This is a genomic window from Cellvibrio sp., assembly GCF_039207905.1.
Lineage (GTDB): Bacteria > Pseudomonadota > Gammaproteobacteria > Pseudomonadales > Cellvibrionaceae > Cellvibrio.
On record NZ_JBCECX010000010.1, the window covers coordinates 1 to 57,671 of the forward strand.

General features: G+C 48.6%; 54 protein-coding genes (1 of these 54 running past the window's edge). 27 read left to right on the forward strand and 27 right to left on the reverse strand.

The genetic code is table 11. The annotated features are described in order from the left end of the window. Positions 1-25: 25 nt before the first annotated feature. The 11 genes from pstB to AAGC78_RS07645 all read right to left on the reverse strand — a co-directional run bounded on the left by pstB (position 26) and on the right by AAGC78_RS07645 (position 12,953). Entirely contained in the window at positions 26-802 is a 777-nt protein-coding gene (gene pstB / locus AAGC78_RS07595) for a phosphate ABC transporter ATP-binding protein PstB (protein ID WP_133684672.1), read from the reverse strand. A gap of 75 nt (positions 803-877) precedes the next feature. Beyond that, positions 878-2,566 (reverse strand): phosphate ABC transporter permease PstA, encoded by a 1,689-nt coding sequence (gene pstA / locus AAGC78_RS07600; RefSeq protein ID WP_435783461.1) that lies wholly within the window; start codon positions 2,564-2,566, stop codon positions 878-880. A 15-nt stretch (positions 2,567-2,581) separates the two neighbouring features. Beyond that, positions 2,582-4,873 (reverse strand): ABC transporter permease subunit, encoded by a 2,292-nt coding sequence (locus AAGC78_RS07605; RefSeq protein ID WP_435783462.1) that lies wholly within the window; start codon positions 4,871-4,873, stop codon positions 2,582-2,584. Positions 4,874-5,038: 165 nt separating this feature from the next. Beyond that, entirely contained in the window at positions 5,039-6,010 is a 972-nt protein-coding gene (locus AAGC78_RS07610) for a PstS family phosphate ABC transporter substrate-binding protein (RefSeq protein WP_435783463.1), read from the reverse strand. A 210-nt stretch (positions 6,011-6,220) separates the two neighbouring features. Next, entirely contained in the window at positions 6,221-6,646 is a 426-nt protein-coding gene (locus AAGC78_RS07615) for a ClpXP protease specificity-enhancing factor (RefSeq protein WP_435783464.1), read from the reverse strand. Positions 6,647-6,760: 114 nt separating this feature from the next. Next, the gene (locus AAGC78_RS07620) at positions 6,761-8,995 is read right to left on the reverse strand and encodes a ubiquinol-cytochrome c reductase (RefSeq protein WP_435783465.1); all 2,235 of its coding nucleotides are present in this window, start codon (positions 8,993-8,995) and stop codon (positions 6,761-6,763) included. Between the two features lies 1 nt (position 8,996). Next, on the reverse strand, positions 8,997-9,596 hold the full coding sequence (gene petA, locus AAGC78_RS07625; protein WP_435783466.1) for a ubiquinol-cytochrome c reductase iron-sulfur subunit: 600 nt from the start codon (positions 9,594-9,596) through the stop codon (positions 8,997-8,999). Between the two features lie 521 nt (positions 9,597-10,117). Then, positions 10,118-10,510, reverse strand: coding sequence for a 30S ribosomal protein S9 (rpsI, locus tag AAGC78_RS07630; protein ID WP_435783467.1), 393 nt, complete (start codon positions 10,508-10,510; stop codon positions 10,118-10,120). Between the two features lie 11 nt (positions 10,511-10,521). Beyond that, positions 10,522-10,950: a 50S ribosomal protein L13 gene (rplM, locus tag AAGC78_RS07635; protein WP_435783468.1), complete on the reverse strand. Its 429-nt coding sequence runs from the start codon at positions 10,948-10,950 to the stop codon at positions 10,522-10,524. A gap of 103 nt (positions 10,951-11,053) precedes the next feature. Next, positions 11,054-12,202: a cell division protein ZapE gene (gene zapE, locus AAGC78_RS07640; protein ID WP_435783469.1), complete on the reverse strand. Its 1,149-nt coding sequence runs from the start codon at positions 12,200-12,202 to the stop codon at positions 11,054-11,056. Positions 12,203-12,290: 88 nt separating this feature from the next. Next, entirely contained in the window at positions 12,291-12,953 is a 663-nt protein-coding gene (locus AAGC78_RS07645; RefSeq protein ID WP_435783470.1) for an alpha/beta hydrolase, read from the reverse strand. A 141-nt stretch (positions 12,954-13,094) separates the two neighbouring features. Between AAGC78_RS07645 and AAGC78_RS07650 the strand changes: the two genes are divergently transcribed. Both AAGC78_RS07650 and AAGC78_RS07655 read left to right on the forward strand, forming a co-directional pair. Continuing rightward, a complete protein-coding gene (locus AAGC78_RS07650) occupies positions 13,095-13,601 on the forward strand; it encodes a YhcB family protein (protein ID WP_435783471.1) in 507 nt (168 codons plus the stop codon). Between the two features lie 120 nt (positions 13,602-13,721). Next, on the forward strand, positions 13,722-14,849 hold the full coding sequence (locus AAGC78_RS07655) for a trypsin-like peptidase domain-containing protein (protein WP_435783472.1): 1,128 nt from the start codon (positions 13,722-13,724) through the stop codon (positions 14,847-14,849). Between the two features lie 67 nt (positions 14,850-14,916). Here AAGC78_RS07655 and hisD read toward each other — a convergent pair whose 3' ends face one another. From hisD to AAGC78_RS07680, 5 genes are all read right to left on the reverse strand, one after another. Then, positions 14,917-16,224 (reverse strand): histidinol dehydrogenase, encoded by a 1,308-nt coding sequence (gene hisD / locus AAGC78_RS07660; protein ID WP_435783473.1) that lies wholly within the window; start codon positions 16,222-16,224, stop codon positions 14,917-14,919. Between the two features lie 101 nt (positions 16,225-16,325). Continuing rightward, complete coding sequence (gene hisG, locus AAGC78_RS07665; protein ID WP_435783474.1) at positions 16,326-16,961, reverse strand: ATP phosphoribosyltransferase; 636 nt, start codon at positions 16,959-16,961, stop codon at positions 16,326-16,328. Between the two features lie 13 nt (positions 16,962-16,974). After that, positions 16,975-18,240: a UDP-N-acetylglucosamine 1-carboxyvinyltransferase gene (gene murA, locus AAGC78_RS07670; RefSeq protein ID WP_435783475.1), complete on the reverse strand. Its 1,266-nt coding sequence runs from the start codon at positions 18,238-18,240 to the stop codon at positions 16,975-16,977. A gap of 74 nt (positions 18,241-18,314) precedes the next feature. After that, positions 18,315-18,569: a BolA family protein gene (locus AAGC78_RS07675; protein ID WP_435783476.1), complete on the reverse strand. Its 255-nt coding sequence runs from the start codon at positions 18,567-18,569 to the stop codon at positions 18,315-18,317. Positions 18,570-18,760: 191 nt separating this feature from the next. After that, the gene (locus AAGC78_RS07680; RefSeq protein WP_435783477.1) at positions 18,761-19,390 is read right to left on the reverse strand and encodes an MlaC/ttg2D family ABC transporter substrate-binding protein; all 630 of its coding nucleotides are present in this window, start codon (positions 19,388-19,390) and stop codon (positions 18,761-18,763) included. 304 nt (positions 19,391-19,694) lie between these two features. Here AAGC78_RS07680 and AAGC78_RS07685 point away from each other — a divergent pair, with 304 nt between their 5' ends. From AAGC78_RS07685 to AAGC78_RS07740, 12 genes are all read left to right on the forward strand, one after another. Continuing rightward, on the forward strand, positions 19,695-20,666 hold the full coding sequence (locus AAGC78_RS07685; protein WP_435783478.1) for a KpsF/GutQ family sugar-phosphate isomerase: 972 nt from the start codon (positions 19,695-19,697) through the stop codon (positions 20,664-20,666). A gap of 19 nt (positions 20,667-20,685) precedes the next feature. Beyond that, complete coding sequence (locus AAGC78_RS07690) at positions 20,686-21,228, forward strand: KdsC family phosphatase (protein WP_435783479.1); 543 nt, start codon at positions 20,686-20,688, stop codon at positions 21,226-21,228. Between the two features lie 3 nt (positions 21,229-21,231). Continuing rightward, positions 21,232-21,843: an LPS export ABC transporter periplasmic protein LptC gene (gene lptC, locus AAGC78_RS07695; protein ID WP_435783480.1), complete on the forward strand. Its 612-nt coding sequence runs from the start codon at positions 21,232-21,234 to the stop codon at positions 21,841-21,843. Continuing rightward, positions 21,830-22,450 (forward strand): lipopolysaccharide transport periplasmic protein LptA, encoded by a 621-nt coding sequence (lptA, locus tag AAGC78_RS07700; RefSeq protein WP_435783481.1) that lies wholly within the window; start codon positions 21,830-21,832, stop codon positions 22,448-22,450. The genes lptC and lptA overlap by 14 nt, the downstream gene beginning before the upstream one ends. 6 nt (positions 22,451-22,456) lie before the next feature. After that, positions 22,457-23,182: an LPS export ABC transporter ATP-binding protein gene (gene lptB / locus AAGC78_RS07705; RefSeq protein ID WP_435783482.1), complete on the forward strand. Its 726-nt coding sequence runs from the start codon at positions 22,457-22,459 to the stop codon at positions 23,180-23,182. Between the two features lie 202 nt (positions 23,183-23,384). After that, on the forward strand, positions 23,385-25,043 hold the full coding sequence (locus AAGC78_RS07710; RefSeq protein ID WP_435783483.1) for an RNA polymerase factor sigma-54: 1,659 nt from the start codon (positions 23,385-23,387) through the stop codon (positions 25,041-25,043). A 135-nt stretch (positions 25,044-25,178) separates the two neighbouring features. Beyond that, positions 25,179-25,469: a ribosome hibernation-promoting factor, HPF/YfiA family gene (hpf, locus tag AAGC78_RS07715; RefSeq protein ID WP_435783484.1), complete on the forward strand. Its 291-nt coding sequence runs from the start codon at positions 25,179-25,181 to the stop codon at positions 25,467-25,469. 96 nt (positions 25,470-25,565) lie between these two features. Continuing rightward, positions 25,566-26,018 carry a PTS IIA-like nitrogen regulatory protein PtsN gene (gene ptsN, locus AAGC78_RS07720; RefSeq protein ID WP_435783485.1) on the forward strand — a complete coding sequence of 151 codons (453 nt, stop codon included), beginning with the start codon at positions 25,566-25,568 and terminating at the stop codon, positions 26,016-26,018. Positions 26,019-26,030: 12 nt separating this feature from the next. Beyond that, positions 26,031-26,900 carry an RNase adapter RapZ gene (gene rapZ / locus AAGC78_RS07725; RefSeq protein WP_435783486.1) on the forward strand — a complete coding sequence of 290 codons (870 nt, stop codon included), beginning with the start codon at positions 26,031-26,033 and terminating at the stop codon, positions 26,898-26,900. A gap of 3 nt (positions 26,901-26,903) precedes the next feature. Further along, positions 26,904-27,176, forward strand: coding sequence for an HPr family phosphocarrier protein (locus AAGC78_RS07730; RefSeq protein ID WP_435783487.1), 273 nt, complete (start codon positions 26,904-26,906; stop codon positions 27,174-27,176). A 186-nt stretch (positions 27,177-27,362) separates the two neighbouring features. Next, positions 27,363-27,881 carry a ribosome biogenesis factor YjgA gene (yjgA, locus tag AAGC78_RS07735; protein ID WP_435783488.1) on the forward strand — a complete coding sequence of 173 codons (519 nt, stop codon included), beginning with the start codon at positions 27,363-27,365 and terminating at the stop codon, positions 27,879-27,881. 199 nt (positions 27,882-28,080) lie between these two features. Beyond that, on the forward strand, positions 28,081-29,133 hold the full coding sequence (locus tag AAGC78_RS07740) for an acyltransferase family protein (RefSeq protein ID WP_435783489.1): 1,053 nt from the start codon (positions 28,081-28,083) through the stop codon (positions 29,131-29,133). A gap of 112 nt (positions 29,134-29,245) precedes the next feature. Here AAGC78_RS07740 and nagB read toward each other — a convergent pair whose 3' ends face one another. The 5 genes from nagB to nagK form a co-directional block, all read right to left on the reverse strand. After that, positions 29,246-30,040, reverse strand: a complete 795-nt coding sequence (gene nagB / locus AAGC78_RS07745) for a glucosamine-6-phosphate deaminase (RefSeq protein WP_435783490.1) — start codon at positions 30,038-30,040, stop codon at positions 29,246-29,248. Positions 30,041-30,123: 83 nt separating this feature from the next. Further along, a complete protein-coding gene (nagA, locus tag AAGC78_RS07750) occupies positions 30,124-31,293 on the reverse strand; it encodes an N-acetylglucosamine-6-phosphate deacetylase (protein WP_435783491.1) in 1,170 nt (389 codons plus the stop codon). Between the two features lie 63 nt (positions 31,294-31,356). Then, positions 31,357-32,445: an acyltransferase family protein gene (locus AAGC78_RS07755; RefSeq protein WP_435783492.1), complete on the reverse strand. Its 1,089-nt coding sequence runs from the start codon at positions 32,443-32,445 to the stop codon at positions 31,357-31,359. A 59-nt stretch (positions 32,446-32,504) separates the two neighbouring features. Continuing rightward, complete coding sequence (gene nagP, locus AAGC78_RS07760) at positions 32,505-33,809, reverse strand: N-acetylglucosamine MFS transporter NagP (protein ID WP_435783493.1); 1,305 nt, start codon at positions 33,807-33,809, stop codon at positions 32,505-32,507. A gap of 15 nt (positions 33,810-33,824) precedes the next feature. Continuing rightward, a complete protein-coding gene (gene nagK, locus AAGC78_RS07765; protein ID WP_435783494.1) occupies positions 33,825-34,751 on the reverse strand; it encodes an N-acetylglucosamine kinase in 927 nt (308 codons plus the stop codon). Positions 34,752-35,167: 416 nt separating this feature from the next. Between nagK and AAGC78_RS07770 the strand changes: the two genes are divergently transcribed. Then, positions 35,168-35,878, forward strand: a complete 711-nt coding sequence (locus tag AAGC78_RS07770) for a DUF6445 family protein (RefSeq protein ID WP_435783495.1) — start codon at positions 35,168-35,170, stop codon at positions 35,876-35,878. A gap of 63 nt (positions 35,879-35,941) precedes the next feature. On the opposite strand, the gene AAGC78_RS07775 is transcribed toward AAGC78_RS07770, so the two are convergent. Beyond that, a complete protein-coding gene (locus AAGC78_RS07775; RefSeq protein WP_435783496.1) occupies positions 35,942-38,575 on the reverse strand; it encodes a TonB-dependent receptor in 2,634 nt (877 codons plus the stop codon). Between the two features lie 361 nt (positions 38,576-38,936). Continuing rightward, on the reverse strand, positions 38,937-39,782 hold the full coding sequence (locus tag AAGC78_RS07780) for a DUF3014 domain-containing protein (protein WP_435783497.1): 846 nt from the start codon (positions 39,780-39,782) through the stop codon (positions 38,937-38,939). A gap of 165 nt (positions 39,783-39,947) precedes the next feature. Here AAGC78_RS07780 and AAGC78_RS07785 point away from each other — a divergent pair, with 165 nt between their 5' ends. After that, on the forward strand, positions 39,948-42,344 hold the full coding sequence (locus tag AAGC78_RS07785; protein WP_435783498.1) for a fatty acid cis/trans isomerase: 2,397 nt from the start codon (positions 39,948-39,950) through the stop codon (positions 42,342-42,344). A 7-nt stretch (positions 42,345-42,351) separates the two neighbouring features. Here the strand turns inward: AAGC78_RS07785 and AAGC78_RS07790 are convergent, their stop codons facing one another. Then, positions 42,352-43,401 carry a YbaY family lipoprotein gene (locus tag AAGC78_RS07790; RefSeq protein ID WP_435783499.1) on the reverse strand — a complete coding sequence of 350 codons (1,050 nt, stop codon included), beginning with the start codon at positions 43,399-43,401 and terminating at the stop codon, positions 42,352-42,354. Between the two features lie 217 nt (positions 43,402-43,618). Here AAGC78_RS07790 and AAGC78_RS07795 point away from each other — a divergent pair, with 217 nt between their 5' ends. From AAGC78_RS07795 to AAGC78_RS07805, 3 genes are read left to right on the forward strand one after another with little or no spacing between them, the layout of a single operon-like run. Continuing rightward, positions 43,619-43,921: a FeoA family protein gene (locus tag AAGC78_RS07795; protein WP_435783500.1), complete on the forward strand. Its 303-nt coding sequence runs from the start codon at positions 43,619-43,621 to the stop codon at positions 43,919-43,921. A gap of 45 nt (positions 43,922-43,966) precedes the next feature. Continuing rightward, positions 43,967-45,826: a ferrous iron transporter B gene (gene feoB / locus AAGC78_RS07800; RefSeq protein ID WP_435783501.1), complete on the forward strand. Its 1,860-nt coding sequence runs from the start codon at positions 43,967-43,969 to the stop codon at positions 45,824-45,826. Positions 45,827-45,857: 31 nt separating this feature from the next. Next, complete coding sequence (locus tag AAGC78_RS07805) at positions 45,858-46,040, forward strand: FeoB-associated Cys-rich membrane protein (RefSeq protein ID WP_435783502.1); 183 nt, start codon at positions 45,858-45,860, stop codon at positions 46,038-46,040. 77 nt (positions 46,041-46,117) lie between these two features. Here the strand turns inward: AAGC78_RS07805 and AAGC78_RS07810 are convergent, their stop codons facing one another. After that, positions 46,118-47,011, reverse strand: a complete 894-nt coding sequence (locus tag AAGC78_RS07810; protein ID WP_435783503.1) for a substrate-binding periplasmic protein — start codon at positions 47,009-47,011, stop codon at positions 46,118-46,120. 153 nt (positions 47,012-47,164) lie between these two features. Here AAGC78_RS07810 and AAGC78_RS07815 point away from each other — a divergent pair, with 153 nt between their 5' ends. The 7 genes from AAGC78_RS07815 to AAGC78_RS07845 all read left to right on the forward strand — a co-directional run bounded on the left by AAGC78_RS07815 (position 47,165) and on the right by AAGC78_RS07845 (position 54,367). Continuing rightward, positions 47,165-48,262: an AI-2E family transporter gene (locus AAGC78_RS07815; RefSeq protein ID WP_435783504.1), complete on the forward strand. Its 1,098-nt coding sequence runs from the start codon at positions 47,165-47,167 to the stop codon at positions 48,260-48,262. Between the two features lie 74 nt (positions 48,263-48,336). Next, positions 48,337-48,957, forward strand: coding sequence for an FKBP-type peptidyl-prolyl cis-trans isomerase (locus AAGC78_RS07820; RefSeq protein ID WP_435783505.1), 621 nt, complete (start codon positions 48,337-48,339; stop codon positions 48,955-48,957). Positions 48,958-49,205: 248 nt separating this feature from the next. Beyond that, positions 49,206-50,123 (forward strand): recombination-associated protein RdgC, encoded by a 918-nt coding sequence (rdgC, locus tag AAGC78_RS07825; RefSeq protein ID WP_435783506.1) that lies wholly within the window; start codon positions 49,206-49,208, stop codon positions 50,121-50,123. Between the two features lie 120 nt (positions 50,124-50,243). Beyond that, on the forward strand, positions 50,244-51,956 hold the full coding sequence (gene eptB / locus AAGC78_RS07830; RefSeq protein ID WP_435783507.1) for a kdo(2)-lipid A phosphoethanolamine 7''-transferase: 1,713 nt from the start codon (positions 50,244-50,246) through the stop codon (positions 51,954-51,956). Positions 51,957-52,055: 99 nt separating this feature from the next. Further along, positions 52,056-53,090 (forward strand): FAD:protein FMN transferase, encoded by a 1,035-nt coding sequence (locus AAGC78_RS07835; protein ID WP_435783508.1) that lies wholly within the window; start codon positions 52,056-52,058, stop codon positions 53,088-53,090. Between the two features lie 93 nt (positions 53,091-53,183). After that, complete coding sequence (locus tag AAGC78_RS07840; RefSeq protein WP_435783509.1) at positions 53,184-53,504, forward strand: DUF2007 domain-containing protein; 321 nt, start codon at positions 53,184-53,186, stop codon at positions 53,502-53,504. Further along, complete coding sequence (locus AAGC78_RS07845) at positions 53,504-54,367, forward strand: endonuclease/exonuclease/phosphatase family protein (protein WP_435783510.1); 864 nt, start codon at positions 53,504-53,506, stop codon at positions 54,365-54,367. The genes AAGC78_RS07840 and AAGC78_RS07845 overlap by 1 nt, the downstream gene beginning before the upstream one ends. Here AAGC78_RS07845 and AAGC78_RS07850 read toward each other — a convergent pair. Continuing rightward, the gene (locus tag AAGC78_RS07850) at positions 54,350-55,300 is read right to left on the reverse strand and encodes a LysR family transcriptional regulator (protein WP_435783511.1); all 951 of its coding nucleotides are present in this window, start codon (positions 55,298-55,300) and stop codon (positions 54,350-54,352) included. The two genes, AAGC78_RS07845 and AAGC78_RS07850, sit on opposite strands and share 18 nt — an antisense overlap. A gap of 124 nt (positions 55,301-55,424) precedes the next feature. Here AAGC78_RS07850 and AAGC78_RS07855 point away from each other — a divergent pair, with 124 nt between their 5' ends. Further along, on the forward strand, positions 55,425-56,354 hold the full coding sequence (locus tag AAGC78_RS07855) for a sodium-dependent bicarbonate transport family permease (RefSeq protein ID WP_435783512.1): 930 nt from the start codon (positions 55,425-55,427) through the stop codon (positions 56,352-56,354). Here AAGC78_RS07855 and rtcR read toward each other — a convergent pair. Further along, positions 56,351-57,671, reverse strand: partial view of an RNA repair transcriptional activator RtcR gene (rtcR, locus tag AAGC78_RS07860; RefSeq protein ID WP_435783513.1) — the 3' portion only. The gene runs 269 nt beyond the window's last position; the window shows 1,321 of its 1,590 coding nt (coding positions 270-1,590); its start codon lies off the right edge, out of view; it ends in the stop codon at positions 56,351-56,353. The genes AAGC78_RS07855 and rtcR overlap by 4 nt on opposite strands.

The window sequence follows — 57,671 nt, forward strand, 5'->3', positions numbered from 1 at the left end:
TCCATAACCATGATGCGCCTCCGCATTAACCGTAACGGCCGGTGATGTAATCTTCAGTTTGTTTTTTACTGGGGTTGGTAAAGAGCGTATCCGTTAAATCATGCTCAATCAAATCGCCCATGTACATAAATGCTGTGTAATCAGAAACGCGCGCTGCTTGTTGCATGTTGTGCGTCACAATAACGATTGTATATTGGTGCTTGAGTTCGTTAATCAACTCCTCAATCTTCAGGGTAGAGATTGGGTCGAGTGCAGATGCTGGTTCATCGAGCAAAATAACTTCCGGCTCAATTGCAATTGCACGCGCAATTACCAAACGCTGCTGCTGACCACCCGACAAACCAAATGCGTTATCGTGCAAACGATCTTTCACTTCATCCCAGAGCGCTGCACCGCGCAATGATTTCTCTACCACTTCATCCAATACACGCTTGGATTTCACACCTTGTAAGCGTAGACCATAAGCTACGTTTTCATAAATTGATTTTGGAAATGGATTTGGTTTTTGGAATACCATTCCCACTTGGCGACGCAATTCTGCCACATCAACACTTTTGTCATAAATGTTACTGCTGTCGAGCAGGATCTCACCTTCAACGCGACAGCCGTCAACTAAATCGTTCATACGATTGAAACAGCGCAGCAGCGTTGATTTACCGCAACCGGACGGGCCGATAAACGCGGTCACTTTTTTCTCCGGTATTTTCATGCTCACGCCATTAAGGGCGCGCTTTTGATCGTAGTACAAGTTGAGGTTTTTTACTTCAAGCTTGATCGGTTCCACCAATGCAGTCGGGGTCATAAGCTGTGCCTGTTAAAAATTTCGCTAATTTTATTTCAGTTTGGTGACAAATTTATTACAAAAAAATTGCAGCGATTAATCCGATGCACTGCGGTATTTTTCACGCAGGTTATTACGGATTTTGATCGCAGTGATATTGAGTGCAATGATCAGCAATACCAATGTCAATGAGGTTGCATATACCAGCGGACGCGCCGCTTCAACGTTCGGGCTTTGGAAACCCACATCGTAAATGTGGAAGCCCAAGTGCATAATTTTTTGGTCGAGATGCAAGTAAGGATAATTACCATCAACCGGTAACGCTGGAGCCAATTTCACTACACCCACCAACATCAGCGGCGCAACTTCACCGGCGGCACGCGCAATTGCGAGAATCAAACCAGTCATCATCGCTGGTGTTGCAAGCGGAACAACCACTTTCCACAGAGTTTCTGCTTTGGTTGCACCCAGAGCCAAACTACCCTGGCGAATAGTACTTGGGATACGCGACAGACCTTCTTCAGTCGACACGATTACAATCGGTAAAGTTAACAACGCCAATGTGAGCGATGCCCAGAACAATCCCGGCGTACCAAAAGTCGGCGACGGCAGCGATTCCGCATAAAACAATTCATCGAGATTGCCACCGAGGGTATAGACGAAAAAGCCCAAACCAAATACGCCGTACACAATCGAAGGAACACCAGCCAGGTTGTATACCGAAATACGGATAATTTTCAGGAAGGTTCCCTGACGGGCATATTCGCGCAAATAAATTGCCGCGAGTACACCGAAGGGCGTAACCATAATCGACATCACGATTACCATGGTCAGCGTACCGAAAATCGCGGGGAAGATACCGCCTTCGGTATTCGCCTCACGCGGCTCAGCGCTCATAAATTCCCAGAAGCGCTCAAGGTATTGGCCGGTCTTGCCAAACACACTTAAATCGTTTGGACGAGTAACGCGCACGATGTGATCAAAGGCGATGACGACTTCTTTACCATCGGCAGTGCGTGCAATTAATTTATCGCGCGTTGCCTGCGCCAAAATATCATCGCGGCTTTGTTTGATAACGGTGTATTCCGCTTCCAATGCAGCGCGGCGCTCGGCAAACTCCACATCGGCTGCCGCCAGTTGCGCACTGGAAGCGCCATCTAATTCCATGCGGCGACGATCAAGACGCAACTCATCCATCTGTCTGTTGATGCGACCGATATCAGATTTTTCAATGCGTTGAATTTGGCTGTGCAAATCCAGAGCGCGCTCAATACGGGTATCCAATTGCTGCCAGAAATCGGGGCTATTTAATTCGCTGACAACTGCATCCTGTTCTTTAATCGCTACTGGATAGCCGTAAAAATTACCCCACTCGCGACGCTCAATAGAAATCGCATCAATTGGGTATTCCCATTTTTCCATACCGGTTTCAAGGAACCAGACGAAATCGCGACCGCTAACATCGCGGTTACCCAACTTGAATAAATGACGAGTGAGTAACTCAACATCGTCAGCAACGGTGTAACCACCATCGCGCGCAACAGCAGCGGGAATAATTTCTGAGCGGACATCTTCACCCATCACAATGTGACGCGCACCTTCGCGGTCAACAATCGAGGTTTGCAAAATATCGGCTGGCCAGAAGTGTCCAAAACCGCGTACAGCAATCAAGCCCAGCAGGCCGACCACCATCACCATACAAATTGCTACTGCACCACCGTTCAACCAAATCCACGGCGATCCACTTTTAAACCAGTCGGCTTGTGCTTTCACTAAATTTTTCATTGCAGTCACCAGGAATTAAAGATTGCTGTAGCGTTTACGCAAACGCTGACGAATGATTTCAGCGAGCGTGTTCACTACAAACGTCAGCGCGAGCAACACCAGCGCAGCAAGGAAAAGCACACGGAAGTGCGTACTGGCTACTGCCGTCTCCGGCAATTCCACCGCGATATTCGCGGAGAGCGTGCGCATACCTTCGAAGATATTGAAATTCACTACCGGGCTATTACCCGTCGCCATCAACACGATCATGGTTTCACCCACCGCACGACCAAAGCCCATCATCACCGCAGAGAAAATACCCGGGCTCGCAGTTGGCAACACAACGCCAACCATGGTTTGCCAGCGAGTTGCACCCAGCGCAAGAGAGCCTTGGGTAAGATGGCGCGGCACACTGAACACCGCATCTTCAGCGATAGAGAAAATACTCGGGATTACCGCAAAGCCCATCACGATACCTACTACCAAAGCGTTACGCTGATCGTAGCTAATACCGTTGTCGGTAAACCATTGACGCATGCTGCCTTCAAAGAACCAGATTTCGGCGAACGGACTCATCGCCACACAAATCCACACGGTGATAATAATTGGCACCACCAAAATAACGGCTTCCCAACCTTCAGGCATACGGCTGCGAATGGATTCCGGGAAACGACTCCAGATAAATCCCGTCACCAACATCACTATGGGCAACAAAATCAAAATACTGAACAGCGCCGGTAAATGATTTTCGATAAACGGCGCGAGCCATAAACCGGCGAGGAAACCGAGAATTACGGTGGGCAGTGCCGCCATAATTTCGATGGTAGGTTTCACCATACCGCGCAATTTCGGCGTCATGAAGTAAGCGGTATAAATTGCGCCCATCACGCCCAGCGGTACTGCAAACAGAATCGCAAAAAACGCTGCTTTTAATGTACCGAGTGAGAGCGGGACGAAACTCATTTTTGCTTCGAAGTTATCGCTACCGGAAGACGCTTGCCAAATATATTCCGGTGCTTCGCGGCCTTCGTACCATACTTTTTCCCACAGCGAGCTGAAAGAAACTTCAGGGTGTTTATTCCACACATCAGCAACCGCTACTTTTTTATCCGCATCGATTAACAATGCACGGTTGTTAATAGGAGAAACGGCAAGATTGCGGATGGGTTGCTCACCCATGGATTTGATCAACAAGGTGCGATCAGACGTACCGAAATAAATACCGATATTGCCTTTGTCATCGCCAGCCCAAAAACCGCGACGGGCAAATTCCGGGGTGACAGTAGTGATTGCACCCGGAAGTAAATCAAAGTCGCGCACAAATTCAACGTGGTATTCATTGCTTGCATCGCGCACTAAAAACCATTGGCTCACGGTGCCTTTATCTGTGCCGACTACCAGTGAGCCGGTGCCAACTAAAAATTGCATTACGGTAATTTTTCCGCTGTTAACCGTGACTGCTTCTTTGCGCTCTGCAGCAGCAGGATTAATAATTTTGTACAGCAGCATTTGCGAGTTATCAGTCGCAACCACTAAGTGTTGTGCAGTCTCATCAATTTGCATTGCGATTGCATTCGCGCCCGCTGGCAACGGTGGAAGAGTAAAAATTTCCTGCGACAGAGTTGATTCGCCGGTAATCATATTGGTGTTATTGCTGAATACGCCGAGCAATAAACGATTATCGGCAGTGACGGTACCAATCAGGGTTCCGGCAGAAGTTTCTTGAATCGCCAACACTTTCAGTGCTGCGCCCTGCTCGTCCAAACGAATCGGCGTTTCACCCAATGGATTCAACAAACTCGGGGTAATTAAACGTTTGTCATTCGGGTAGCTGAGTGAGTAATTGGTTTTGATCACCGCCACTTCGCCATTGCTATAACCGTAAGCAATCAAACCGTGGTCGGCGGTGCTGGTCGCCAAACTGGCAAACTCAGCACCTTCACTTTTGGGCAGCTGTGCTTCAAGGATGGTTTTGCCATCGTTGACGTTGAAGAAGTTCACTGCACCACTACGCTTGAAGCTGCCACCGATTTCCTCGTAGCGCTCCAGCGTTAAAAATTCAGTATTGTCATTTTCGATCTGATGCAGCTCGGCCTGGTCGTAAGTCTTGACCACTTCGACCGATGCCCCGCGAAACAGCGGCGCCACCTCAGAGAATAAGTAAAAGAAAATCAAACCCAGAGAAAATACAACTGCCATGCCTGCAGTCATAACACCGTAGCGGGAGGTGGCATCTTTGAGTTTGCGGATACGACGCAGACGCGTGCGTTGTTCGGCGGTCGGCATCAAACTGGTCGTTTGTCTTACCGATACAGTGGGTTCTGACATGGTCTACTCACTCGATTAAACTGCTGGCACGGAAATGCTAACAAGGCTTGATGACACTTTTGTTACAAAACCGGTTTTTCTGTCATCTTACTGTCACATTGCGATGGCTGTTTATAAAAAAACCGCCGAGCGAGTCGGCGGTTTTTTTATCACCTCAAGGGTGAATTATTTTTGCAAGTCAGCCAAAGCCTTGGTTGCCATAGTGGCTGGCAATGGAATGTAACCATCGCGCACTACAGTCTCTTGACCACGCTTGGACAATACCAACTTAACGAATTCCAACTGCAAGGTATCCAATGGGCGGTTCGGGTGCTTGTTGATGTAAACATAAAGCACACGTGCCAATGGGTAGCTACCATCCAATGCATGAGAAGCATCTGCAGCTACAAACGGCTGGCCGTCTTTCTTGGACAAAGGAATCGCTTTAACACCAGAGGTGATGTAACCAATACCTGAGTAACCAATACCGTTGATCGACTCAGACACACCTTGTACTACTGATGCAGAACCTGGTTGCTCGTTGATACCGGCTTTGAAGTCACCTTTACACAGGGCTTCGTCTTTGAAGTAGCCGTAGGTACCTGATACAGCGTTACGGCTGTACAAAGTGAAATCGCGGTTAGCCCATGCGCCAGTCAGACCCAACTCACCCCAACGGGTGATGTCTTTTGCGCCGCCACATTTGCGGGTCGCAGAGAAGATGGCATCTACTTGTTGCAGGCTCAAACCTTTGATCGGGTTATCTTTGTTCACATATACCGCAAGAACGTCGATCGCCACTGGCACTGCAGTTGGCTTATATCCGTGTTTAGCTTCGAAAGCCTGGATTTCTTCAGCTTTCATTGCACGGCTCATTGGGCCAAAGTTCGCAGTACCTTCAGTCAATGCTGGCGGTGCAGTTGACGAACCAGCGCCCTGGATTTGGATGTTAACGTTAGGGTAGGATTTTTTGAAATCTTCAGCCCACAGGGTCATCAGGTTGTTCAGGGTGTCTGAACCGATTGAGTTTACGTTTCCTGAAACGCCGGTAACTACTTTGTACTCAGGCAATTTAGGATCAACAGCGGCGTGCAGCGCGGCGGCACAAACCATAGAACCGGCGATTGCCAGCCCTTTGATAATTTTCATAGCGTTCATAGAGCGCTCCGTTAGTCATCGTGAGTAAAGAATTCTTGTCATGTTTATGGAGAGGTCTTTCCTCTCCACTGATGATCACTTTACCCATCGAATATTACAGTTATATGACTAACAGACATTCCTGTCACAAATGTGTCTCACAAGCGTCACAATTTGTGGACCAGAAAAGAAAACACCAGCCGCAGCTGGTGTTTTCTTTTCGCAATAAGCTTATTTGACGACACGCAACCCAGGGCGCTTGGCCGCATCACTGGACGCTTTATTGATTGGCGTTGGCGCAACCGGAGAAGGTGGTGGTGGAGCGGGCGGCTGCGGATTTGACTCTGCTTCAAACATCATCCCCTGCCCATTTTCACGGGCATAAATGCCAAGGATTGCACCGCAGGGAATATAGAGGTTGTTAACAACACCACTAAAACGCGCGTTAAAGGATACGGCGGTGTTGTCCATAAAAAAGTCTTTGATCGCCGAAGGGGAGATATTGAGGATGATCTGCCCGTCTTTGTTCACATGTTGCTGGGGCACTTGGGTGCCAGGTACATGAGCATCCACTAAAATGTGGGGAGTGCAATTGTTGTCCAATATCCATTCGTAGATGGCACGTAAAAAATACGGACGACTGGAGGTCATGGACATAAAGATTTCCTTTGGCTGGGAATGAATACCGACGACAACTTACAGGTATTTTAAGCAAGGCTCAATTCAATCAAGCCACAAACGAAACGGGCGACCTAAGTCGCCCGTTTTTTATCAGTGTATCTCTCTCCAGAATTCGCGATTCAGGAAGTAGACAAAGATAAACAGGATTACCAGGAATCCTAATACATACATACCAATAGACTGGCGCTTAACAGCGATAGGCTCGGCAACATACTCAAGGAAGTTAACCAGATCGTAAACTGCCGCATCAAATTCAGCGGTAGTCATAGTACCTTTGATCTTGCCTTCTTTCAGCGCACCGCAGTGCTCGTCCACTTCAACCTGACCTACGTCATTGCGCAACGCGCCGCCGTGGTGATTGAGTTTTGGACCAGCACCACACTCCAGCAAACCTTGCGGGCCAATCAACACGTGGGGCATACCCACGTTCGGGAATACACGGTTGTTAACACCCCAAGGACGGGTTTCATCTTTGTAGAAGTTACGCAGATAGGTGTAGAGCCATTCCGGTGAACGCGCACGTGCTACCAAGGTCAGATCCGGTGGAGCTACACCGAACCATACTTTTGATTGCTGTGGCTTCATCGCAATTTCCATCAATTGGCCGATACGTTGATCACCAAAAATCAGGTTTTGCTCCATCAGATCGTGTGGGATATCCAGATCGTCAGCAACACGCTCGAAACGCGAGTATTTCGCTGAGTGGCAACCCATGCAGTAGTTGGCGAAGTATTTCGCACCGCGCTGCAAAGACTCTTTGTTGTTCAGATCCGGTTCCATGGCATCACATGGAACAGCACCGCAGTGAAACGCGCCTTCAGCAGCAACAGCTTTGATAGGCACAACTGCAAGGATAATGAACAACGCCAGACCAGCAAGCACCACAATCGCTGGCAAACCTTTGGCTTGAGTGCGGGTAGGCTCTTCCAGATCTTTATCGCGCGCAGCCAGCAGTGGCAACACAGCAAAGATCGCCGCCAACAGGAAGCAGAGCACCAACAGGAATACCGGTACATCACCACGGATATATTCCAGCCCCATCCAACCGAAGATCACTGCAAACGCACCACACAGAACCCAGGAAGTTTTGGATTTAGGACCATCAGGATTAGTGGTAGTCCAAACCGGCATAGTCACAAAGTAAGCGAAGTAGAACGCAGTAGCGATTTGCGATAACAAGGTACGACCTTCAGTCGGCGCCTTAACACCGAGGTAACCCAGGATCACAAACATTGCAGCAAATGCAATCAGCATAACGCGCGGGATATGACCACGGTAACGCATGGACTTCACTTTACTGCGATCCAACCAAGGCAATACGAACAGGATGGCAATCGCCGCCGCCATGGCAATAAAGCCGAGGAATTTAGCGGTCAACACCATTGGGCCAAGCTCGATCTGCATGGTCACTGCACGCAGTACCGCATAGAAAGGAGTGAAGTACCAAACCGGGGCGATGTGGGTCGGGGTCTTCAGGTTGTTTGCTTCTTCGAAGTTAGCGTACTCAAGGAAGAAACCGCCCATCTCTGGCATAAAGAACATGATGAAGCAAAAAGCAAACAGGAAGACAGTAATACCAACCAGATCGTGCACAGTGTAGAAAGGATGGAAAGGAACGCCGTCGCGTGGAATGCCATTCTCATCTTTGTTCTTTTTGATCTCAACGCCGTCCGGGTTGTTAGAACCCACTTCGTGCAATGCGAGGATGTGCATTACCACCAAGGCGAGCAACACGATTGGCAGCGCCACAACGTGCAGTGCAAAGAAACGGTTCAGGGTAATACCGGAGATCAAGTAGTCGCCGCGAATCCACTGTACAAGGTCTTCACCAATACCAGGAATAGCGCCGAACAGGGACACAATTACCTGCGCACCCCAGTATGACATCTGGCCCCAGGGCAATACGTACCCCATAAAGGCTTCCGCCATAAGCACCAGATAAATGGTCATACCAAAAATCCACACCAGCTCACGCGGGGCCTTATAAGAGCCGTACATCATGCCGCGGAACATATGGAGATAAACCACTACGAAGAATGCCGACGCGCCGGTGGAGTGCATGTAACGCAGCAACCAACCAAAATCCACATCGCGCATGATGTATTCAACCGATGCGAACGCACCTTCGGCTGATGGGTTGTAGCTCATGGTCAGCCAGATACCGGTAACCAATTGGTTTACCAATACCAACAGCGAGAGCACACCAAAGAAGTACCAGAAGTTAAAGTTCTTCGGCGCATAGTATTTACCCATGTGGGTATCCCATGCACGTTGAACTGGCAGACGCTTATCAACCCACTGCCATATACCTGTTAACCAATTCATATCAAGCCCCCTGATCTTCGCCAATCACAACTATAGACTCGCTCTCATAACGATGAGGAGGAACTTCCAGATTCAGCGGTGCTGGAACACCTACATAAACACGCCCTGCAAGATCGTATTTAGAACCATGGCATGGACAAAAGAATCCGCCCTGCCACTTCTCGCCACCCAAATCTGCCGCGCCCACATCAGGGCGGAACATAGGTGCACAACCCAGGTGAGTACAAACACCCAACAGAATTGCGAATTCCTTATGAATTGCACGCTCAGGGTTCTTGGCATACTCAGGTTGTTGCGGCTCGTTCGAGCCAGCATCAAGCAGAACACCCTGCTCTTCTACTTTCTTCAAACTGTCCAGAGCTGCCTGGGTACGACGAACGATAAATACTGGCTTACCACGCCACTCAACAGTCACCAGAGCACCTGGCTCGATTTTGCTGATGTTGTATTTAACCGGTGCGCCCGCCGCTTTCGCTTTGGCGCTTGGGTTCCACGAACCCACAAATGGAATGGCCGCACCCACGACACCAACCGCACCCACTGCACAAGTGGCCCCGATTAATACGCGACGGCGCGTTTGATTTACAGCGTCATTACTCATGACGATATTCTCCCCTAAACAGCTTTAACGGCTAGCAAATTGCCTAAAATCGTCCTGCGACTTGATACAGTTACTGATATTAAGTCCGGCGAAATAAGGAATATTGGGTGACTCTAAGAAAAGGCGGGCAATGTTAATGAATTAACGCACTGCTTACAAGAATAACCACACGTAAACAGTGGGTTATAAGCCGCTAATTTTAGACGTAAAAAAACGCCCAAGCCAGTAAAGGCGTGAGCGTAATTCAATATTCTCAGTCTAAACCCGAAGAAACCTTAAGTGACTTGTCTCAAATCAATAAAACTATCAACTAGTTACTGGTTTTAGATGCCCACCAATCACAACTCGCGCGCACCTTTACTGACATTGCAATCATCAAAAACACTTGATGCCAGTCACGAATCGATCGGCAGCGACGCTCATTCTTAATCATGCATAAACAAAAAAGCCCACGTCGGTAACGACATGGGCTTTTTTGGTGATTGTTCTCCAGCCAGCAAAAAACCGACTGGAGAAAACCATTAACGCTTGGAGAATTGTGGCTTCTTACGTGCTTTACGCAGACCCACTTTCTTACGTTCAACTTCACGAGAGTCGCGAGTAACGTAACCAGCTTTACGCAATTCGCTACGCAGAGACTCATCGTACTCCATCAGAGCACGGGTCAGACCGTGACGAATAGCACCAGCTTGACCGAAGCTACCACCACCGGTAACGGTGACGTTTACGTCAAACTTTTCTACCAGACCAACCAGTTCCAGCGGTTGACGAACAACCATACGCGCAACTGGACGACCGAAGTACTCGTCCAAAGGACGGTCATTAACGATAATTGCACCAGTACCGGCAGTGATGAACACGCGCGCGGTAGAGGTTTTGCGACGGCCGGTGCCGTAAAATTGTGTAGCAGACATGTCAGCTCCCCTTAGATGTTCAGTTCTTTAGGTTGCTGAGCAGCATGTGGATGCTCATTACCTGCATAAACTTTTAGTTTTTTGAACATAGCACGACCGAGTGGACCCTTCGGCAACATACCTTTAACGGCAGTTTCGATGGTGCGCTCTGGCGCTTTTTCAATCAACTTCTGGAAGCTGATAGATTTAATGCCGCCCACATAACCAGTGTGCGAGTAGTAAATCTTGTCAGTTGCTTTACGGCCAGTCACGCGCACTTGAGCAGCGTTGATCACAACGATGTAATCACCGGTATCAACGTGTGGAGTGAATTCTGGCTTGTGCTTGCCACGCAAACGCGAGGCGATTTCCGCAGATAAACGGCCGAGTGTTTTTCCCGCCGCATCCACGATGAACCAGTCTTGAGAGACAGATTCTGCTTTGGCAATATAGGTCTTCATGTTATTCCTGCCTAATTGGATGTGGATAATGCCCCTAAAATAGGGAGGCGGCATACTACACAGCCGATGCTTGCTTTTCAACCATAATTTACAACTGAATGTGCTATTCCGGCCGATGCGGACGCGCCAGATACTCGCGGCTCTGCATTTCTAACAAACGGCTGACGGTGCGCTGGAATTCAAAGTCGAGCTTACCGGTCGAATACAACTCCGCCAGCGGGCGCTCTGCCGAAATCACCAGTTTTACCTGGCGATCATAAAATTCATCGACCAGATTCACGAAGCGGCGCGCCTGATCATCTTTCTCACGTCCCAAGCCAGGCACATTACTCAGGATCACCGAGTGATATTCGCGCGCCAATTCAATATAGTCATTTTGCGAGCGCGGCCCATCGCACAACTCGACAAAATCAAACCAGGCGACCCCTTCGCTCACGTAACGTGCCTGTATAAGACGTCCTTCCACCTCCAAATCCACCGCCACCTGAATTTCGGCATTGGCGGCAACAAGGCTCTTGAAGCTGGCCATAAGACTTTGGTCTGCAGCTTCATCCAAGCGGGAGTGATACAACTCAGCTTGCTCCAGCGCGCGCAAACGGTAATCCACACCGCCATCCACATTAACGACTAGAGTGTGCTGGTTGAGCAGAGCTATAGCAGGCAAGAAGCGTGCGCGCTGCAAGCCGTCTTTATATAAGCCATCGGGCACGATATTGGAGGTGGCCACCAGGGTAACTCCGCGGGCAAACAACTCCTCCATTAATGTCCCGAGAATCATGGCGTCAGTGATGTCGGAGACAAAAAACTCGTCAAAGCAGATAACCCGCGCTTCTTTGGCGATAATATCGGCTACTTGTTTGAGAGGGTTTTTCTGCCCATCGAGCTTTTTAAGCTCGGCATGGACACGGCGCATAAAGCGATGAAAGTGCGCACGCAGCTTTTGCTCGAAGGGCAAACTCTCAAAAAAGTTGTCCATCAGATAGGTTTTGCCGCGCCCTACACCGCCCCAAAAATACAAACCGCGCACTAACTGTCGAGGCCTGCTACCGGTCAAGCGCTTAAAAAAGCCACCTAGGCCTGCCTGCTCTTCCTGTTCGGTTTTCCACACCTCAACCAACTCTTCATATAAATGCTGCAGGTGATCAACGGCTGCTTTTTGCGCGGGGTCAAAACGAAAATCAGGGCGAGTCAAATCCTGCTGGTAGCGTTCCAACGGGGACAACGAAGTCGAGGGGGATATAGAAGTCATCATAAATTCAAACAAGCGAGCTAAAACTGGCGGTCACTTTAGCGATAAGCCAGTTGTAGCGCCATCAAATTTCATAGGAGAGACGTACGCATCAAGCGGAGATTTGCCGCACCAATGTCTCGGTCAAGTCAGATTTCAAGTTAGTCAGATAACCATGGAAGAAATGGCTCGCCTCAGGATAACGAATCAATTCCGTCGGACTTTGCAATTTATCCACCCACTGATAAACGCCCTCAGCAAAGACGCGCTCGTCTTTATCGCCTTGGATCACACACAGCGGAGCGGGAAATGCTCCGGCGCGATCATAGGGATAACGCTCTACCGGCGGCGCCACCAGTGTCAAATGCCTCAATCCGATAACATCGTAACTTGCCTGCGCAGCGATAGACGAACCGAAGGAAAATCCAGCGAGCAATAGCGGCATGTGGGATAAGTGTTGCTGACTCCAGGTGATTATCGCCCGCAGGTCATCAACCTCACCCACCGCATTATCAAACTCGCCCTCGCTCTTGCCAATACCGCGGAAATTAAACCGAATGACGTGAATTCCCAAATCGCGATAGGTGCGCATCAAGGTGGTCACCACCTTGTTATCCATAGTCCCACCGTGCTGTGGGTGGGGATGACACACAATCGCCAACAACTCACGTGCAGCAAAATGCCCATCTTCATGCCCCTGATGGATTACCGCTTCTAATTGGCCACTGGGGCCGGGAATATAAAGTTCTTGCTCTTTAGCGAAGGAGAAATGCATTCATTACCTCAATGATTCAGTGCCAGCACACAAGCTCAATAATTTTTGCCCATTTTAATGAGAAAATGGACTTATAATAGAGTCAACAATGTTCCAAGCTGCATATTGTCTGTGTAGCTGCCATATCTGCGGGAGATTTCTGTGTATTCATTTAGTGCCCTTGTTATTACTGGTTTACTGTGTTTGCTCGCTGGTGCAGGTATTGGTGCTGCGCTGCTGTATGTATTTCGCGCACAAATACTCGGACGCGACCTTGAACAGCGCCTGCATGAGGCGGAAAGCGCACTGCAAGGTTATCAGCGCGATGTGGCCGAACACTTCACCCAAACCTCTTCACTGGTAAATAACCTGACTCAGGCCTATCGTGAAGTACATGAGCATTTGGCGAATGGCGCACTGAAACTGGCGACCCCGGCGATTAGCCGCCAGATTCTGGACTCAGCCAATAACAACCTCAGCGGCGATACTAAAGCCTATATTAGTGAGCAGCACATTGAGCCGCCGCGCGATTGGGCCCCAAAAACCCCGGGCGCTAAAGGTATGCTGAGTGAAGATTATGGTTTGCGCGATGACCACCACGATGTATCGCGCCTGCCAACTGAATCTGCCGATGACTATGATTTTGATGGTAAAGCCAATCGTTATTGATTAGCAGGCAACACAATTAGCATTGGATTGATTGCGTACAGGACGTCGACATATAGGTTTAACCCCGCTGAGTCGCGGGGTTTTTCTTGCCCCAAAATAATATCGGCGGAGACGCTCTGAATGTACTTACAACGCTTGCTGCAGTTTGTTGGCTGGCCCATTACCGCAGGCGTTATTATTGCGTTACTCGCGCTGCTATTATTCCCGCAATTGCGCGGCGCACAACCACAACCGCAAACACCGCCGAATGGCACAGCCAATCCCCACTATGGCGTCGTCTCTTATGCAGATGCGGTTGATCGAGCTGCACCAGCAGTAGTCAACGTTTACACCGAAAAGCGTGTCGTACAGCGCAACCAGGATTTATCCAACAGCCCTTTTTTCCGCCACCTCTACAACAATTCCAACACACCGCAACAAGAGCGCATGCAGAAAACGCTCGGTTCAGGTGTGATCGTCAATAGCTCAGGTTTAATCCTAACCAACAACCATGTCATCAATGGCGCCGATAAAATTTTTGTACTGCTTTACGATGGACGCGTGACCAACGCCGAATTGATCGGCATGGATTCTGATAATGATTTAGCCGTGCTAAAAATCCAGATGGAAAATCTCACCCCCATCATCCAGGGGAACTCAGATAATGTTCGAGTGGGTGATGTTGTTTTAGCGATTGGCAATCCCTTTGGTGTTGGCCAAAGCGTAAGCCAGGGAATTGTGAGTGCAACCGGACGCTGGAATGTCGGTGTAAGTGAAGTAGCGTATCGTGAAAATTTTATCCAGACAGATGCGGCAATTAATCCGGGAAATTCAGGCGGAGCATTGATAGATGCGTATGGCAATTTAATTGGCATCAACACCGCCGTACTGGATGAGTCCAATACATCCTCCGGAATCAGTTTTGCAGTACCAGCAAAAATTGCGATGGAAAGCTTGCACCAGATTGCACAACACGGCCGTGTTATTCGCGGTTGGTTGGGCATTGAAGGCGGACCACACCCGCGCGTCAAAGGCATAGTGATATCGGGTGTCGACATCAATGGTCCTGCGCATCTCGCCGGTGTTCGCCCCAATGATATTCTCACGCACATTAATCACGAAGAAATTCAGGATGCACGCCAGTGCATGGATTTGGTCAATAAATTGATTCCACAATCCAAAGTGAAGCTTAATCTGATCCGCAATGGCGAACCAATAGAGATTGAAGCTATCGCAGGCGAACGCAGCAACGCGCAAACCAAAACGTAAAAAGACAAAATAAAATGGGCGCATCAGCGCCTATTTTATTTCAGTATTACTTCTTTAGCAGTAATGTTTAATCAATAATTCGATATTCCGCTGAACGCGCGTGCGCTTCGAGATATTCACTGCGCGCCAATACCGATGCAGTTTTTGACAACACCGATGCACCTGCGGCCGAGCACATAATAATCGAGCTGCGTTTTTGGAAATCGTACACACCCAGCGGTGATGAAAAACGTGCAGTGCCCGAGGTTGGCAATACGTGGTTAGGACCAGCGCAATAATCGCCAAGCGCTTCCGGAGTAAAACGCCCCATGAAAATAGCGCCGGCGTGACGCACTTTCGGCAGCAATGATTCAGGATCAGCAACTGACAATTCCAAATGCTCGGGCGCAATGCGATTGCTCACTGCAATTGCCTGCTCCATATCAGCCACTTTAATTAATGCACCGCGATTTTTTAACGATACGCTCGCAATAGCTTCACGCGCGAGCGTCGGCAATAATTTTTTAATCGATGCTTCAACTTTATCCAGGTATTCCGCATCCGGGCACAACAGAATCGATTGCGCCTGCTCGTCGTGTTCCGCTTGGCTAAACAAATCCATCGCAATCCAATCGGGATCGGTCAAGCCATCGCACACGACTAAAATTTCTGATGGGCCAGCGATCATATCAATCGCCACCTGACCAAACACCGCGCGCTTGGCAGTCGCGACATAAATATTACCGGGGCCAACAATTTTATCGACCTTGGCAATAGTTTCAGTTCCGTACGCGAGTGCTGCAACAGCTTGCGCACCACCGATAGTAATTACACGATCAACGCCCGCAATAACTGCGGCCGCCAATACCATCGGGCTGATTTCACCATCGGGCGCTGGCACCACCATGGTCAACTCATCAACACCGGCAACTTTCGCCGGAATCGCATTCATCAATACAGATGACGGATAAGACGCTTTGCCGCCAGGTACGTATAAACCCACACGCTCCATTGCTGAAATTTGTTGACCGAGCACAGTGCCGTCAGCCTCGGTGTAGCGCCACGAACTTTGCAACTGATGCTGGTGATAATTGCGGATGCGTTCAGCAGCAACTTCCAATGCAGCGCGCTGCTCAGAACTGATTTGTGTTAACGCATGCTGCAATTGTGCTGGCGAGACCACAAAATCATTAATACTTTGCGCCGTGCGGCGATCAAATTTGTTAGTGAATTCCACCACTGCTGCATCACCACGGTTTTTTACCTGATGCAGAACATCATCTACCACAGCAGCAACGCGCGTATCGCTAACCGATTCCCAAGCAAGCAATTGATCCAATCGCTGATTGAAATCGCTTTGGCTTGCATCCAAACGGGTGATGATAGATTCAGACATGGAGTTCTCTTTTCAAAAACTAAAGGATAAAATAATACGTTGATCATGCAGCCTGTCGATTGCAAATGCACATTGGTATTTGCAATCGACGGAATAGAAAATTAATCAGCCGCTATCGCCTTGGCGATATGGTCGATAATGGTTTGGATTTGAACGTGTTTCATTTTCATTGATGCTTTATTCACGATCAAACGCGAACTGATATCCGCAATAAAGTCGCGCTCCTCCAAACCATTTGCACGCAAGGTATTACCGGTATCGACAATATCCACAATTTCATCAGCCAAATTCATAATCGGTGCAAGTTCCATCGCGCCATAAAGTTTGATGATGTCAGTCTGGCGCCCTTGCGATGCGTAATATTGTTTGGCGATATTCACGTACTTGGTCGCAACACGAATACGGCCTGCAGGTAGCGATTCGCCTTTAACACCAGCAGTCATTAATCTGCAGCGCGCGATATTTAAATCGAGCGGCTCATACAAACCTTCAGCACCGTTTTCCATCAAGGTATCTTTACCGGAAATGCCCATATCCGCCGCACCAAATTGCACGTAGGTGGGAACATCCGCGCCGCGCAATAATAAAAAGCGCACGTTAGGCTGGGAGGTTTCAAATACCAGTTTGCGACTCTTTTCCATATCTTCGAGCGGACGAATATCTGCCGCCGCAAGCAGCGGCAAAGTCTCTTCGAGAATGCGCCCTTTGGTCAGCGCGATAGTCAGGGTTTGGCTCATGGAATTTACCTTTTTATGAACCTTTCACACGGCGCACGCTGGCACCCAGGCTTTGGAATTTTTGCTCGATTGCTTCGTAACCGCGATCAATGTGGTAAATGCGGTCAATCAAGGTTTCGCCATCAGCAACCAGACCGGCAATTACCAAACTCGCCGACGCGCGCAAATCAGATGCCATCACCGGCGCCGCTTTCAAACGCTCAACACCGGTAACAATTGCGGTGTTGTGTTCGAGTTCGATGTGCGCGCCCATGCGATTTAATTCAGCAACCTGCACCAAACGATTTTCAAAAATCGTTTCGGTAATGTGGCTCACACCTTCAGCAACAGCATTCATCGCCATAAATTGTGATTGCATATCGGTCGGGAACGCAGGGTAAGGCGCAGTTTTCAAGCTGACGGCCTTCGGGCGATTGCCGTGCATATCCAGTGCAATCCAATCTTCACCAGTGGTGATATCCGCACCGGCTTCTTGCAATTTCAATAACACTGCTTCGAGAATATCGGCGCGGGTATTGGTCAATTTAATTTTGCCGCGTGTCGCAGCGGCAGCAACCAAATAAGTACCAGTTTCAATACGGTCGGGCATTACGCTGTATTCACAGCCGTGCAATTTTTCCACGCCGTAAATGGTGAGGCTGGATGTACCTATGCCTTCAATTTTCGCGCCCATCGCCACCAACATGTTGGCGAGATCAACAATCTCGGGTTCGCGCGCAGCATTTTCAAGAATGGTTTTACCTTCCGCCAAAACTGCCGCCATCAGCAAGTTTTCAGTACCGCCAACAGTGACCATATCCATCAGGAAATGGCAGCCTCTCAAGCGGCCATTGGAGCGGGCGCGAATATAACCGCCATCGATTTCAATCGTTGCGCCCATGGCCTCAAGGCCGCGCAGATGGATATCCACCGGACGCGAGCCAATCGCACAACCGCCAGGGAAAGATACATTCGCTTCACCGTAGCGAGCGAGCAACGGCCCGAGCACCAGGATCGATGCGCGCATGGTTTTCACCAGCTCGTAAGACGCGGTGTAGGAATTAATAGTGTTGGGATCAACAATCACCACATGCTCGCCCTGAATCTCAATGGTCAGGCCAAGGGTGCTCAACAATTGCACCATGGTGGTTATATCTTTCAAATGAGGGACATTACTCAAATGTACTTTGCCATCAGCCAAGATGGCCGCAGCCAACAACGGCAGGCCCGCATTTTTGGAGCCGGAAATACGCAATTCGCCAGTGAGCGGCCCGCCGCTCGCGATCAAAAACTTATCCATTACAACCCTGAAAACTAAAAAGTGTCAAAAAAGAGACCGATCATCACACCAGCCAGACAATGAGCGCGTAACAATTACTGCTGCTGTTGCTGCTGAGCCCACTGCTCGGGAGTGAAAGACTTGATGTAATCCACGGCGTGGATACTGCGGTCGGCAAATTGGGCGCTCAGGGTAGACAGCACCAATTGCTGCTTCTTAACCGGGGTCAAACCGGCAAAGGCAGGACTCACAACGACGACACCGATGTGATCGCCCATAACGTCTACCGATTTAACATCGCAGTCGGGGATTTGGCTTTCGATCAGTGCTTTGATTTGTTCAGCTTGCATAGTGTTACTCGATAAGGAAGTCAGGCCAGTTAGGTCTATGCGAAAAACGAGACATAAATAGCGATAAATAAATTAAGGCGCGAAGTTTACCGGAATGTCGCCCATATCGCACTCAAAAACCCTACTCCATAACGCAAAACCCCGGCACTTGGCCGGGGTTTTCGTCAGCAATTTATAACCGCTATTGCTGGTTACGCATCGACCAACCAATTGGCGATAACTTTATCCACATCGCCGTTGTACTTTTTCAGGCCAGCTTTGAATTGACCGCTGAATGATTGGCCCAAATTCACGCCGTTGAGGACCACATTGATCAGCTTCCAATCGCCTGCTTTGCCTTTTTGCATGGTGTAATCCAGCTTGTGGGTAGTGCCCTCAGCTGCAACTTCTTGCTTAACCACGACGCGCGTCGGGTTTGCTTCAGTCACACCAGCGATGGTGACTTTGCTATCGGCATAACCAAGCACGCCTTTGGCAAGGGATTTCACCATCCCATCTTTAAATACCTTCTGGAACTGCTCGCGCTGAGCGGGGGTCGCCTTGGCATAAGTCTCTTTACCCATCACCGATGCGGCGATAAAAGGGAAGTTAACAACACCATTAAGTGCGCCATCAACTTGTGTGTAGTACACATCATCGGCTGTTTTTGCCGCGTTTTTGGCCTTTACCAAATCGAATAGTTTTTGCGCAACCGATTCCACAATTGCTTGCGGGGTTTGGGCAGAAGCAGCCGCTGCCGGCGCTTGTGCCATAGCACTGGTGCTGAGCAACGCCACTACACCGAATACAACACCATAGGCTTTGGTGAGCATATATTTCATCGTAAAACCTTCCTAATTGAGATGTGGTCATTAAGTCAGAGATGGCCATGTACCTGAACGAAGGTACCGAAACTCAGACAGCGCTAATTCCTTATGGTGCCATTCTTTATGCGTGCTTATTGGATGTGGCGGTTTATTAACCGGAGGCGCGGTGAGCAGGCTTGCGGCGCGCACTATAACATTTAGATCCGGGCACCGATAACGTGCACGCAGGAAAAAAGACGCAAACATCCCTCGCCTTGCGATTCATGCCCGTTATAATGCCCACCCCGGAACCGCCCAATCGCTATTGTGGAATTGTTATATGGCTGCCTTTGATTACGTCAGCTCTGCCCTGCGCACCATCCGTTTGGAAGCCGATGCGGTGACCGCTTTGACCGGCCGTATCGATGGCCAATTTACTGCCGCGTGCGATCTGATCCTCAACTGCGCCGGGCGCGTGATTGTCACCGGCATGGGCAAATCCGGCCATATCGGTAAAAAAATTGCCGCCACGCTTGCAAGCACTGGGACTCCCGCTTTTTTTGTACATCCCGGCGAAGCCAGCCATGGCGATTTGGGGATGATCACCAAAAACGATATTTTGCTCGCGATTTCCTACTCCGGCACCTCAAACGAAATCGTCACCCTGTTGCCGCTACTGAAACGTGCCGGGATTAAAATCATCAGCATGTGTGCCAATGCGCAATCGACCTTGGGTGAAGTAGCCGAAGTCAATCTGGATATCAGCGTCGTTTTTGAAGCCTGCCCGCTTGATCTCGCCCCCACTTCCAGCACCACAGCCACCTTGGTAATGGGCGATGCGCTCGCGATTGCACTACTCGAAGCGCGCGGATTTACCGCCGAAGATTTTGCATTTTCCCATCCCGGCGGCGCACTCGGACGCAAGTTATTACTACGCGTTGCCGATGTGATGCACTCGGGCGATGACATTCCGCGTGTAACGCCGGAAACCCCCATGCTGGGCGCACTGATGGAAATGTCAGAGAAAGGTTTTGGCATGACAACTGTCATGAGTCCTGCCGGAGACCTACTCGGAATCTTTACCGATGGCGATTTACGCCGCAGTATCGACAAAGGCATAGATATTCGCACCGCCAGCGTCGGTGAATTGATGAATACCAATCCCAAAATGCTGCGCGATAACACGCTTGCTGCAGAAGCATTGGCATTAATGGAACAGGCAAAAATTAACGTATTACTCGTCACCAACGAACAAAAAGCCTTGGTGGGTGTCGTAAAAATCAATGACCTGCTGCGTGCAGGCATTATCTGATTAGAACAGGAACCACTGCATGAATCCTGAGTTGCGCGAACGCGCTGCCCGCATCAAATTACTGTTATTGGATGTGGACGGAGTACTGACTGATGGCCGCCTATACTTTGGCAATCAGGGCGAAGAATTTAAATCGTTTAGCACGCTTGATGGTCAAGGAATCAAAGCGTTACAGAAAAGCGGCGTAAAGGTAGGCATTATCACTGGGCGCACCAGCAATCTGGTCACACGCCGTGCAAGTGATTTAGGTATCACGATATTGGTACAAGGTCGCGAAGATAAATGGGAAGCTTTGCAGGAAATTTTGCAGGAGCATCCCTTCGCACTGGACGAAATTGCCTTTATGGGTGACGACTGGCCGGACCTGACCGTAATGACGCGCGTTGGTCTCGCTTTTACCGTTGCTAATGCCCACGTAAATGTGGCCGCACGTGCCCACTGGCAAAGCCGCGAACGCGGTGGTGAAGGCGCAGTACGCGCAGCCTGCGATTTAATCATGCAGGCACAAGATACATTTGAACCTATTCTGGCTTCTTATCTCGCAGTAAAGGATGAGCAATAACGAATGAGACTGTTGGAGCGAGCCCAAAGAATCAACCAACATATACCTGCCCCTTGGCTGGTTGCGTTTGTATTGGTGATCTTTTTCTTCGCCTTTTCCCTGCGCCAGAAAACTGAAATAGTCGGCTACGATTATGATCCAAGCGGCTTTCCGCAAATCTATATGAAGGATGTAGAAACGCGGGAATTTGATTCGGAGGGCAGATTGCATTATCTGCTGATAACGCCGCAAATCACGCACTTTCAGATGAACCCGGACACTCCATCAGATGCGGATTACACGCTGATCGATAATCCCAATATGGCACTTCACGACGCAGAATCGAAAGCCCCTTGGCTGGTAACCGCCACCATCGGCCGCAGCGAAGGGAACGGACAACTGATTCGCCTGCTTGAAAATGTGCTTATCCAGCAACAAACACCAAGCCAGGGGTTGATTCAAATTACCACCACCGAGCTGCGCGTGCGTCCCCGCGAACAATTCGCGGAAACAGACAAAGCTGTTAAGATGCGCAGCGCTAAAGGTCAGATTGACGCAAAAGGTATGGACGCCGACCTGGCACAGAGTCGGCTTCAGTTAAAGTCCCAGGTTAAGGCTGTTTATGATCCCCGCTAAAATTCGTTGTACGTTTGCTCCTTGCGCCCTTGCGCTAGCCGCGCTGATCACCAGCTTCAGCACCGCCACTTATGCCCTATCCACAGACAAAAATGAAACTATTCGCGGCTCCGCCGACAATCTGACTGTTGACCAAAAAAATGGCGTGGCCACCTACACTGGCTCAGTAAAAATCGCCCAAGGATCGCTGATGATTTCGGCTGATTCGATTGTGATCCATACCAATTCTGACAGTAGCGTCGAGAAAATGATTGCCACAGGCAGCCCTGCGCGCTTCCAGCAACAACCAGAGAAAGACCAGGGCGTGGTGACTGCAGCCGCCAAGCAAATTACCTACACCCCCAACAACGAACACTTATTACTGGTGGAAGATGCTTCTGTTGAACAAAACGGTGCTGTGATGAGCGGCCCGCACATCGATTACGATCTGGTAAAAGAAGTGATGAAAGCTGCCGGGAACAATACCGCCAGCGGCGGCCAACGTATCGAAATTGTAATTCCCCCAAAAGGTGGAAAAGCGGGCGATGACATCAAGATCATTACCCAGCCTCAGACCCCAGCACCGGCCAGCTCGTCAGCCGCGTCGTCAACTGCATCATCAGACTGATTCCTTATGCCTAGCTTGCACGCACGTCATCTCGCCAAAAGTTACAAGAAACGCAAGGTTGTAATTGATGTTTCCATCACCGTAGAAAGCGGTCGGATCGTTGGATTACTCGGCCCTAATGGTGCAGGCAAAACCACCTGTTTTTATATGATTGCCGGTCTGGTTCCTGCCGATAACGGCACCGTAGCGATTGATGACCGCGATATTACCCAGCTGCCAATCCATGGCCGCGCCCGCGCTGGTATTGGCTACTTGCCGCAAGAAGCCTCGATTTTCCGCAAGTTGACAGTTGCCGATAACATTATGGCGATCCTCGAAACCCGCGCCGATTTAGACAAGCAGCATCGCCAGGAAAAACTGGAATCGCTGCTTAACGAATTCCATATCACCCACATTCGCGACAGCTTGGGTATGGCACTTTCCGGTGGTGAACGCCGCCGCGTAGAAATTGCCCGCGCGCTGGCGACCGACCCAAAATTCATCCTGCTCGATGAACCCTTTGCCGGTGTTGACCCTATTTCGGTTAACGACATCAAAGAGATTGTCCGCCACCTGAAAGATCGCGGTATCGGCGTGCTTATCACCGACCACAACGTGCGTGAGACGCTGGATATTTGCGAAACCGCCTACATCGTGAGCGAAGGCCACATTATTGCCGAAGGCGATGCCGAGACAGTGCTGAGCAACAGCAAAGTGCGCGAAGTATATTTGGGCGAACACTTCCGCTTGTAGGCCGATCAAATTCACATCAAGTGTTACCAACGACCTCCTATTGGGCGCTTTAGCCGCCCTATAAACGACTTGACAAGTAACAATCTTTGCCCATTAGGCATAAAGCTTGCTTAAGCTTATTGCTTGCGCGGCCAACCCTGTCTAAACTCGCTATAACTGATGTTTTTTCCATCCTGCGTTATAAGGGTTTGTCGTTCACACAATGAAGCAATCTCTCCAGCTTAAACTCGGCCAACAGCTGACCATGACTCCGCAATTGCAGCAGGCGATCCGCCTATTGCAATTATCGACATTGGATTTGCAACAAGAAATCCAGGAAGCGCTCGAATCCAATCCTATGTTGGAAGTTGAGGAGCCGTTTGATTCGCCCAGCCCTGCCAGTGAATACGAAGGCAGCGAACAAGACAAAGCGGATTACACTCGCCAATTGGAAATTGCAGCCGAAGCCGGCGCTGATAACGGCACCGACTTCAGCTCCAATGAAAGCTATTCCGCTACCGCCGATAATTACTCCGAAAGTAATAATTATTCGGAAAGCGAAAGTTTTGGTGAAGGTGGTGGTGAGAGCTTTGGGGAGGGCGAATCCTTTGGCGATTCCGATGTTTACGGCGAAGGCGACAGTTTCGGCGCCGACAATGGCGACTGGAGCGAATCCATCCCCAGCGACTTACCGGTAGACACCAGTTGGGATGACGTTTACCAGTCATCATCCAGCGGTAGCTCCAGCAATTACGACAACGAAGACAACGATTTTGAAAGCCGTCGCGCCGCCACTGATTCCCTCTATGATCACCTGATGTGGCAACTAAACCTGACCCCTATGTCAGATCGCGACCGCGTATTGGCTATGGCCATTATCGACGCCGTTGAGCCGAGCGGTATGCTCTCCATCACCGTCGAAGAAATTTTTGAAGGTATGCGCGACGATTTCGAAGAGCTCGAACTCGACGAAGTAGAAGCCGTACAACATCGCCTGCAGCAATTCGATCCCTGCGGTGTGTGCAGCCAAAACCTGTCCGAATGCCTATTGGTGCAGCTGCAACAATTTGATCCCAAAACACCGTTTCTGGAATCGGCCAAACTGATTGCCAAGCAATACCTGCCGGTGCTCGGCAGCCGCGATTATCGCCAGTTGATGCGCCGTACCAAACTCAAAGAATCAGAGCTAAGCATTGCCGTCGCGCTAATCCAGAGCCTGAATCCACGCCCGGGCGACATGATTGCCAGCGGCGATACCGAGTATGTTATTCCCGATGTATTTGTGGAAAAACGTGATGGCCGCTGGATAGTTGAACTAAATCCGGATATCGCACCACGCCTGCGGATCAATTCCGACTATGCTTCTATGGTGAAGCGCGCCGATTCAAGCAGCGACAACACCTTTCTCAAAGATAACCTGCAAGAAGCGCGCTGGTTCCTGAAAAGTTTGCAGAGCCGCAACGAAACCCTGCTGAAAGTGGCGAGTTGCATTGTGGAAAAACAACGCGGCTTTTTGGATTACGGCCCCGAAGCAATGAAGCCCTTGGTGCTGCACGATATTGCCGAAATTGTAGAGATGCATGAATCCACTATTTCGCGGGTAACGACGCAAAAATATATGCACACCCCACAGGGTATCTTTGAGCTGAAATATTTCTTCTCCAGCCACGTGAGTACTGACAGTGGTGGTGAATGTTCGTCGACCGCCATTCGCGCGATTATCAAAAAACTGGTGAGCGCCGAAAACCCGAAAAAACCGCTCAGCGACAGCAAAATTACCGATTTGCTTGCAGAGCAAGGGATTCAAGTGGCGCGCCGCACTATTGCGAAATATCGCGAGTCACTCAATATTCCACCGTCGAACGAACGTAAAACTATTTAATAGATTATTTGTCACTTGTAGTTCGAAAGCTTTTTCGAATGTAGTTTCATGAATGAAGCCCACAGTGAACATTCATGGATGTAATAGAGGTTGTGCAGCTTGCAACTGTTTTATTTCTAGCGAGAGGAAGTATCTATGCAAATAAATATCAGCGGTCGCCACGTCGAAGTTACCGATTCAATGAGAGAGTATGTCACTAGCAAACTTGAGCGACTGACCCATCACCACGATCGTATTACCAGCACCCACGTTATCCTCTCGGTTGACAAACTAATCCAAAAAGCAGAAGCCACCATCCATGTGAGCGGCAAAGATGTGCACGCAGACGCAACCAATGAAGATCTTTACGCCGCTATCGATGCCCTGGCGGACAAGCTTGACCGTCAACTGATTAAACACAAAGAAAAAATGCGCAGCCATCGCTAATTGGCGACAAACCAACCTGTTAACTGAACCTGTGTGGTCGTCGCCAAAAGTGATGACCACAATTACCCAGCGAGAGATGCCCGGCATCACCTAGCCATGCAAATTCAAGATCTGATCACCCCCGGCCGAACCCTCTGTGGAGTCGAAGGCGGCAGTAAAAAACGCGCACTGGAGTTGCTCGCCAACACCATTGCGCAAGATATCCCGGATATTGATGCCGATGACCTGTTCCGCCGCCTGATTGGCCGCGAGCGACTCGGCTCAACGGGTATCGGTCATGGCATTGCCATTCCCCACTGCCGTGCCGAGCATTGCACCGGTACTATCGGGGCACTGATCACCTTGGTAGACCCTATTGATTTTGATGCTATCGACTCACAGCCAGTCGATATTCTGTTTGCAATGTTGGTACCGGAAGATGCCCATAGTGAACATTTGCAGACGCTCGCGGCGCTTGCCGCCGCTTTGAATAACGCCGATTACCGCCAAAGCTTGCGCGCAGCCACCAGCAACAATGCGCTCTTCCAAGCGGCGCTCGCAGCCCCCTAACAGGAACCGACCATGCATCTGGTGATTGTCAGCGGCCTTTCCGGCTCGGGAAAAAGTACAGCACTCCATGTCCTTGAGGATGTGGGATTTAACTGTATCGATAACCTGCCCGTCAGCCTGTTACCGGCACTGGTCGCGCAAATCCAGATCCATAAAGACGATCAGCACCGCTTCGCCATTGGCATCGATGTACGTAATGCGTGGAAAGATTTGCAGATTTTTCCACCAATGATTAACACCCTGAAAGAAGCGCATCTGCCCTTTCAAACGCTGTTTCTGGATTCGCAGCCAGCGGTACTTATTCAGCGCTTTAGTGAAACCCGACGCAAGCATCCGCTGTCAGATAAACACACCAGTTTGGAAGAGGCAATTGCGGCAGAGCAGCAATTGTTGGAGCCGATCCGCGATTGCGCTGACCAAGTGATTGATACCAGCCACTTAAACCTGCATGAGCTGCGCGATTTGGTAAAAGAGCGTGTGGTTGGCCGCAGCGAATCAACTATGGCAATTCTGTTTGAATCCTTCGGTTTCAAACACGGCGTGCCGATTAATGCTGATTTGGTGTTCGATGCCCGCTGCCTGCCCAATCCGCACTGGAAACCTAATTTACGGCCACAGACAGGCAAGGACGAGGAAGTTATCGACTTTCTGGAAGAACAAGTCACAGTGAAAGAAATGTACGACGATATCGAGCATTACCTCACTCGCTGGTTGCCGCGCTACCAGGCCAATAACCGCAGTTACATTACCATCGCGGTTGGCTGTACTGGCGGCCAGCATCGCTCCGTGTACCTAACCGAGCGCTTACAAAAACATTTCGACCAAAGTTTTAGCGATGTACAAGTTCGTCATCGCGATATTAACAAGCACAAAAAACATTAGATTATGCAGACAGAAACCCTCGATATCATTAACAAGCGCGGTCTGCACGCCCGCGCCGCCGCCAAGTTGGCAACTCTCGCCAACCGCTTTGAGGCGAAAGTATCCGCGCGCGTAGGCGAAGGCGGCTGGGCCGATGCCAAAAGCGTTATGTCGCTCATGTTGCTGGCAGCCAGCTATGGCACTGCCCTGCAAATCAGCGTAGAGGGCGATGACGCCGAGGCCGCACTCTGCGCCATCCGCGCCCTGATTGCCGACCGCTTTGAAGAAGGCGAATAAACAGACTATCGTTATAAGCAAGAACGGCGAGCCAGCTTGATTGTAAAAGCGGTTGTTGTTGTTGCTTTTCTGCACTAAGCTGCGCGACCTTTTCCAGCCCAGTGATTACCCCGAGCTATCCCAGTAACCTGATCACTGCCTGTTTTATCCAATTACGCCCTGTGCGTATCAAGTACAGTAATTTTTATGGTTTATAACTACGACGACATCAACCCCGATGACTACATCCTCAGCAAGTCGCAAGTAAAACGCGATATGCACGCGCTGCAAGCGCTGGGTGAAAGCCTGATCGACATGAACGAGAAGCAGCTCGCCAGTATTCCCCTGAGCGAAACCATGCTGGACGCCATCTACATCGCGCGCAAATTACCGCCCAAAGAAGCGCGCCGCCGCCAGATTCAATACATTGGTCGCTTGATGCGTGAAGGCAACCACGAGGAAATCAAAGCAGCGGTAGATAAACTGCAAAACCGCAGCGATCAATATGTTCATCGCCAGCATCAAGTAGAGCGCTATCGCGACCTGCTGATCGAAGGCGACAAGCAAATATTCCAAACTCTGGTTACCTCCTGCCCCGGCATTGATGTGCAACACCTGCGTCAGTTGATTCGCACCGCGCAAAAAGAGCGCGAAGAGAACAAGCCGCCCGCAAGTGCGCGTAAGTTGTTTGCGTTTATTCGCGAACAACTGGAACTGCAAGACTAATAATTGCAGCAAGCAAAATTGAAAAAGCCGCTGATCTCCAGCGGCTTTTTTTTGGCCTGATCCCGGACAGAAACATGGCCGTGCTGATCATATAAATTATTCCCAACGATGCTTTACCAGCGGTTAACAGATATTAACTGGAGCAGATAATTGGCGCTCGGCTACACTATGACATCGTTGTCTTACGGATAATAACTAAATGAATCACAACCGGTTTTATGAAATAGATTTACTGCGCCTTGTCTCCGCCGTTCTGGTAGTGCTATTTCACTACACCTACGTTGGCTCCATTCTGGATTTTGCACCGGCACCACGCACCGATGCGTTTGGTGAGTACGGGCGCTACATGTACTTGGGGATCAACTTCTTTTTTATTATTAGCGGTTTTGTGATTTTACTCAGCGCCGAAGACGGTAAGCCGCGCGAATTTATTGTTTCGCGTTTTGTACGTCTTTATCCCGCCTATTGGTTGTGCGTCATCTTAACCGCGAGTGCCGCCGTGTTATTTAACCAACCTGCCTTTCAAGTGAGTTGGTCGCATTTTCTTGTCAACCTGACCATGCTGCAGAACGGTTTTGATGTGCCGCTGGTGGATGGTGTTTATTGGACGCTGTGGATTGAACTGAAATTCTACGCACTCGTATTGGTGATGATTTGGTTTCGGCTGCTGCGCTTCTTGCCCTGGTTTTGCGGTGCGGTGCTGATTGCATCGATCATCGGTTTGAGCACACCACTCGCGATTAACGTTGAACATTTTGTTGCCGGGTTTCCGCATTGGGCAGGTTATTTTGCGTGCGGTTGCGTGTTGTATCTGGTGCAATCAAAAGGCTTTAACTGGGGCTACGGAATACTTCTATTGTTGAGCGTGATTTTCTGTGTGCGTCAGAATCAGGTGTTTACGGAATTGATGATTGGTTGGTACAAAGCCGATTTCAATGAATGGGTATCGGTTATAGGCACGCTGTTATTTTTTGCCATTCTGTCGGCAATCGCCTTACGCAAAAATGGTTTGCTGCGCGACCCGCGTTTTTATTATCTGGGCGTGCTGACTTATCCGCTGTACCTGCTACACGAAAATATCGGCTTTATGGCATTTAATGCATGGCATGACGTAATGCCGGGATGGTTATTGGTCAGCGGTACTGTTGTTTTTATGTTGGTTGCTGCATGGTTTATCCATCGCTGGGTAGAAAAACCAATGCAACGATTTTTAAAGCGCAAGTTGTTACCTAAACCTGAGCACGCTCAATAAGCCTGCATCAAAACAATTAGGATAGAAATAAAAAAGCCAGCCCTGTTCAGGAGCTGGCTTAAAAAACATCAACTTTTTATGAATACAATTAGGGCCAAGCGTACTTAAAAATTTACGCGCGACCTAAACGCTCAAGCAGCTTCTGGTTTTCCACTTCGATGTGTTTGTACAATTCCACATCTGACAACAGTGATGCCGCCGCCTCATCAATTACCAATACAACCTGCTCATGCAATTGCAATGCAGATGCCGGGCATGCAGCAGTAAGCGGACCTTCTACGGTGGCTTTAATCGCTTCCGCTTTATTTTCGCCTGTCGCTAACAACACCACTTTTTTGGATTCGAGAATCGTACCGATTCCCATAGTAATCGACAGGTGCGGCTGGTATTCGTCGGGACCAAAGAAGCGTGCATTATCATCAATGGTTGCTTTAGTCAGGGTTTTAATACGAGTGCGAGACATCAATGATGATGACGGCTCGTTAAAACCGATATGACCATTACGACCAATCCCCAACAACTGGATATCGATCCCGCCTTTTTGTTTAATCGCGGTTTCATACAGCGCACAAGCAGTGAATGGATCTTCAGCATCACCTGGCGGAACAAAGGTAGATGCTTTATCGATATCAACATGATCAAACAATTGTTGGTTCATGAAGTATCTATAGCTTTGTGGGTGGGTTGGGTTCAAACCTAAATATTCATCCAGGTTAAAACTACTCACCTTCTTAAAAGATACCTGCCCACTTTTATAAGATTCAATTAATTCTTTGTAAAGCGCCACCGGCGTTGAGCCAGTTGCCAACCCTAATACCGAATCAGGTTTACGGCTAATTTGTTTGATAAAAATATTTGCGCCGTATTTAGCAACTGCAGCAGCATCTTTCAAAATAACAACTTTCATTGAACACTCCAGTGAGTGGTATTGACCGAAAAAACTAAACTCTGAAAAGATAAAACCTAACGATAAAATCTAATAATAAAAAATTAGCTATGACGCAAACCATCACCTGCAATCCAGGTGTGGGTCACACGATAATCATCAGTAAAGTGCACCAAATCTGCACGGAATCCAGATTCGATACGACCGAGATAATTATCAACCTGCATATATTGCGCTGGGTAAAGTGCTGCCATGCGTAAACTCTCCTCCAGCTCCATTCCTACCCATTCAGTATTCAAACGCACGGCGTCAATCATGCCGATTGCACTGCCCGCTAAACGACCTTCGGCATTTACCAAGCAGCCATCTTTTTCATAAATCGTTTCGCCGTACATCTGGAACGATTTTTCTGGCGAACCAACGGTAGACATTGCATCCGTCACCAAATACATTTTGCCTTTTGGTTTTGCAGCGCAAGCGATGCGCGCAGAAGCAGCATGCACGTGATAGGTATCAATAATAATTCCGCACCAACTGTTGGGATCTTCCAACGCCGCACCAACAACACCAGGCTCACGTCCGGTAGTTGGACGCATCGCGTTGTATAAATGCGTAAAACCGGAAAGGCCTTCTTTAATCGCATTCACAACCGATTCGTAATGCGCATCGGTATGCCCCGCGCAAACCACCACACCAGCAGAGGTTAATTGTTTAATTTGACCCGGCGCAGCATGCTCGGGCGCAAGCGTAATCATGACTTTAAAATCGTGCTGGCTTTTAACCGATTCAACCAGCCAATCAATATCGGCTTGTTCCATTTCGCGAATGTAACGCTCGTTGTGCGCACCGCGGCGAGCCATATCAAAAAACGGCCCCTCTACGTGCACACCCAGCACACCTTTTAATCCGGAAGCAACCGCATCAGCCACTGCTTTTACACCCGCTTGGTGCACTTCACGTGTGTGGCTAACCAAAGTGGGAAGCAGCGAAGTGGTGCCAGTGGGACGATGACCATCAAGCATAGTTTTGATCGCACTGAGGCTGGTGTCGCTGGTAAAAAACGCGCCGCCACCACCGTTTACTTGCAGATCAATAAATCCCGGTGCAATTACACCGCCGTCCAACAAAATTTGCGGAATGGATGTATCCAGAACAGCGGCGGGAATAAGCGCGTCAATTTTTTCGTCCGCAATTACCAATGCGTAATTGTTGAGGAAACCTTCACCGGTAAATATACGCGCGCCTACTAACGCCTGTTTCATAACGCCTGTCATAACAACACCTGTCATAAATTACTTGCCGTACTAGCGCACAGCAAGCATTAAACCAGTTATGCCTTACAAGCTGATAATGATGTTGCGCTTGTGCAATACCCATGCAACAAACCACAAGACAGCTACTTGTAATAAGGCAAATAATAACGATGCCAAATAGGGATCTGCAAAACTGCGGAATGCAGCATAAAGCGCGGTATACGCAGACTGATCACCAATCGGAATTAAATATAATGTATTCGCCAAGAGCGCGGCCAATACATAAATGAATAGCGGATTTTTACCGATAATTTCAAACACGTGATACACAGGTTTGATCGATGATCCGATTGCCGAGCGCTCCAGCTTCACCAGCAAAATCAACATCAGGATCGCAACACCGCAGGTCAGCAACACGAATGGGCTAGTCCACAAAGATTTATTGATCGGGAAAACCGAACTCCACAACAACGCAGCACCAACCAAAGCCAGCGCGGCAATAAATAATTTGCTCAGGGCTTTTTCTTTATCTTCGCTCGCCAAGAGTACGCGAGTTGCTTCAAAGCCGATAATGACGTTTACGATAGAAGGAAATGTACTCAAGATACCTTCAGGGTCGAATGGCATGCCTTTACCCTGCCACAGATGACTTCCACCCAATACCGCCAAATCAAACTGACGCACAATATTGTGCTCAACACTGTAAGGATCAGCAGACAGATTTAATAAACCCCAGTAGCCAACCAACAACAAAGTGCTAATCACTACACGACCAGTAAATCCGAAATACAAAATAATAAATGCAGCGAAACCGTAAGCCAGCGCAATGCGCTGCAGAACCCCCATCACACGCCACTGATCAAGACTTTCAGTAAATGGATAGGCAGAGAGCAACACACCAATCAAAAATAGCAATGCTACACGGCGCAGAATTTTTTTAGTTTGATCGGCAAATGTCAGCTGGCTAAGGCCACGCACTGAAAAGTACATAGCCGAGCCGACAATAAACATAAAGAAAGGAAATACAAAATCGGTAGGAGTCGCGCCATGCCAATCGGCATGCAAAAGCGGCGCGTACACAAACTCCCAAGAGCCTGGAGTATTTACCAGAATCATTAACGCGAGGGTCAAACCACGCATCACATCCAAAGCTTGAAAACGTTGTTTGACCATCGAATACCTCGCAGATGATGTCGTCGTACTATCTGTGCTGAAAAAGTTATTGCGGAAATTTATTTCCAGCTGCGCAGTTTGTATCCTTTAGCTGCATAAAAGAGGATGAATAAATAGCAAGGTGTCATCACTATGTATGCAGTTTGACGATCAACTACTGTTGATAATGCACCCATAATCACCGGCACAACCGCACCACCCGCAATTGCCATAATCAACAGTGCAGAACCCGTTGCGGTGTATTTACCTAAACCGCTCAGTGCCAATGGCCAAATTGCCGGCCATACAATTGCGTTTGCCAAACCAAGTAATGCGATACACAGAATCGTGTTAGGAATTGCAGGCGCACCCAAGAACGCAAACAGCGAAGAAATAGAGGTAGATTCGTTACTACCAAATACAATGCTGAGGCTGATGAATACACCAAGCACCGCAGAGACCAACAACATATTTTGCTGAGAGATCACACGTGGGATTAATATAATTCCGAGAATATAACCGAACACCATACAAGCCATGGTGATGGAAGTAAGAATGGAGAAGTTGCTATAGCCAATACTGCGACCGTAGGCACCAATCGTATCACCGGCAATTACTTCTACACCTACGTAAAGGAATAACGCGATAACACCTAACACCAGACTTGGAAATTGCAATACGCCGCGCAGAGGTAATTTCTCTGCTCGATCTTCTTCAGACTCCAATTCAGGTAGAGAAGAAAGTTTCACCAAAAGCGCAACAGCACCAATTACTAACGCCATGTAGATGTATGGCATTACCAAATTGCTTGCCATGATTTCAATTTCTTCAGGCGTTGGTGTAGTCGTTGGATGACCAGTCATGCCACCCAAAATTAATGCGGTGAATACAAGAGGTGCAACAATACCGGCTGATTTATTGAGAATCCCCATGATACTGATACGGCGCGCAGCAGATTCTTCTGGCCCCATTTTTACTACGTAAGGGTTCACTGCGGTCTGTACTAAAGTTTGTCCGGCACCCATCATAAATTGGCCGATCAAGAACATGCCAAACCAATGGGTTTTTGCAGCAGGAATATAAATAAGTGCAGCAGCAGCCATCGCAGCCAAACCAATTGCCATACCATTTCTGTAACCAACCTTACGGATGATCCAGGAAGATGGCAGTGAAAAAACGGTTACTGCAATATAAAAAGAAAACAGGATAAATGAAGCCTGAAATGGTGTTAGCGCCAGCACCACTTCCAGATACGGCATCAATGAACCATTAAGCCAAGTAACGAATCCGAAAATAAAAAACATTCCGGCAATCATTACCAAAGGAAGAAATGTACTCTTAGGAGTTGCGCCCGATTCCGGGACCGCAATAGCGTCGTTACTCATGGTCAAGTTCTCGCGTTAGATGGCAGTGGTTAAAACACTTTCGTTATTGTTGGTTAGCTTGAAACGCTGTTTGGCGAAATACACGGCGCCAAATTCCGGTTGATATAAAGCGGGGGAAATATTGTTTGCCATCTCCTGATCCATCCAGGGAATGAGGCGTGGAGCCAGACCACCGATGATCGACATACGACCAGGTCCGGTATTCCATAATCTGCGCGCGACTGCACTCATATAAGCAGCGCCTTCTTTGACGATATCAATTGCAACTGCATCACCGGCATCGGCAGCATCGACAACAAAAATGGCGAACTTGGCGTAGTCACTCGACTTTGCGCCAAACATTTTGTCGACAATCATTACGCCTTCAGCTTGCAAAAACTCACCAATGCTTTGGCTCAAACTGGTAGCCGGGCCTAAATTATCTGAGGCCAACAATACAGCCTGAATTGCTTCCAAACCCATCCAGGCACCGCTTCCTTTATCACCAATAGGAAAACCGTGACCGCCAAGAATGAGCGATGTATTTTTAACAAAAGAATAGCCGCAAGAACCGGTTCCCGCGATCATCACCGCGCCTTCATCACGATTGTGAGCACCAAGGCAGGCAATATGCAGATCGGTAGTGAGAAACATATGCTTGAAAGGATGTTCCCAAGCGCTGATAACGTCAAAAAGGCTTGGGACATTAACACCAGCAAGACCGGCACCGGCAACCAACTCGCCCATCACAGAGGGCGGCAGTCCAGCATCGATCAACGCCAATTCGGCGGCAGTGCGGATGGAATCTTTGGCTTGTTGTACACCGTGAAAAGGGTTAGCTGGCCCACCGACACCTGTACCCAGCACCTGTAAATCTTCGGTCATGATACTGGCGCGACACTTGGTGCCCCCGCCATCAATACCGATATACAAGGTTTGTTCGCCGAGTGGCATCTTCGCCATGATCTACCTCTTTATTTTTAGAGCAAATACCCGACTAGCGCTAAAAGTCAGATACCTTAAAAATTCGAATGTTCCGCCAGACTCGCGATCATAACAGAGGTTAAAAAAGGTTAGTGCCCCGCAGGACACTAACCACAAGACCACTACTACAGCTCTAGAGAACTCATGCCCCATGAATACTGCACCAGCAAGGAGAGATGCCAGATACAGCGTCTATCATCGGACAGGGTTAGATTATGACAACAGGACAACGTTGTCAAACAATAAAATGCAACTTTTACAAGGTTTTTTGCTAACGTTACGAAAGCACCCAAAACCGGAAAAATGGATGGCATAATCGCCTTATTACTTGCCGCATCTTGGTGCCAGGATGAACCAGATAGCACCAAAAAGTACCTCTTCACCTGGTAAATGTTATGACCGCCCAGCCTTACTCACCCAACGAAAATTTAACGATCAACACCCTTAGAATTGGAACGCATAAAATTTTGGTGATAGACAATTTTTTAAAGCAACCCCAATTAATGGTTGAGTATGCAACGCAAAGCCAATTCAGTTTGTATCCCGGCTATGCAAATAAAAAGGGTTACCCAGGAATAAGAGCTGCGGCCCCCAGTGATTATTCTTATGACTTAACAGTTTTACTCGAACCGATTATTAAAAAAGAATTTAGTGTCCCAGAAAATCTGGATATAAGAAAAAGTGTTTGTGTTTATTCATTAATGACAATGCGTCCACAAGATCTCGGCCCACTACAACGCACCCCACATTTTGATGCAAGCACACCACACCACATTGCGGTACTTTTATATCTTTGTGATGAGCAACACGGTGGCACTGCGTTCTATCGCCACACAACAACAGGCCTCGACCAAATTACAGAAGACACGCGCGAAAACTATTTGGATATTTATTACGAAGAAATTAATAGTAAGCGCCCAAAACCCGGCTACGCAAAAGAATCCAGTGAGCTGTATGAAAAGATAGGAATGGTCACAGCAAAATTTAATCGGCTTGTCATTTACAAAGGCAGCATGCTGCACGCACCTTACATTGATACCGCAGTAAGTATTGACCAAAATCCAAAAACAGGACGATTAACCGTAAATACGTTTTATGATTTTTAACATTATCTAAATTGAAAATAAAAAAGCCCGGCAGATGCCGGGCTTTTTTATTATTACGGAGAATTAAAACTTAAAGCTTGCACCCAACTTATAAGTTGCTTCACCGATGAACGACCATGCTGGGTAGCCATCTTTCAGTGGAGACTTAACAGTGGTGTAATTTTCCGCTGCGCCGTATTGCAGATCATCTTCTTCAAGGATGTTAGTTGCCTCAAGAGACAAAGCAATGTACTCGGTAACATTCCAACCAAAGCTCAGATCCAAAGTGCCGAAGTCGTCATGCATACGGTTGCCATACCAACCTGTTTCACGAACCATATACTTGGAACGCCAGTTGTAGGCAGCACGTGCAGAGAACTCATCACTCTCCCAGTAACCCACCAGGTTTGCATTGTGGTTAGATGAAAGACTGAATGCACCGATACGATCCTGATAACTTTCAGCAGGCGCATTACCGTTTGCATAGGTGTAGTTAACAGACACACCAAAACCATTATCAAACGCATGGTTGATTTGGAATTCCAAACCATCGATTTCACCACCACCTGCGTTTACATATTGGTTCACAGTCCAACTATCTACGCCACTATCAGGACTAACTACACCAATACTTTGATCAACCGCAGTTTCTGTAGTGATGAAATTGGTGATGTCTTTGGTGAAATAAGTCAAAGAAATAATGTTGCCTTCACCGTAGTAATATTCAAGACCAACATCAGCCTGACTAGCTTTCATTGGTTGCAGAGATACATCACCTTTGGTGTAAGTTTCATTGTTAGCAACAGAATCCTGGAAGCCAGTTTGCACTTCAAGGAACATGTTTTCATAGTTTGGACGAGTAATCGCTTGCGAAGCAGATGCGCGCAATATCAGATCATCTGTTAAATCAAATGCAACGTTCACACTTGGCAACACATCATCGTAATCTGCTTTCTCTTTCACTTTTTTCGTGCTCCAACCAGCGTTTTGCGCAACATCGTCCGCCGCCAGTGGAGTGCCATCCAGTTTGTAACCTACACCGTAAACATCGGTCTGAATGTAACGCAGACCAAAGTTACCTCTAACGCCATCACCTTCGAAAGTGAACATGCCGTATAAGGATTGGTTTTGTTCATTCAATACGCCGAAACCACCGCGCTCTTCCACCCAACCAGCAACGTTAGCTTTGGTATTTGCCATCATTGCGCCGATATCGGGTTTAGGGAAAGACCAACCAGGGCTGCCCATGTCGATAGAACCGCTATAAAGAGAATCTGTACTTACAGTAGTGGTGGTAGCGTTAAATACCGAGCGATCAACGCCTTTTTCAAATTCGTGCTCAGTAGAACGAATACCGGTTTTGAATGAGGTGATTGCACCCAAATCCAAATCAATTGTTAAATCAACTTGCGCAAAAGTTTCTTCGTCAGAGTTTGGACCTCTGGTGGTAGCCCAAGTACCCGCAGGACCAGTCGTCGCACCGAAATCAGAAACTTCTACTGATTGATCAGAAGAAGGACGAATTTTGATTTCTTTGCCAGTTGCATCAATGGTACCGCTCCACTTTGGCAAGGAAGCAAGATCGTAAGAATAGTTAGTGGTCATGCTAGTACCACCTTCTGCTTCTGTCTTACCAACTACAGCGGAAACTTTAAAACCTTCACCGGTGAAACTACCATTCAACTCATAAGTGTCGGAAGTCATTTCACCAACACGAGCCCAAGTTTGAACAAATGCATTGGTTGCATTAGCTGCAGGAATATCGCTAATCAAGCAGATACCGCTAGCATTTTTAAGGGAACAAGTGCTATCTGGCGCATTGCCAGAGAAAATGTAATGACTGGTGTTAGAGTTATCGCCCACCAACTCCATGCTCAATACATGCAGGCCAAACTCAAGATTATCCGTTGGACGAGCCTGAACATTCAAATCAATCGCAGTGCGCTCGCGCTCTTGCACGAAAGTGGTAGGAGCAACATCACCAGCCCAGCGAGAATCAGCTTCAATACCGCGACGGATGTAATCGCCTTCACTAAACGCACCAGCAACTAAAACACCGAAGGTTTCAGAATCGTTTTTCCAGCTATATAAACCAGATACTTCCGGTGCAAAGTCATCGCTGACAGTACCAACAGCACCCTTCACACTCGCAAATACCGAGTTTGCATCCAGATCCAATGGCTTACGGGTTTTAACGATTACCGTACCGCCAATGCCGCCTTCAGTAACGTCAGCTTGGGAAGACTTATACACTTCCATTCCACCGATTAATTCGGATGGCAGTAAAGAGTAATTGAATGAACGGTCGATTGCCTGTTGATCAAACCAACCAGTTGATGCAACAGACTGGCCGTTCAATGTGGTGTAAGTCATTTGTGGATCAGTACCACGAATTGAAACAGAGGCACCTTGACCGAATGCACGACCTACAGTGATGCCAGGAATACGGCCCAATGTCTGGCCTACGTCCGAATCAGGCAACTTGCCTACATCTTCCGCAGAAACTGCATCGACAATAGCAGTCGAATTACGTTTGATATCCACTGCATTTTTCAACGCACCGCGAATACCGGTAATAACAATTTCTTCCAAATCCGACGCCGCTTCTTGTGCACTAGCGGTGGATGTAAAGCCCATCATTGCGACGACTGCAACCGATCCGAGCATTAACGCACCCTTATTGGCCAGATTAATCGCATCACTTAACTTGTTGCGCATGGTAATTCTCCCGTGACTTTGCAATTTGTGTGTGTTTAATAATCAACCTTTTATTCAACAACTGAAGACACAAGACAACGTTGTCGATGGGGCGAACACTAGTCACGACGGACAACGTTGTCAACACGGGAGAAATGCAAATCAGGAGTCATCGAGCAGAAACAGAGCTGATCAAAAAATGACAACCTCTTAAAAATCAGATAATTAAGAGAAGCGAGATGAGAATTTTGCAAAAATATTTTTTACAAAAAATATATAAGAAAATTACAAATAATCAGGAACTAAATAAAAGCTGTAAAAAAACCGCTAAAAAAGCGGTTTTTTTCGAGAGACGCACTATTTTTTTATGCACAATTTTGTGTCATTGCGCAACGAGCCTTGCACGCAATTGGCGCAAACTTGCTTTCACACTACGTGCATTTTCGGGGCCCATACGGATCATTAATTTATGGGTTTGTGGCAGCGCTTCCAATGCCGGGTCTGCATATTGATAAAACACTTTCGGGCGCAGCAACAATAAATCACCTTGCACATCGGGAGCTGCGAGCACGTTATCAATCGCTGCAATTAACACGCTGTGGAAATTTGGCTTTTTCAAACCAAGCTCGTTAAACGCTTCTTCCAGCAATGGATAAAAACGGCGATACACAGCAACGGCTGCATCACTGTCAATCAATGACAACGTGGTGACATAGGGTTCATAGCGCTGGAAATTTTTTGCTGATACACGCTCTTGCTCAGCAGCAGTACCTTCAATCATCACCGTGTAGGATTCAGCAATAAAAGGGGGTGGTGGAGAAACAACCGGGCGGTATTCCTGGATCACTTTGCCTTCGGCAACATTGTTTACTGCCAATACAAATTTACGGATGATTTCTTGCGGAACAATTAACTGCAATAAACCTTCACCACGCAATTGCTGCAATGCTGCAAGTAAACTGCTATCACTTTCATTTAATGATGGTAAAGGTTCAACTTCAGCAGCGACAGGCTGTGGTGGTTCATATTCTTGAATCGGCGCAACTGAAGATGCGCTACTGGTGGCAACAGCTTGCGGAACGCCAACCGGCGCAGTCACCGTTTGCGAGGCCGCAGGAGCATCATCACGCAGGAAATAGAAGGTAGCCGCCGCAGCGATCAATGCCAGAACCACAATAACAATCATGGTCGTGGATGAACTTTTGCGCGGTTGGTAGTTATCACTCATAGCAAAACCCTTTGATTGGCGATTTTTGTAACAGAAGGCAGGACAGCGCCGAATTATGGCCTAATCCCTCTTATGGGGACAGCCTCGAAGGGTTACGGTTCCCAATTTTTATCGGCGCGGGTTAGACTAATCTTCATTTTATAGCTGCTTGCACAAGGATCTTTCATGCCCCGCCCTCTCCCATTATTCGGGTCATTCATTCACCTGGCAAAACACCTCGCCCGGGGCAGCCTCGGCGTTATGCTGATTATCACCCTGGGCTGTGCCAGCATCACCGGATCGCAATGGGACCAGCGCTACGGCAAAGCCCATCCACGCGAAATGCCCACTACCCCAAGCAAGGCAAAACTCACCTATTATAAAGATACAAGAGCGATTCTTGAGCAGCGCTGCGTCGTCTGCCACGGTTGCTACGATGCACCTTGCCAGCTCAAACTCGAGTCCTACGAAGGATTGCTGCGCGGCGCTAATCCCGTAAAGGTTTACGACGGTACCCGCTTGCTCGGGGCATCGCTCACCCGCCTGTTTGAAGATGCACACACTACCGCCGATTGGCGAACCAAAGGTTTCCATCCCGTATTAAACGAGCGCAACAACACCCCCAATGCCAATATCAAAGCCGGGGTGATGGCACAATTTCTTGAATTGAAAAAAGACAACCCGCTTCCGGACACTGAAATCCTGCCCGCCAGTTTTGATTTCAATCTCAACGCCAAACAATATTGCGCCAGCATTGAAAACTTCGACAGCTTTGCGGAAAAGAATCCACTCTGGGGAATGCCATACGGCCTGCCTGCACTCAACAAAAAAGAATACAAAACGACTATGGATTGGCTAGCCCAAGGTGCTGCTATGGGAACGCCGCCGCAACTACCCACCAGCGTGCAGCAGCAAGTGGCCAAATGGGAAATATTTTTTAATGGCGATAGCCTGAAACAACAGTTGGTTAATCGTTATATCTATGAGCATTTATTTTTAGCGCAGATTTTTTTCAAGGAAGCCCCCAGAACTTACTTCCGTTTAGTTCGCTCCAGCACACCGCCAGGGCAACCGATTGCGCGTATCAGCACTCCGCGTCCATACGACAATCCCAACGTCGACCGGGTGTATTATCGCCTGTGGCAAGACCCATCCAGCATCGTTGCTAAAACCCATATGCCTTACGCCTTAAATGCAGCGCGAATGAAAGGGTGGCAACAATTATTTTTTGCAACCCAAGGGGAATTTGTTTACGAGGTGACGCAGCTACCTTCTTATGCACCCGAGGTTGCCTCAAATCCGTTTGTTTCCTTTGCTGATCTTCCGGTGAATGCTCGCTATCGATTTATGCTTAACGAAGCACAATTCACCATTATGAATTTTATTAAAGGACCGGTTTGTCGCGGACAAGTTGCACTCAATGTTATTCAGGATCATTTCTGGGTTTTCTTTGTTTCGCCCGAAACCCAGAACACCAAAGGTATCGCCAAGTTTCTCTCGGACAATAGCAAACACCTGCAATTGCCCGCAGAAGCTGGCAACACTCTTCGCCCTATGACCAACTGGATTAAATATTCAGATTTACAAAAAGAATATCTCGCCGCAAAAGCAACTTTCGTCAGCAAATTGATTGCTGCCGAAGGCGGTTTGGAGATGAACAATATCTGGAACGGCGAGCGCGGCAAAAATCCCAATGCTGCACTTACTATCTTTCGCCACAGCGACAGCGCCAGTGTGCACAAAGGTATGATTGGTGAGCCGCCGAAAACCGCCTGGGTGATTGACTATCCGTTGTTGGAGCGAATCCATTATTTGCTGGTGGCCGGTTTTGATGTGTACGGCAACGTTTCGCACCAATTATTAAGCCGCCTGTACATGGACTTTTTGCGTATTGAAGGCGAGATGAATTTTGTTGGCCTGCTGCCGGAAGCGTCACAAGAAAAAATCATGTCGTCCTGGTATCGCGATGCAGAATCCAACCTCAAAACCTATGTTGATCTCTACATCAAACAAGTGGATGCGCCGAACAAAATTCGCTACGTCACCGACGATCCGCAAAAAGAGCTTTACCAAAAATTAAAACTCTACCTCGGTGAAGCTGCAAATTCGCCGTTCAACATCCGGACAAAAAAATTGCCCGCGCACAAAGTGGCGATTTATGAAAAATTGCAAAGCACCACCGGAAAGCCGATCAGCTTTTTACCGCAGACAACGGTAATCCAGATTCCAAACGTGGGATTGTTTACGCTGGTACACAACAGTGCTTATTCGAATTTATCGTCATTGTTTGGCGAAGAAAAGCGACGCATTCCGGCAGAAGACAATCTGACCATTGCACGCGGTATTGTGGGTAATTATCCCAACAGTTTTATGCGGGTGGATGAACAGCAAATGGATGATTTTGTCAGCCGTGTGCAAAAATTGGATTCGGAGGAAGACTATAAAGTCTTGCGCGATATTTACGGCGTGCGCCGCAGCCATTCGGAATTCTGGCCGTTTAGCGATAAAGTCCATCAACTTTATTATTTGAACGAACCGGAAGAGGCGGCGTTACTGGATTACAACCGCCTCGAAAATCGCTAGTGGATAATTAGATGCGTTTAGCCGTGGCCGGGCGACCGGTCACGGAATCACAAGTGTGCTCTTTGCTCACCCGCTTCACTTTCTTAACCAGCACGTGAGCAGCCGCTGTACCCGTATCAGCGGTTGGTCGCTCCACGATGTTAACTTTCAAACTCACCAGTAAAGGCGAACCCGGTGTTTTTGTTTTTTTGCCGTAGGATTTTTCCAGGTTTGCATTTTTACCCTCGTGAGCAACCGGCCAGCGCTGCCCGGTGATGCAATCGGTAAACTGCCCTGCACCGGCGGTATGGGTATAAAGCCCTTTCATACTCAGGCTGGGATTAAAGGGTTTTTCTGTGCTCTCCAGCAAGCTGTAATTGAGATTGGAAACAATATCCTGCCCCTGCACATCCAGCTTGCGCAACTGGCGGTTGTCGACAATGCGGAATTGCTGGTTATCGCCTTTATCGGTTGCCTGATCCAACAACAAACGGTTGCGGTCGACAATCAACCAACGGCCAACCTCATCTTCAGGAACCTTGCGTTTACCGGCATATTTGGTGCGCAAGAAGTAAAAATTTCCTGGCAATAATTGCAGCTGATAGTTAATGCCCTCGCAATCGGCACAGGGCAAGACACCGGTATAATAAGCGGGCAATTTTTCCAGCGGCTGCTCGATGGCAATCGCCTCACTACCGACGCCACGCATCGCCAGCTCGACGCTATTGCCGCGATCTTTGGTCAGCACCAGATAGGCTTTGTCTGTCGTCATGTAGAGTTTCCCATCCACGCGAATAGTCGCGCGCACGGCGTAATCATTTTTCGCATCAATTTTTTCCGGATCAACATTAATCCTGAATTTAACCGGCGATGAAAACGGTCCATAAATCTGGGTGGTGCCAACAATCGATGCCGGGGCATCTGCCCGCGAAATATCGACCAGACTCACTTCCAGCAGAGCACCTGCTGGCATGGCAATCCGCTGCAGATAGGTGACGCTACCTTTTACCGATTCAGCTGCACTTGAAGCCTGAGCTAACGCCAGCAATCCGAAAATCAATACACAGAGTTTTTTCATTCTTTTCATCCTCGTTAAAACGGGCTACTGATGAATATCGACAGCCAAATTCCCGATTAAATCACTGCTAAAAAGGATAGCAGGCAAATACCAGTCAGACCGATTCTCTTAACGAACCTCAGGAAGTGTTAACAAGGACCGAGTAAATTGCGACATGGCGGTAAATACAGTATTCTTCCTAATAATCACTCTCATTTACACATAAGACGTGCTAATTATGAATACTGCCGTGCAAGCTGATGCCACATCCCCCACACTCCGCCTCGATCAATGCCGCAAAGGCGCGTCAGTGCGGGTAACGAGCCTGATTGCCCAACCGCTATTTGGCACACAGGATGAGCGCGTAAGCCTGCGCCTGAAAGAATTAGGCTTTTTGCCCGGCGCCCAGTTAAAAGTCATCGGTTTTGGCCTATTGGGATCAGATCCACTGGCAGTACAAGTCAACGGTACCAAGTTCGCGCTGCGCCGCGCCGAAGCAGCCAAAATCTGCGTGGAACCCGTACTACTCGCCGCTTCCTAAGCATTCACCCTTATATCAGCACAAACCTCTAATCAGGTAGCAATAATGTCCACCCCTATTCGCTTCGCGTTAATTGGAAATCCCAATTGCGGCAAAACGTCTTTATTTAACCGCCTGACCGGCTCCCGCGCCAAAGTTGCCAACTATCCGGGTGTGACTGTTGAACGCCGCTCCGGCATGGTAGGCGGTCTGTCAAAACCGGCCGAACTGGTCGATCTCCCCGGAACCTATAGCCTGTTTGTGACCTCACCCGATGAGCAGGTCGCGCGCGATGTGATCCTCGGTAAACTCGCCGGTGAGCGTAAGCCTGATCTGCTGGTAGCGGTAATCGATGCCTGTAACCTACGCCTTGGTTTGCGTCTGGTGATGGAGCTCAAAAGCCTCAACCGCCCACTGATCCTCGCTCTCAACCAAATGGATGAGGCCAAGCGCCGCGGCATCAGCATTGATACCGCCGCCCTTTCCAAAGCGATTGGTATTCCGATTGTCGAAACTGTCGCGGTTAATAGCCAAGGTGTAAATGACCTGCGCAAGGTGTTGGACGGCTACGCCCAGCAACCTGTTGCAGCAGACGGTGAGCAGGCGCTCACTATCAGCGACCGTCAGGAATCGGTGGAAGCGCTCTACGCTGAAATTGAAAGCATCATGAGCCAGCACGTAATCCAGCCGCCGCATCTGCCGCGCTGGCAAGATCGCCTTGACGCAATGGTGATGCACCCCGTAATTGGTCTGATTGCGCTTTTCGCTATTTTGCTGGTGATCTTCCAAGCGGTATTTGCCTGGGCGTCACCCGTCGTGGACTTGATTGATGGCGGCTTTAGTAGCTTGGGTGAGTTCGTCGGTGCCACACTGCCCGATGGCATCCTGAAAGACTTTATTGTCGATGGCCTGATTGCCGGTGTGGGCGGTGTATTGGTATTCCTGCCGCAAATTATTATTTTGTTCTTCTTCATTCTGGTTCTGGAAGATACCGGCTACCTCACTCGCGCCGCGTTTTTGCTAGATCGCCCGATGCGCGGACTGGGTTTATCTGGCCGCTCATTCATCCCACTGCTGTCCAGCTTTGCCTGCGCCGTTCCCGGTATTATGGCGACGCGGACTATCGCTGATCCGCGCGAGCGCTTTATCACTATTATGGTTGCACCGCTGATGACCTGTTCAGCGCGTCTGCCTGTGTATGCATTGATTATCGCCGCATTCATTCCCGAGCAAACCGTGTGGGGGATTTTCAACCTGCAAGGTCTGACGCTGTTTGCGCTCTACTTTGCAGGTGTTGTCAGCGCGGCAGTGATCGCTTGGTTGATGCGCCGCCGTGCCAGTGGTCGCGAAGAGTTTCCGCTGCTGCTCGAATTACCAACCTATCGCTGGCCAATGATGTACCACCTGCTGATCGGCCTGCGTGAACGCGCATGGATCTTTATCCGTCGCGTAGGTACGATCATTCTTGCGCTCTCAATTGTGCTCTGGTTTTTGGCGACATTCCCCGGCGCACCGGAAGGCGCCACCCAACCAGCGATCGACTACAGCTTTGCCGGCCAACTCGGCCACTTTATGCAACCCCTGTTTGCACCGCTCGGATTCAACTGGCAAATGTGTATTGCGCTGATTCCAGCAATGGGCGCACGTGAAGTTGCCGTGAGCGCGCTGGCAACGGTGTATGCGGTAGGTGAAGAATCAATCGATGTAGCACTTGGCTCGGCGCTAGCCGCCAGCTGGTCGATTCCGGTGGCCTATGCTTATCTTGCGTGGTTTGTGTATGCACCCCAGTGCATTTCCACCATTGCTGTTGTCAAACGTGAGACTAACTCGGCCAAAGCAACGGCGTTCTTCACTATTTATTTGTTTGCGCTGGCTTATTTTGCCGCTTGGGCGACCTACCAAATCGCCAGCGCAATCGTAGGTTGAGATAGATTAATTCTGGAATCGGGAGGCATTTATGTTGCAAAACATTCCCTGGCAAGAAGTGATTGTTGGAGCCTGTGTGGTAGCAGCGGCGCTATTTTTAGCGCGCCGCTGGATATTCCCGGGCAAGAAAGCAGCTAGTTGCGGCGGCTGTAGCGGCTGTGCCAAAACCACGGATTCCAGCTGCTCAACCCCTTCCGAAAAAACACCGAATTAATACTTCGGGTTCTCCGCAAAAAACGAATCGATTCATAAGGGCGCCGCTTGCTGCGCCCTTCTCTTTTCCGCATTGAGTTATTCGCGCTTCAAATCAATCCAATAACGCGGATTATTCACCGGTGTTTCCGGTGGTAGCGATGGATTTTGCAAATAAATAATCCGCCGGTTTTTCAATTTTTCCATGCCCGAACTAAAGCGGGGATGATTGTAAAAAAACTGATCGAACTGGCCGTTATCAATAAGAATTTCCATTCCTTTTTCGATTCGCTGTGCGAGCGCTTCGTTTTCTTTATTCACGAAAAAATAAATCGCTGCGGGATAATACAGCAGCAAGTTTTCTTCCACCGCCAGATCCGGCTCGTCACGCTGCAATAATTCAAACCAGGCCTCTGAAATTCCACGCGGAAAATAATCGAAGCGCTTAGCGTTGAGCATGCGGAATAACAGCTCCGTAGTTTCCGCTGTGGTCATACGCAAACCGTTGGATTGCAAAATGGGAGTGTCCGGCCATTGTGTGCCTTGGCCGCCGATATATTTACCGAGATCATTCAGGGTTTTCACTTTATCGAAACGTACCTGATCTTGTTTACGAATCAGCAATACACGATAACCAAATAAACCTTTGAATAGCGGGACGCGAATCGGGCGCAATTGTTTTTCGCGCTCTTTGTCGGTCATGGTCCAGATTACAAAATTGCTTTTATCGTGCTGTAGCATATTGATCCAGCGCGCCTGTGCATAATCGCGCTCGGAAAAAACAATATCGATCACTTCGTTTTCAGCTTTGCTCGCGTTGAGCGCCATGATCAACAAAGTAGTGAAATAATCGCTGGGCTCCTCCAATTTGGTGCCCTGTACTTTGACGGCGATATGAGCCTGTTCTGTTTGGGCAGACGTCAAGGCAGATGCGAATAATCCGATACCAAACAGAGCGAGCAAAAACCGCTGACCACCAGAACGCAACCCCATATTCCTATCCATTTACAAGTGCCAATACTTTGGAAGAATAGTGGAAAACCAACCGACCTGCCGAAAACAGGCTATGAGATGCCAGTAGATGACACCTATAGGCAGCTGCCGTATAGTCAGCACCCGTCGACCATCATCGAGTAGGATCTAAACATGCAGCAAAATTTGCAAAACAGGACCTTTCTGCTTTTTCTTGTCATTGTATCGATTGGCTTTTTGATCGTACTCAAGCCTTTCTTTGGAACGATTTTCTGGGCCTGCGCAATTACGATTATTTTTTATCCGCTGCATCTTAAATTGATGGCACGCCTCAACGGCCGCCCTAACACCAGCGCATTGATCACACTGTTTGCCTGCATACTGATTGTGGTTATCCCGGTGACACTGCTGGTCAGCTCCGTTATTTCCGAGGGTGCGGGCTACTATAAAAAATTCGAAGAGGGACAAATCAAACCGGATCAATATATCGAGCAAGTACGCAACGCCTTCCCCACTTTGCCGCAAACACTCGACCGCTTTGGTATCGATACCGTCAAGATCAAAGACAGCGCGCTCAGCGCGTCCATGGCTGGCGGTAAGTGGTTAGCCCAAAATGCGATCAGTATCGGGCAGGATACGTTCAAGTTGCTGCTCAATATCTGCCTCATGTTGTATTTGATTTTCTTTTTGCTGCGCGATGGTAAATACCTGCTCGAACTCGGCATTCGCGCCCTGCCCATGGGCGATGCACGGGAACGTCTGCTGGCCGACAAATTTGGCCAAATCACCCGCGCGACCATCAAAGGCAATCTGGTCATTGCGATTATTCAGGGCACCTTGGGCGGTTTGATTTTCTGGGCACTGGGCATTCCCGGCGCATTGCTTTGGGGGGTGGTCATGGCCGCGATGTCGCTGATCCCGGCGGTTGGCCCTGCGATTATCTGGGCACCGGTTGCGCTTTATCTGTTTGCGACGGGAGCAAACGTGAAGGCGATTATCCTGATTGCCTTCGGTATGGGCGTTATCGGCTTGGTCGATAACATCCTTCGCCCGATTCTGGTCGGCCGCGATACTCGCATGCCCGATTACATCGTACTGCTCTCAACCCTCGGTGGATTGGCGATTTTCGGCCTCAACGGGTTTGTCATTGGGCCGCTGGTCGCAGGCTTGTTTATGGCCTTCTGGGGCATCTTTATCCGCGAGATCCACTTGTTCGCGCCCGAAGAGGCCAGAGCCATCCCGAAACAAAACCCCAAGGATTCCGAGTCCTGATCTGCTAGACTGCGCGACCTTTTCTTTTGCGGCCCTGGATTTAACAGGGCCTTAAACCTTCGAGAGATTTGTTTATGTCTAACCAATACAAAAGCGTTGAAGATCTTGTCAGCTACGGCATTGGCCGTCAGATGGGCCAACAATTAGCCGATAATCCATTTGAAGGTGTATCACCTGCTGCAGTTGCGCAGGGTGTGCTGGATTCATTGAATGGCGTTGAGATGCCGTACAGCAATGAGCAGATGCAGGATGCTTTCCAGGAAATCAACGCGCGCATGCAAGCGCAAGAAGCTGAGCAAAGCAAAACCCTGGCTGGCGCTGGCGAAGCGTTTTTGGCTGAGAATGCCAAGAAAGACGGCGTGACCGTGACTGCATCCGGCCTGCAATATGAAGTGATTACCCAGGGCACTGGCGCAATCCCGACTGCAACCTCTAAAGTAAAAACCCATTACCACGGTACTTTGATTGACGGTACTGTGTTCGACAGCTCGGTAAATCGCGGTCAACCTATCGATTTCCCGGTAAACGGTGTTATCGCTGGCTGGACTGAAGCTCTGCAATTGATGCCTGTTGGATCCAAATACCGTTTGTACATCCCGCACAACCTTGCTTACGGCGAGCGCGGTGCCGGTGCGAGCATCAAACCATACTCAGCGCTGATTTTTGATGTTGAGTTGTTGGATATTGTTGGTTAATTATTTCGTTTGAATGACCACCAGCATGGGTTTCGGTGCGACCTTTTCGACTCGCCGTAAACCCATCCCTGGGGGCTCGGATGCGACCGCCGCAGTTGTTCCATACATATTGCGGCACTTCCCACATCCATGTGGGTCGTCCATGCCGCATACGGTCTCAAAGACCGCACCGAACCCCATGCTTTATCGCAACCGTCCAGTCATATTTTCTCCCTCTAAATAAAACCTATTCTGTTGTTGGATTTTCCATGTGGTTTAAAAATTTACGTTTGTATCGCCTGACCGAACAGTGGACTATTTCCACTGAAGAATTGAATGAAAAACTCGCCGAATTTTGTTTTAACCCTTGCGGCAGTCTCGACCCGATGCGCTACGGTTTTGAGTTTCCGCTTGGCCGTCACGGCAGCGAGTTTGTGCATGTGACCAATGGCTACATCATGATTTGCGCTAAAAAGCAGGAAAAACTCCTGCCCGGTGGTGTGATCAAAGAACAACTGGAAGAAAAAGTCCTCGCCATCAGCGAAGCTGAATCACGCCCGGTTGGCCGCAAAGAGCGCGATACGTTAAAAGATGAAATTATCTTTTCGCTGCTGCCAAAAGCCTTCACCCGCTCAACGCTTGATTACGCCTACATCGCACCGCAAGACAATATGATTGTGGTGAACTCATCCTCTGCCAAACGCGCAGAAGATTTGCTGAGTAAATTGCGCGAAGCATTGGGCAGTTTGCGGTGTATACCCATCGCACCGAAAAATATTCCCACACAAGTGATGACCCACTGGTTGCGCGAAAGCGAAGCGCCGCATCAATTTGAATTGGGTGAAGAAGTGGAGCTGCAAGCTGCAAAAGACGGCCGCGTAATCCGCTGCAAAAAGCAGGACTTAACCGCAAGCGAAATCCGCAATCACCTCGAAAGCGGAATGCACGTCAGCAAAATTGCACTGGTATGGAAAGAGTCGATCTCGTGCATTATCGACGACCAAGTCGCGATTAAACGGTTGAAGTTTGAAGATGTCATCAGCGATAAAGCCAACGAGCGCAACCCCGAAAGTAAAGCAGAACAATTTGATGCTGACTTTGCGATTATGGCGCTTGAATTAAAGAACTTCATTCAGGCATTATTAGCGGGCTTCGGCGGCGAGGATGATTCGCAGCTGGACAACTGATTACGGGATAATACTAATAAGAAAACCTTTACCGGCCTTTTAGTTTCACAAGGGATTGAGGCTTCACCTTGAAGCCCGATAGCGTAACGCAACGTAACATCACCCTTGTGGATAATAATAATGCGATTCCCCATTTTGTTAAGCCAGCGGCAAGTGTCGCTGGCGTTAAGCGCTTACGTCGGTGTCATCCTCAACGCTGCCTGCCTGTTTCGTAACGGCACCGCTGGCGGTTGGCTTGAAGCTGTTTCAGCGCTGCTATCGGCGGCTGCATTATTTGCATTCTCATACCTGCTTTTCAGCTTTTTTAGTCTCTTCGGCAAAATGTTTTATAAGGTCGCCGCGAGTCTGGTTATATTGATATCCTCGTCTGCCAGTTATTACATGACGTTCTTTAATGTGGTAATTGGTTACGGCGTTATCGCATCCACACTCACACTGGATACCGATCTCAATAGTGAATCCCTCGGCCATGAATGTATCTTCTGGTTTTTATTCACCGGTCTACTCCCCTGCGTACTACTCTGGCGCACTCGTCTGACCCAATCCCTGCACATCAAAAACTGGAGTGGTATAGGCAGATTTGCCAAAAGTTTGGTGCCTGTCGTATGTGCATCGCTGGTATTGAGCTTGAGCATAAAAACGATTGTGAAATTGCAAGAAAACCAGGCTCGCCAGAATAATCAGTACACGGCAAGCATCGGCGGAATAATCGCTCACTCGTATTTGCCAACCAATTGGATCGCCAGTCTCGCAATTTATGCGCATCAACTCGGGAAAGAAGAAAACAGTTCCAAGCAATTGTTTGATCCGAGCAAAGAGTTCGTCTATCAATCCAATGTATCAATGGACAATCTGTACGTAGTCTTTGTGATTGGCGAAACCACGCGCTGGGATCATATGGGCTTGTTCGGTTATGAGCGCGATACCACTCCGCTGCTCGCGCAAGAGCCTAATTTGATTGCACTGCGCGGAACCTCGTGCGATACCGCAACAAAATTATCACTGCGCTGCATGTTTGTACGCGAGAACGGTACTGAAGATGATGATCAACGCACATTAAAAGAGCGCAATGTATTTTCTGTAATGCGCAAGCTGGGATTCACGTCGGAATTATATGGCATGCAAAGCGAAGCCTGGTTTTACTCCAGCCTTGATGCCAACAGTTACGAGATCCGCGAAATTATTGCTTCGGAATACGCCCACAGCAAACGTCCAATTGACGATATGTTGCTGGTAGACCAACTGGAAAAATCTGTTAAAAAATATCAGCAGGGAAAACATTTGGTTGTACTCCACACCAAGGGTTCACATCACATGTACAGTCAGCGTTACACGCGTGAATTTGCCCGCTTTACGCCTGAGTGTATGGACATAGACGATACCTGTAGCAAAGAGCAGTTGATCAACTCCTTTGATAACTCGGTGCTCTACATTGATTACATGTTGAAAAGTGTATTCGATAAACTGCGCGATAAAAATGCGCTGGTTTTTTATGTTCCCGATCACGGTGAATCCATCGACGAAAATCGCCACTTCCATGCCACCCCCAAAGAAATGGCACCACCAGAGCAATTCCGCGTACCTTTTATGGTATGGGCCTCGGATAAATTTATCGCCCAGCCGCACAACCAGCAACTCTTTAGCAATCTCAAGAATCGTGAAGAAAAAAACTTTAATCCACATCACGAACAAATTTTTGATAGCGTTCTGGGCTGTATTGGCTTCGCCTCTCCCGACGGTGGAATTAACGCGCACAACAACTGGTGTAGCGAAAATCCGCGCTCAATGGCGTTCGACAACCACACGCTAACACCCGCGAAGCGCGTGCAATAAGTTCAGGTACATCTGCACTACAAGATTATTGGCGTATAATGATCCGTCACTTACAAGTGCAGCAGGCATTACTGCTGCACTCATTGCAGGATATTGAATATGCCTCTATCGTCCCGCTCACTACTGCTTACTCCACTCCTACTTTTACTCGGCTGCAGCCCCGCTCCCGAACTCAGTAAAATCGAAGGTTATGCCCAAGGCACAACCTATCAATTCAGTTTTGAATTACCGTCTGAGTCAACTACCGAACTGGCGACCATCGAAAAAGCAGTTAACGAGGAATTCGCCCGCCTTGATCTTGCGCTATCCAATTACCGCGATGATTCACGCATCGAACAATTGAATGCGCAAAAAACTACCGATGTATTAGCTGCTGATGACGAATTGATAATGCTCATAGAGCAAGCGCGTAAGGTGTATCACGCGAGCCAGGGTTGTTATGACCTTACGGTAAAACCCTTATTTGATTTATGGGGTTTCAAAAAAGATGTGTTTAGTCCACCTACCGAAGAAGCCCTCGCGCAAACACTCACCACGATTGGTATGGATAAATTGGAAACTGTCGATGCCACCCATTTGCGTAAACAAATTCCTGAATTACGTATCGATTTATCCTCCATCGGCCAAGCTTACAGCGTCGAGCGAATGGGGAAATTGCTGGAAAATTTTGGGGTACACAATTACATGATTGAAATCGGCGGCGAATTGCAAGTCAAAGGCAAAAAGCCCGGCAATCAAGCATGGCGTATCGCGCTGGAAAAACCGCTACCCAATGAACGTAAATTGCAGAAAGTGGTGAGTTTCGATTCAGGCGAATCTATGGGGCTGATCGCATCGGGCACCTATCGCCACTTTTTTGATAGCAACGGCAAACGCTATAGCCACATCCTTGATGCGCGCTCCGGAAAACCTGTGGAACACAATACGGTGTCCGTCACCGTACTGCACAGCAATCCCACCATCGCCGGCACCTGGGCGACAGCCCTGACCTGCCTGGGCAGCGCTGATGGAATAAAAATAGCGAACGAAAATCACATCGCGGCACTGTTTATTGATCAACAGGATGAGCAATTAATTGAAACGCAAAGCGATGCGATGAACGAGCTGAAAGGCATCAGCTTTGCGCCAAAATGAATTCGCGCTTTTACCAACCAGATCACAGGCTTTAACCAGCGCCACGGCGAACATCGACTATGCTTGTAGGACTTACTCATAGGGATTTTCGCCATGAAACTCGTCTACACCCACGAAAACCGTTTTTTAGTGGCCAATGCACACAATATTCTTGAGCAGCACGACATAAGCACTATTTGGAAAAATGAATATGCTTCCAGTGCTATCGGTGAAGTTGCCTCATTGGATACCTGGCCAGAACTCTGGGTGGTAGACGATGCGGATTACGATCAAGCTGTGCACATCATCTCGACTGCACTGAGCGCAAAAAATGCACCGGAATGGGTCTGCAGCAACTGCGACGAAAAAAACGATGCCGCTTTTGAACTTTGCTGGAATTGCCAATCAGAACCAGAAACAGTGGAAGTAAAATAATGATGAAAATTTTTGCAGGCATAGCGCTCCTTTTTTTATCGACCAGCATTTTTGCCAATACATTTACCGTGATGAGCTACAACGTGCGCTGCGGTTTATGCGAACCCGCCGATAGTGTGAACAATTGGTCCAAGCGCAAATACCTCGTTGCGCATTTAATCAAAATGCACAACCCGGATATTATCGGTTTACAAGAAGCTGAACTTTTTCAAGTGCAAGACTTGGCCGATATGTTGAAAGACTATTCGTGGATGGGTGTTGGCCGCGAAGACGGTAAAGACAAAGGCGAAACCACCGCTATTTTATTTCGTCACGGGCGCTTCGCATTGCAGGGGCAACAAACACTGTGGCTTTCCGAAACACCGCTGCAAGCATCGCGCGGATGGGACGCCGCTTATCGCCGCACATTAAGCATCGCCAAATTGCTTGATGTTCCAACTAAAAAGCCGGTGTATATCTTTAACACCCATTTGGATAATGAAGGCGAAAATGCGCGGCAAGAAGGTGCAAAATTATTGTTGCGCGAAATTGAAAAGATCGATCCGGCTACCACTGTAGTCGTCACTGGTGATTTTAATCTCACTGCAGCCGCAGCGAGCTATAACATCCTCACCCAAGCGCTCAGCGATGCAGAGAAAATCTCCGCAACACCTGCTACTGGTGGAAATAAGACTTATAACGCCTTCGGTGAAGATAAAGAGCCGAATAACAAAATTGATTTTGTGTTTGTGAGAAAACCGGTGAAAGTGCTGAGTCATCAAATTGATGCAACTACCTACAATGCACTCTATCCATCCGATCATTATCCGGTTATCGTAAAGCTGGATACATCACCAGAAACCACCTCAGCGGCTGCCCAATAGCACAGCCAATTCATTGCGGATGTATTTTTCTTCCACCCACTCCGCCAGATGGGCATTCATAAATTCGATAAAATTATGCGCAGCGATAGGCAAACGCCTATCGCCATGTCGCACTAAATACCAGTGACTGGTGAGTGGAAAGTCGCGCACCTTAATGATCGCTACTTTACTATCCGCACGCTGCGCCAGAGTGTGTTCCGATATAATCGCCAGCCCCAGCCCAGTCTCTACACTTAACCGGATCACTTCATTACTTTCAATCTGCAAGGTTTTATGCAATTGGAAATTCTGCTCGCGCAGCCAGTTTTCAAATACCATGCGCGTGGCGCTGCCGGGCTCGCGCATTAAAAAACGTTCGTTTACCAACTCGATAAATTCCACTTCCTGTCCCTGCGCGGCCCAATGTTGCAGCGGCGCAATCAATACCAAAGGATTACGCAAAAAACGCCCGCTAATTACATGGTCGCCAGTCGGAGGATGACTAAACAAATACAAATCATCCATTTGGTTTTGGAATCGCTGCAACACACTGCCGCGATTGCCGATATTAAAAGTCACATCCACACCGGGATATTGTTGCGCGTAGGGGCTAAGCAAACGCGGTAATACATACTGCGCCGTGGTCACTACCCCGATACTGAAATGTCCCTTATTACCCTGCGCGGCATCGCTAAGAAAACCATTAAAGTCATCAAAACGGGTGAGCGCATCAAGCGCTGCGTGGTACAACTCGCGCCCGACAAACGTCGGTTGATACTGACCATCACGCACTTCCAACAACTGATCGCCCACTGCCTCAGTCAGGCGTTTGATCTGCAGCGAAACCGTTGGCTGGGTGAGATGCAATTGCACCGCCGCTTGAGAAATTGACCCCGTACGGACAACCGCAATGTAGACCTGCAAGAGCCGAAAGGTCAGGTGGCGAATGTTCATAGCGACCTCGCAAAAGCCAAAACATAGATAATTATAAATACAGTTAAGTATAAACATTAATTATCTTCTATTGATGTTCAGGGCGACAATAAGCACAAGCAAGATCGCTCACTGGAGAACCACCATGCCCGATATCGTAATCATGTTTTTCCTGCTCGGCGTATTAGCCGGACTGGCCAAATCCGACCTAAAAGTCCCGCAAGCGGCTTACGACACCCTGAGCATCCTGCTCATGCTCACCCTCGGCCTGAAAGGCGGCTTAGCGCTCCATGGACAATTGCACTGGAATCTGGTGCCCGAAGTCATCACCGTCATCCTGCTCGGCGTAGCCATCCCGCTGCTGCTCTATCCGATCTTACGCAACCTCATCCAACTAAACGCTGCCAACGCCGCCAGCATCGCCGCGCACTACGGCTCAGCAAGCGCAGGTACATTTGCGGTCGCCCTCGCCTATGCCGAAGCAAACCATTTGGTGATCTCCCCACAAACCACGCTTTATCTGGTGCTGTTGGAATTACCGGCGATAGTGGTTGCGATTTTGCTGCACAGAAAAGCCACCAACAGCAGCGGTTCCATGGCAGGAATATGGCACGAAGCCCTGACCAGTCGCGGAGTGGTATTACTCGCAGGCGGCGTAGTGATCGGCTACTACTGCGGCCCAGAGGGCAGCAAAGATGTTGCGCCACTTTTCATCGGTGCCTTTAAAGCCTTGCTCGCACTTTTCTTGCTCGAAATGGGCCGTTGCGCATCACAATATCTCTCGCCCTTCCCCATCCAACATTGGCGGTTAATGGCATTCGGATTAGTCGCACCCTTCGCTCTCGCATTAGTCGGCATAGTGACCGGAATAGTATTGGATTTGCCGGAAGGCACCACGCTCATTCTCGCATCACTCACCGCCAGCGCCTCTTACATAGCTGCACCCGCCGCCATTCGCGCCGCAATTAAAGATGCCGATGTCGGCCTCGCGATTTTCGCCGCACTCGGTGTGACATTTCCGTTGAATGTGCTGGTGGGAATTCCGATTTATTACGAGATGATGCAGTGGATTTAGTAATTGAGCATCTGAAAGGTTAAACCAAATTTTTGCAGATACTGCTTTACCCTGTGAGAGTCATTTGCGGAAGATTTTTTTTCACGGCTCGCATTAAATAAAACACGACCCGCCTCAGCCAGGGATCGACTGTTACGACAGACCTTAATCACTTCGTTTAATTGCAAGCGATCAAATAAATCCAATTCGCTTAACTGTTCTGGTGAAAGTACGTCAGCGACCAGATCAGCGTGTAATTGCAGCGATGCTTGAAACCCACTCCATGCTTGCTGCAAACGAACAATTTCACCATCCACTAGTGCTTCAGTAATTCGCCCGCCCACTGCAAGCGTTGCCATACGGGTAATGCTGGAGTTTAAATCGCGAAAGTTTGCTCGCCAAAGCGCCTGCGATGAATTAGCAAATTGCAAATACTGGTCGCGCGCGCCTTTATTGAAATTGACTTTATAGCCGGCGTTGCGGGTGAATTTTTGCAATTCGTGTTCGATGTTAGGCTCAAGGTCTTCGATACGCTCTTTTAATGAAGGCAATTCATATGTCCATAAATTAATCCGCGCGAGCAAGTCTTCACGAAATAATCCCTGCCGAACTTGATCAAACAAATTACGGTGAGTACCAGCAATTAACTGAAAATTACTGGAAACCGGCTGATCACCACCAAAAGGCATAAATATTTTTTCTTCGATTGCGCGCAGCAACATTGCCTGCTCATCCAAACCCAGCTCGCCGATTTCATCTAGAAACAATAAACCTTTATCAGCTTCGCGCAACAACCCCATGCGCGCATTCAGCGCACCGGTAAATGCACCTTTAACATGACCAAATAAAGCCGACATCGCGTTATCGCCACGCAAGGTTGCGCAGTTCACTTCAACTAATTCACCGGTAAGCTGCCCGCGCAGTTTTTTTAATTCGTAAATACGCTTGGCTAATTGCGATTTTCCCGCACCGGTTGGGCCATTTAATAAAATCGGTGCAGTCGATTTAATCGAAACTTGCTCAAGTTGTTCGATCAAACTATTAAATGCTTTATTGCGCGTATGAATTCCGCTTTTAAGATGAATGACTGCGTCGGATGATTCTTTTGCAAAGCGTGAAGCAATTTGGTCGTAGCGTGAAAGGTCAAGATCGATAACGTGATAAACACCTGGAGCACCTTCTTTGCTGGGTGACGACTGCAATAACTTGCCCGGTAAATAATGCGCCTCCGTAAGCAAATACAAACAAATTTGCGCTACGTGCGTACCGGTCGTGATGTTAATGAAATAGTTATTTTGCTCAACATCGAATGATTGGTTAATGGCCACATCGTGAATC

Coding starts and splice junctions, on each gene's coding strand:
- pstB (WP_133684672.1), bottom strand. CDS start 802: ATGACCCCGACTGCATTGGTGGAACCGATCAAGCTTGAAGTAAAAAAC.
- pstA (WP_435783461.1), bottom strand. CDS start 2,566: ATGAAAAATTTAGTGAAAGCACAAGCCGACTGGTTTAAAAGTGGATCG.
- AAGC78_RS07605 (WP_435783462.1), bottom strand. CDS start 4,873: ATGTCAGAACCCACTGTATCGGTAAGACAAACGACCAGTTTGATGCCG.
- AAGC78_RS07610 (WP_435783463.1), bottom strand. CDS start 6,010: ATGAACGCTATGAAAATTATCAAAGGGCTGGCAATCGCCGGTTCTATG.
- AAGC78_RS07615 (WP_435783464.1), bottom strand. CDS start 6,646: ATGTCCATGACCTCCAGTCGTCCGTATTTTTTACGTGCCATCTACGAA.
- AAGC78_RS07620 (WP_435783465.1), bottom strand. CDS start 8,995: ATGAATTGGTTAACAGGTATATGGCAGTGGGTTGATAAGCGTCTGCCA.
- petA (WP_435783466.1), bottom strand. CDS start 9,596: ATGAGTAATGACGCTGTAAATCAAACGCGCCGTCGCGTATTAATCGGG.
- rpsI (WP_435783467.1), bottom strand. CDS start 10,510: ATGTCTGCTACACAATTTTACGGCACCGGCCGTCGCAAAACCTCTACC.
- rplM (WP_435783468.1), bottom strand. CDS start 10,950: ATGAAGACCTATATTGCCAAAGCAGAATCTGTCTCTCAAGACTGGTTC.
- zapE (WP_435783469.1), bottom strand. CDS start 12,202: ATGATGACTTCTATATCCCCCTCGACTTCGTTGTCCCCGTTGGAACGC.
- AAGC78_RS07645 (WP_435783470.1), bottom strand. CDS start 12,953: ATGCATTTCTCCTTCGCTAAAGAGCAAGAACTTTATATTCCCGGCCCC.
- AAGC78_RS07655 (WP_435783472.1), top strand. CDS start 13,722: ATGTACTTACAACGCTTGCTGCAGTTTGTTGGCTGGCCCATTACCGCA.
- hisD (WP_435783473.1), bottom strand. CDS start 16,224: ATGTCTGAATCTATCATCACCCGTTTGGATGCAAGCCAAAGCGATTTC.
- hisG (WP_435783474.1), bottom strand. CDS start 16,961: ATGAGCCAAACCCTGACTATCGCGCTGACCAAAGGGCGCATTCTCGAA.
- murA (WP_435783475.1), bottom strand. CDS start 18,240: ATGGATAAGTTTTTGATCGCGAGCGGCGGGCCGCTCACTGGCGAATTG.
- AAGC78_RS07675 (WP_435783476.1), bottom strand. CDS start 18,569: ATGCAAGCTGAACAAATCAAAGCACTGATCGAAAGCCAAATCCCCGAC.
- AAGC78_RS07680 (WP_435783477.1), bottom strand. CDS start 19,390: ATGAAATATATGCTCACCAAAGCCTATGGTGTTGTATTCGGTGTAGTG.
- AAGC78_RS07685 (WP_435783478.1), top strand. CDS start 19,695: ATGGCTGCCTTTGATTACGTCAGCTCTGCCCTGCGCACCATCCGTTTG.
- AAGC78_RS07690 (WP_435783479.1), top strand. CDS start 20,686: ATGAATCCTGAGTTGCGCGAACGCGCTGCCCGCATCAAATTACTGTTA.
- lptC (WP_435783480.1), top strand. CDS start 21,232: ATGAGACTGTTGGAGCGAGCCCAAAGAATCAACCAACATATACCTGCC.
- lptA (WP_435783481.1), top strand. CDS start 21,830: ATGATCCCCGCTAAAATTCGTTGTACGTTTGCTCCTTGCGCCCTTGCG.
- lptB (WP_435783482.1), top strand. CDS start 22,457: ATGCCTAGCTTGCACGCACGTCATCTCGCCAAAAGTTACAAGAAACGC.
- AAGC78_RS07710 (WP_435783483.1), top strand. CDS start 23,385: ATGAAGCAATCTCTCCAGCTTAAACTCGGCCAACAGCTGACCATGACT.
- hpf (WP_435783484.1), top strand. CDS start 25,179: ATGCAAATAAATATCAGCGGTCGCCACGTCGAAGTTACCGATTCAATG.
- ptsN (WP_435783485.1), top strand. CDS start 25,566: ATGCAAATTCAAGATCTGATCACCCCCGGCCGAACCCTCTGTGGAGTC.
- rapZ (WP_435783486.1), top strand. CDS start 26,031: ATGCATCTGGTGATTGTCAGCGGCCTTTCCGGCTCGGGAAAAAGTACA.
- AAGC78_RS07730 (WP_435783487.1), top strand. CDS start 26,904: ATGCAGACAGAAACCCTCGATATCATTAACAAGCGCGGTCTGCACGCC.
- yjgA (WP_435783488.1), top strand. CDS start 27,363: ATGGTTTATAACTACGACGACATCAACCCCGATGACTACATCCTCAGC.
- AAGC78_RS07740 (WP_435783489.1), top strand. CDS start 28,081: ATGAATCACAACCGGTTTTATGAAATAGATTTACTGCGCCTTGTCTCC.
- nagB (WP_435783490.1), bottom strand. CDS start 30,040: ATGAAAGTTGTTATTTTGAAAGATGCTGCTGCAGTTGCTAAATACGGC.
- nagA (WP_435783491.1), bottom strand. CDS start 31,293: ATGACAGGCGTTATGAAACAGGCGTTAGTAGGCGCGCGTATATTTACC.
- AAGC78_RS07755 (WP_435783492.1), bottom strand. CDS start 32,445: ATGGTCAAACAACGTTTTCAAGCTTTGGATGTGATGCGTGGTTTGACC.
- nagP (WP_435783493.1), bottom strand. CDS start 33,809: ATGAGTAACGACGCTATTGCGGTCCCGGAATCGGGCGCAACTCCTAAG.
- nagK (WP_435783494.1), bottom strand. CDS start 34,751: ATGGCGAAGATGCCACTCGGCGAACAAACCTTGTATATCGGTATTGAT.
- AAGC78_RS07770 (WP_435783495.1), top strand. CDS start 35,168: ATGACCGCCCAGCCTTACTCACCCAACGAAAATTTAACGATCAACACC.
- AAGC78_RS07775 (WP_435783496.1), bottom strand. CDS start 38,575: ATGCGCAACAAGTTAAGTGATGCGATTAATCTGGCCAATAAGGGTGCG.
- AAGC78_RS07780 (WP_435783497.1), bottom strand. CDS start 39,782: ATGAGTGATAACTACCAACCGCGCAAAAGTTCATCCACGACCATGATT.
- AAGC78_RS07785 (WP_435783498.1), top strand. CDS start 39,948: ATGCCCCGCCCTCTCCCATTATTCGGGTCATTCATTCACCTGGCAAAA.
- AAGC78_RS07790 (WP_435783499.1), bottom strand. CDS start 43,401: ATGAAAAAACTCTGTGTATTGATTTTCGGATTGCTGGCGTTAGCTCAG.
- AAGC78_RS07795 (WP_435783500.1), top strand. CDS start 43,619: ATGAATACTGCCGTGCAAGCTGATGCCACATCCCCCACACTCCGCCTC.
- feoB (WP_435783501.1), top strand. CDS start 43,967: ATGTCCACCCCTATTCGCTTCGCGTTAATTGGAAATCCCAATTGCGGC.
- AAGC78_RS07805 (WP_435783502.1), top strand. CDS start 45,858: ATGTTGCAAAACATTCCCTGGCAAGAAGTGATTGTTGGAGCCTGTGTG.
- AAGC78_RS07810 (WP_435783503.1), bottom strand. CDS start 47,011: ATGGGGTTGCGTTCTGGTGGTCAGCGGTTTTTGCTCGCTCTGTTTGGT.
- AAGC78_RS07815 (WP_435783504.1), top strand. CDS start 47,165: ATGCAGCAAAATTTGCAAAACAGGACCTTTCTGCTTTTTCTTGTCATT.
- AAGC78_RS07820 (WP_435783505.1), top strand. CDS start 48,337: ATGTCTAACCAATACAAAAGCGTTGAAGATCTTGTCAGCTACGGCATT.
- rdgC (WP_435783506.1), top strand. CDS start 49,206: ATGTGGTTTAAAAATTTACGTTTGTATCGCCTGACCGAACAGTGGACT.
- eptB (WP_435783507.1), top strand. CDS start 50,244: ATGCGATTCCCCATTTTGTTAAGCCAGCGGCAAGTGTCGCTGGCGTTA.
- AAGC78_RS07835 (WP_435783508.1), top strand. CDS start 52,056: ATGCCTCTATCGTCCCGCTCACTACTGCTTACTCCACTCCTACTTTTA.
- AAGC78_RS07840 (WP_435783509.1), top strand. CDS start 53,184: ATGAAACTCGTCTACACCCACGAAAACCGTTTTTTAGTGGCCAATGCA.
- AAGC78_RS07845 (WP_435783510.1), top strand. CDS start 53,504: ATGATGAAAATTTTTGCAGGCATAGCGCTCCTTTTTTTATCGACCAGC.
- AAGC78_RS07850 (WP_435783511.1), bottom strand. CDS start 55,300: ATGAACATTCGCCACCTGACCTTTCGGCTCTTGCAGGTCTACATTGCG.
- AAGC78_RS07855 (WP_435783512.1), top strand. CDS start 55,425: ATGCCCGATATCGTAATCATGTTTTTCCTGCTCGGCGTATTAGCCGGA.